Origin of the sequence: Xanthomonas sp. WHRI 10204 (genome assembly GCF_040202875.1) — a bacterium.
In the GTDB taxonomy this organism is placed as follows: domain Bacteria; phylum Pseudomonadota; class Gammaproteobacteria; order Xanthomonadales; family Xanthomonadaceae; genus Xanthomonas.
The window spans coordinates 115,344-173,014 of record NZ_JBEGDW010000003.1 but is presented as its reverse complement, the minus strand read 5'-3'; the positions used below and the strand labels follow the sequence as shown (position 1 = coordinate 173,014).

The 57,671-nt window shown below is 64.0% G+C and carries 44 protein-coding genes, 2 other RNA genes and 7 pseudogenes (2 of these 53 cut by a window edge); 35 read left to right on the top strand and 18 right to left on the bottom strand.

What is annotated here, in order from left to right; genetic code table 11:
* On the bottom strand, positions 1-1,220 hold the 5' portion of the coding sequence (locus ABQZ00_RS17825; RefSeq protein WP_323538573.1) for an endonuclease. Its footprint begins 556 nt before the window's first position; only the first 1,220 of its 1,776 coding nucleotides appear in the window; the start codon lies at positions 1,218-1,220; the stop codon falls past the left edge of the window.
* Between the two features lie 143 nt (positions 1,221-1,363).
* Here ABQZ00_RS17825 and ABQZ00_RS17820 point away from each other — a divergent pair, with 143 nt between their 5' ends.
* From ABQZ00_RS17820 to groL, 3 genes are all read left to right on the top strand, one after another.
* Positions 1,364-1,498: a hypothetical protein gene (locus tag ABQZ00_RS17820; protein WP_323539613.1), complete on the top strand. Its 135-nt coding sequence runs from the start codon at positions 1,364-1,366 to the stop codon at positions 1,496-1,498.
* A gap of 165 nt (positions 1,499-1,663) precedes the next feature.
* Positions 1,664-1,951 (top strand): co-chaperone GroES, encoded by a 288-nt coding sequence (locus ABQZ00_RS17815; RefSeq protein WP_055853130.1) that lies wholly within the window; start codon positions 1,664-1,666, stop codon positions 1,949-1,951.
* Positions 1,952-2,098: 147 nt separating this feature from the next.
* A complete protein-coding gene (gene groL, locus ABQZ00_RS17810; protein ID WP_115512709.1) occupies positions 2,099-3,739 on the top strand; it encodes a chaperonin GroEL in 1,641 nt (546 codons plus the stop codon).
* Positions 3,740-3,899: 160 nt separating this feature from the next.
* Here the strand turns inward: groL and ABQZ00_RS17805 are convergent, their stop codons facing one another.
* Complete coding sequence (locus ABQZ00_RS17805; RefSeq protein WP_323538574.1) at positions 3,900-4,817, bottom strand: LysR family transcriptional regulator; 918 nt, start codon at positions 4,815-4,817, stop codon at positions 3,900-3,902.
* A 112-nt stretch (positions 4,818-4,929) separates the two neighbouring features.
* On the opposite strand from ABQZ00_RS17805, the gene ABQZ00_RS17800 reads away from it, so the two are divergent.
* The 5 genes from ABQZ00_RS17800 (at position 4,930) to ABQZ00_RS17780 (ending at position 15,141) form a co-directional block, all read left to right on the top strand.
* Positions 4,930-5,856, top strand: a complete 927-nt coding sequence (locus ABQZ00_RS17800; RefSeq protein ID WP_323538575.1) for an alpha/beta hydrolase — start codon at positions 4,930-4,932, stop codon at positions 5,854-5,856.
* A gap of 195 nt (positions 5,857-6,051) precedes the next feature.
* Positions 6,052-8,433 carry a beta-glucosidase gene (locus ABQZ00_RS17795; RefSeq protein ID WP_323538576.1) on the top strand — a complete coding sequence of 794 codons (2,382 nt, stop codon included), beginning with the start codon at positions 6,052-6,054 and terminating at the stop codon, positions 8,431-8,433.
* Between the two features lie 339 nt (positions 8,434-8,772).
* Positions 8,773-9,660: a YghX family hydrolase gene (yghX, locus tag ABQZ00_RS17790; RefSeq protein WP_055853116.1), complete on the top strand. Its 888-nt coding sequence runs from the start codon at positions 8,773-8,775 to the stop codon at positions 9,658-9,660.
* Between the two features lie 745 nt (positions 9,661-10,405).
* Positions 10,406-13,219, top strand: a complete 2,814-nt coding sequence (locus ABQZ00_RS17785; protein ID WP_311239402.1) for a TonB-dependent receptor plug domain-containing protein — start codon at positions 10,406-10,408, stop codon at positions 13,217-13,219.
* Between the two features lie 848 nt (positions 13,220-14,067).
* Positions 14,068-15,141 carry a 3-deoxy-7-phosphoheptulonate synthase gene (locus ABQZ00_RS17780; protein WP_055853104.1) on the top strand — a complete coding sequence of 358 codons (1,074 nt, stop codon included), beginning with the start codon at positions 14,068-14,070 and terminating at the stop codon, positions 15,139-15,141.
* Between the two features lie 578 nt (positions 15,142-15,719).
* On the opposite strand, the gene ABQZ00_RS17775 is transcribed toward ABQZ00_RS17780, so the two are convergent.
* Both ABQZ00_RS17775 and ABQZ00_RS23885 read right to left on the bottom strand, forming a co-directional pair.
* A complete protein-coding gene (locus tag ABQZ00_RS17775; RefSeq protein ID WP_323538577.1) occupies positions 15,720-15,863 on the bottom strand; it encodes a hypothetical protein in 144 nt (47 codons plus the stop codon).
* Between the two features lie 230 nt (positions 15,864-16,093).
* Positions 16,094-16,285, bottom strand: a pseudogene (locus tag ABQZ00_RS23885) (propionyl-CoA--succinate CoA transferase); the annotation flags it as partial.
* Between the two features lie 299 nt (positions 16,286-16,584).
* Here ABQZ00_RS23885 and ABQZ00_RS17765 point away from each other — a divergent pair.
* From ABQZ00_RS17765 to ABQZ00_RS17755, 4 genes and pseudogenes are all read left to right on the top strand, one after another.
* A complete protein-coding gene (locus ABQZ00_RS17765) occupies positions 16,585-18,762 on the top strand; it encodes a translocation/assembly module TamB domain-containing protein (protein WP_323538579.1) in 2,178 nt (725 codons plus the stop codon).
* Positions 18,763-18,934: 172 nt separating this feature from the next.
* Positions 18,935-19,010: non-coding RNA, sX9 sRNA (locus ABQZ00_RS17760), on the top strand.
* Between the two features lie 219 nt (positions 19,011-19,229).
* A pseudogene (locus ABQZ00_RS23880) lies at positions 19,230-19,592 on the top strand (hypothetical protein); the annotation flags it as partial.
* 294 nt (positions 19,593-19,886) lie between these two features.
* Positions 19,887-21,674 (top strand): annotated as a pseudogene (locus ABQZ00_RS17755) (hypothetical protein); the annotation flags it as partial.
* A 222-nt stretch (positions 21,675-21,896) separates the two neighbouring features.
* Here ABQZ00_RS17755 and ABQZ00_RS17750 read toward each other — a convergent pair.
* Positions 21,897-22,652: pseudogene (locus tag ABQZ00_RS17750) on the bottom strand (SMP-30/gluconolactonase/LRE family protein); the annotation flags it as partial.
* Positions 22,653-22,804: 152 nt separating this feature from the next.
* Here ABQZ00_RS17750 and glnE point away from each other — a divergent pair.
* Positions 22,805-25,630 (top strand): bifunctional [glutamate--ammonia ligase]-adenylyl-L-tyrosine phosphorylase/[glutamate--ammonia-ligase] adenylyltransferase, encoded by a 2,826-nt coding sequence (gene glnE, locus ABQZ00_RS17745; protein ID WP_323538581.1) that lies wholly within the window; start codon positions 22,805-22,807, stop codon positions 25,628-25,630.
* 187 nt (positions 25,631-25,817) lie between these two features.
* Here glnE and ABQZ00_RS17740 read toward each other — a convergent pair whose 3' ends face one another.
* Entirely contained in the window at positions 25,818-26,195 is a 378-nt protein-coding gene (locus ABQZ00_RS17740; RefSeq protein WP_236699303.1) for a cyclophilin-like fold protein, read from the bottom strand.
* 141 nt (positions 26,196-26,336) lie between these two features.
* Complete coding sequence (locus ABQZ00_RS17735) at positions 26,337-27,302, bottom strand: alpha/beta hydrolase (RefSeq protein ID WP_503064294.1); 966 nt, start codon at positions 27,300-27,302, stop codon at positions 26,337-26,339.
* Between the two features lie 193 nt (positions 27,303-27,495).
* Here ABQZ00_RS17735 and ABQZ00_RS17730 point away from each other — a divergent pair, with 193 nt between their 5' ends.
* A complete protein-coding gene (locus ABQZ00_RS17730) occupies positions 27,496-27,663 on the top strand; it encodes a hypothetical protein (protein ID WP_323538583.1) in 168 nt (55 codons plus the stop codon).
* Between the two features lie 220 nt (positions 27,664-27,883).
* On the opposite strand, the gene ABQZ00_RS17725 is transcribed toward ABQZ00_RS17730, so the two are convergent.
* The 4 genes from ABQZ00_RS17725 to ABQZ00_RS17710 form a co-directional block, all read right to left on the bottom strand.
* Positions 27,884-28,441, bottom strand: a complete 558-nt coding sequence (locus ABQZ00_RS17725; protein ID WP_323538584.1) for a VUT family protein — start codon at positions 28,439-28,441, stop codon at positions 27,884-27,886.
* 263 nt (positions 28,442-28,704) lie between these two features.
* A complete protein-coding gene (locus ABQZ00_RS17720; protein ID WP_323538585.1) occupies positions 28,705-29,214 on the bottom strand; it encodes a hypothetical protein in 510 nt (169 codons plus the stop codon).
* Positions 29,211-30,065: a DUF2145 domain-containing protein gene (locus ABQZ00_RS17715; protein ID WP_323538586.1), complete on the bottom strand. Its 855-nt coding sequence runs from the start codon at positions 30,063-30,065 to the stop codon at positions 29,211-29,213. The genes ABQZ00_RS17720 and ABQZ00_RS17715 overlap by 4 nt, the downstream gene beginning before the upstream one ends.
* Before the next feature lie 45 nt (positions 30,066-30,110).
* On the bottom strand, positions 30,111-31,058 hold the full coding sequence (locus ABQZ00_RS17710) for a mitochondrial fission ELM1 family protein (protein WP_323538587.1): 948 nt from the start codon (positions 31,056-31,058) through the stop codon (positions 30,111-30,113).
* A 134-nt stretch (positions 31,059-31,192) separates the two neighbouring features.
* Between ABQZ00_RS17710 and ABQZ00_RS17705 the strand changes: the two genes are divergently transcribed.
* From ABQZ00_RS17705 to ABQZ00_RS17695, 3 genes are all read left to right on the top strand, one after another.
* Positions 31,193-31,783 (top strand): malonic semialdehyde reductase, encoded by a 591-nt coding sequence (locus ABQZ00_RS17705; RefSeq protein WP_055853071.1) that lies wholly within the window; start codon positions 31,193-31,195, stop codon positions 31,781-31,783.
* A gap of 303 nt (positions 31,784-32,086) precedes the next feature.
* A non-coding RNA gene (locus ABQZ00_RS17700) (sX9 sRNA) lies at positions 32,087-32,164 on the top strand.
* A 124-nt stretch (positions 32,165-32,288) separates the two neighbouring features.
* Complete coding sequence (locus ABQZ00_RS17695; RefSeq protein ID WP_082473606.1) at positions 32,289-33,005, top strand: YceI family protein; 717 nt, start codon at positions 32,289-32,291, stop codon at positions 33,003-33,005.
* Positions 33,006-33,275: 270 nt separating this feature from the next.
* Here the strand turns inward: ABQZ00_RS17695 and ABQZ00_RS17690 are convergent, their stop codons facing one another.
* Positions 33,276-34,064 (bottom strand): siderophore-interacting protein, encoded by a 789-nt coding sequence (locus ABQZ00_RS17690; RefSeq protein WP_323538588.1) that lies wholly within the window; start codon positions 34,062-34,064, stop codon positions 33,276-33,278.
* 694 nt (positions 34,065-34,758) lie between these two features.
* Complete coding sequence (locus tag ABQZ00_RS17685) at positions 34,759-35,301, bottom strand: PadR family transcriptional regulator (protein ID WP_323538589.1); 543 nt, start codon at positions 35,299-35,301, stop codon at positions 34,759-34,761.
* A 188-nt stretch (positions 35,302-35,489) separates the two neighbouring features.
* Between ABQZ00_RS17685 and mdcA the strand changes: the two genes are divergently transcribed.
* The 12 genes and pseudogenes from mdcA (at position 35,490) to ABQZ00_RS17630 (ending at position 44,645) form a co-directional block, all read left to right on the top strand.
* A complete protein-coding gene (mdcA, locus tag ABQZ00_RS17680; protein WP_323538590.1) occupies positions 35,490-37,136 on the top strand; it encodes a malonate decarboxylase subunit alpha in 1,647 nt (548 codons plus the stop codon).
* A 9-nt stretch (positions 37,137-37,145) separates the two neighbouring features.
* The gene (gene mdcC, locus ABQZ00_RS17675) at positions 37,146-37,463 is read left to right on the top strand and encodes a malonate decarboxylase acyl carrier protein (RefSeq protein ID WP_323538591.1); all 318 of its coding nucleotides are present in this window, start codon (positions 37,146-37,148) and stop codon (positions 37,461-37,463) included.
* Positions 37,464-37,585: 122 nt separating this feature from the next.
* Positions 37,586-37,663: pseudogene (locus ABQZ00_RS17670) on the top strand (malonate decarboxylase acyl carrier protein); the annotation flags it as partial.
* A 122-nt stretch (positions 37,664-37,785) separates the two neighbouring features.
* Positions 37,786-37,863 (top strand): annotated as a pseudogene (locus ABQZ00_RS17665) (malonate decarboxylase acyl carrier protein); the annotation flags it as partial.
* Between the two features lie 119 nt (positions 37,864-37,982).
* Positions 37,983-38,060: pseudogene (locus ABQZ00_RS23875) on the top strand (malonate decarboxylase acyl carrier protein); the annotation flags it as partial.
* Positions 38,061-38,196: 136 nt separating this feature from the next.
* Entirely contained in the window at positions 38,197-39,099 is a 903-nt protein-coding gene (locus ABQZ00_RS17660) for a biotin-independent malonate decarboxylase subunit beta (RefSeq protein ID WP_323538670.1), read from the top strand.
* Positions 39,090-39,794 carry a biotin-independent malonate decarboxylase subunit gamma gene (gene mdcE, locus ABQZ00_RS17655; protein WP_323538592.1) on the top strand — a complete coding sequence of 235 codons (705 nt, stop codon included), beginning with the start codon at positions 39,090-39,092 and terminating at the stop codon, positions 39,792-39,794. The genes ABQZ00_RS17660 and mdcE overlap by 10 nt, the downstream gene beginning before the upstream one ends.
* A 2-nt stretch (positions 39,795-39,796) precedes the next feature.
* The gene (mdcG, locus tag ABQZ00_RS17650; protein ID WP_323538593.1) at positions 39,797-40,438 is read left to right on the top strand and encodes a malonate decarboxylase holo-[acyl-carrier-protein] synthase; all 642 of its coding nucleotides are present in this window, start codon (positions 39,797-39,799) and stop codon (positions 40,436-40,438) included.
* The gene (gene mdcB / locus ABQZ00_RS17645; RefSeq protein ID WP_323538594.1) at positions 40,435-41,304 is read left to right on the top strand and encodes a triphosphoribosyl-dephospho-CoA synthase MdcB; all 870 of its coding nucleotides are present in this window, start codon (positions 40,435-40,437) and stop codon (positions 41,302-41,304) included. The genes mdcG and mdcB overlap by 4 nt, the downstream gene beginning before the upstream one ends.
* A gap of 178 nt (positions 41,305-41,482) precedes the next feature.
* Complete coding sequence (gene mdcH / locus ABQZ00_RS17640; RefSeq protein ID WP_323538595.1) at positions 41,483-42,403, top strand: malonate decarboxylase subunit epsilon; 921 nt, start codon at positions 41,483-41,485, stop codon at positions 42,401-42,403.
* Positions 42,404-42,490: 87 nt separating this feature from the next.
* Positions 42,491-43,846: an SLC13 family permease gene (locus ABQZ00_RS17635; protein ID WP_104614424.1), complete on the top strand. Its 1,356-nt coding sequence runs from the start codon at positions 42,491-42,493 to the stop codon at positions 43,844-43,846.
* Positions 43,847-43,925: 79 nt separating this feature from the next.
* Complete coding sequence (locus ABQZ00_RS17630) at positions 43,926-44,645, top strand: GntR family transcriptional regulator (protein ID WP_115561158.1); 720 nt, start codon at positions 43,926-43,928, stop codon at positions 44,643-44,645.
* 215 nt (positions 44,646-44,860) lie between these two features.
* Here the strand turns inward: ABQZ00_RS17630 and ABQZ00_RS17625 are convergent, their stop codons facing one another.
* The 5 genes from ABQZ00_RS17625 to ABQZ00_RS17605 all read right to left on the bottom strand — a co-directional run bounded on the left by ABQZ00_RS17625 (position 44,861) and on the right by ABQZ00_RS17605 (position 49,005).
* On the bottom strand, positions 44,861-45,181 hold the full coding sequence (locus ABQZ00_RS17625; RefSeq protein WP_323538596.1) for a hypothetical protein: 321 nt from the start codon (positions 45,179-45,181) through the stop codon (positions 44,861-44,863).
* A 157-nt stretch (positions 45,182-45,338) separates the two neighbouring features.
* A complete protein-coding gene (locus ABQZ00_RS17620) occupies positions 45,339-45,962 on the bottom strand; it encodes an HAD hydrolase-like protein (RefSeq protein ID WP_323538597.1) in 624 nt (207 codons plus the stop codon).
* 93 nt (positions 45,963-46,055) lie between these two features.
* Positions 46,056-46,475 (bottom strand): STAS domain-containing protein, encoded by a 420-nt coding sequence (locus tag ABQZ00_RS17615; protein ID WP_055853034.1) that lies wholly within the window; start codon positions 46,473-46,475, stop codon positions 46,056-46,058.
* Positions 46,472-46,903 carry an ATP-binding protein gene (locus ABQZ00_RS17610; RefSeq protein WP_115512684.1) on the bottom strand — a complete coding sequence of 144 codons (432 nt, stop codon included), beginning with the start codon at positions 46,901-46,903 and terminating at the stop codon, positions 46,472-46,474. The genes ABQZ00_RS17615 and ABQZ00_RS17610 overlap by 4 nt, the downstream gene beginning before the upstream one ends.
* Positions 46,900-49,005, bottom strand: coding sequence for a SpoIIE family protein phosphatase (locus tag ABQZ00_RS17605; protein WP_503064293.1), 2,106 nt, complete (start codon positions 49,003-49,005; stop codon positions 46,900-46,902). Before ABQZ00_RS17605 ends, ABQZ00_RS17610 begins: the two co-directional genes overlap by 4 nt.
* A 142-nt stretch (positions 49,006-49,147) precedes the next feature.
* Here ABQZ00_RS17605 and ABQZ00_RS17600 point away from each other — a divergent pair, with 142 nt between their 5' ends.
* From ABQZ00_RS17600 to drt3b, 6 genes are all read left to right on the top strand, one after another.
* On the top strand, positions 49,148-49,747 hold the full coding sequence (locus tag ABQZ00_RS17600) for a hypothetical protein (RefSeq protein WP_323538671.1): 600 nt from the start codon (positions 49,148-49,150) through the stop codon (positions 49,745-49,747).
* A complete protein-coding gene (locus tag ABQZ00_RS17595; RefSeq protein WP_323521441.1) occupies positions 49,744-51,066 on the top strand; it encodes an XVIPCD domain-containing protein in 1,323 nt (440 codons plus the stop codon). The genes ABQZ00_RS17600 and ABQZ00_RS17595 overlap by 4 nt, the downstream gene beginning before the upstream one ends.
* A 387-nt stretch (positions 51,067-51,453) precedes the next feature.
* Positions 51,454-52,455: an arabinogalactan endo-1,4-beta-galactosidase gene (locus tag ABQZ00_RS17590; protein WP_055853020.1), complete on the top strand. Its 1,002-nt coding sequence runs from the start codon at positions 51,454-51,456 to the stop codon at positions 52,453-52,455.
* An 806-nt stretch (positions 52,456-53,261) separates the two neighbouring features.
* Positions 53,262-55,949: a pyruvate dehydrogenase (acetyl-transferring), homodimeric type gene (aceE, locus tag ABQZ00_RS17585; protein WP_323538599.1), complete on the top strand. Its 2,688-nt coding sequence runs from the start codon at positions 53,262-53,264 to the stop codon at positions 55,947-55,949.
* Positions 55,950-56,004: 55 nt separating this feature from the next.
* Positions 56,005-57,381 (top strand): antiviral reverse transcriptase Drt3a, encoded by a 1,377-nt coding sequence (gene drt3a / locus ABQZ00_RS17580; protein ID WP_323538600.1) that lies wholly within the window; start codon positions 56,005-56,007, stop codon positions 57,379-57,381.
* Positions 57,374-57,671, top strand: the 5' end (the start) of a protein-coding gene (gene drt3b / locus ABQZ00_RS17575; protein WP_323538601.1) for an antiviral reverse transcriptase Drt3b. The gene runs 1,697 nt beyond the window's last position; only the first 298 of its 1,995 coding nucleotides appear in the window; the start codon lies at positions 57,374-57,376; its stop codon lies off the right edge, out of view. Before drt3a ends, drt3b begins: the two co-directional genes overlap by 8 nt.

Below are 57,671 nucleotides of genomic sequence, written 5' to 3'. Positions count from 1 at the left end.
AGGCCGCGGTCGCCGGTGGCGCTGCCGAAGCCCAGCGAGTTGGGCCAGGTGTGCTCGCGGTTGTAGGTCAGGCCGCCGCCGGTGCCGGCCCGGTCGCTGACTTTGGCGTAGCTGCGGTTACGGTAGGCGTCCAGGATGCGGCCGCTGTTGTTGGGGTCCTCGTCGGCCATCTCCAGGATGGTCCAGGTGCTGGTGCCGGTCCCGCTGTAGGGATAGACCGTGTGGCCGCGAATGGTGGTATTGAGCGAGCAGCGCAACTGGCTGGGGCTGGTGGTGTTGACCCGCGAGTAGTAGCCGGTTCCGCCACCGCCGGCGGTCGCCACCGTGAAGGCGATCGACTGATTGGCCGCCGGGCTCAAGCCGCTGGCATCGCGGATGGCGCTGGCGGTGATCGCCAGGGTGCAGCGCTCGCCGCCGACCAGTGCGGTGTTGGTGGACAGGGTGAAGCGGGTGCCGCTGGTCGGATAGCTCAGTGCCACGGTGCCGGAGCTGGCGCAACTCAGCGCAAAGGCGCCGCTGCTGAGCGTCACCGCCTCGCTGAAGCCCACCGCCAGATCGCCGGCCGCCGGGAAGCCGCTCGCGCCCTGGGTCGGCGTGGTGCTGGTGATCGTCGGTGCACCGGTGGTGCCGCCACCGCCGCCACTGCCGTTGAAGGTCTGGCCGCGGTTGCAGGCGCCGAAGGTCTGCGCCGCCGAACTCGCCCAGCTGAAGTTGGCTGCGGCACTACCGGTGCCGGTGAGTTGCAGCGAACTGCCGACCGCGCTGCTGTTGCTCTCGCTGACCGGCAGGTTCTGGCTGGTGACGCCGGCCGCCGGGCCGCCGCTGCCGGTGATGGCGCCTTCGTAGCTGAGGAACTGCACCAGCTGGCCGCTCGGGTCCACCAGCGCCACGCCGTCGTTGGGCCCGTTCTGCACGCCGTTGCTGGCGTAGCTGACGGTGGCAATGCGCACCTGGCTACCGCAACTGACCAGGCTGCCTGCCGGCACCGCCGTGTTGGCATAGCTCACCGCTGCGCTGGGGGCACTGCCGTTGTACAGATAGATCCGGTAGCCGCTCAGCGATTCGCCGGCGGTGGCCACCACTTCCACGCCTTCGCCGGTATCGCCGGAGGCGCCCGCGTCGTCGTAATGCAGTTCGTTAATGAACACCGCGGCGTGGGCGGTGGGGACGGCCAGGACAACGGCGCAGGCCAGTGGAAGACTACGGAACGGCAACCTCATCGACAGCTCCTTGTGATCGGGGAATGCTGTCCCGACTGTAGAGCCTGTGCATGACAAACGGTGGAACCTGGTTCCATTTTTAGAGCGAGTAGCGCCGGCTGCACGCACGGCCGGTGGCTGCAGTCGCTGCCCGGAATCGGCACATGGGCGACAGCCACCGGCACTCGGTGGCGTTGGGTCGCAACATCCAGCTCCTGCGCGCCGCTCACGTCCGCCCCGACGACGGCTTGCCCGGTGTTTTCGCGGCTGTTGGACCGCTGGATGAGATGGCCGGATGAAAATTTTTTGCCGCCAGCCCTTGAAAGCTGCCCGCCCAGCACAATCTCTGGCCCGCACCCGCTCTGTCGGGTTTTTTCCGCGCGCTGTGCTGGCAGTCGTCATATACGAGTGCTAACATCGCCGATAATTTCCAGACCAATCAATCACTTAAGAGGGTCTTATCTATGAGCATCAAGCCGCTTCACGACCGCGTTGTAGTCAAGCCGATCGAAGCCGACGAAGTTTCCGCCGGCGGCATCGTGATTCCTGACTCCGCCAAGGAAAAGTCCACCAAGGGTGAAGTCATCGCCATCGGCGCCGGCAAGCCCCTGGACAACGGCAGCCTGCGCGCGCCGGTGGTCAAGGTTGGCGACAAGGTCATCTACGGCCAGTACGCCGGCAGCAGCTACAAGTCCGAAGGCGTCGAGTACAAGGTGCTGCGCGAAGACGACATCCTGGCAGTCATCGGCTAATCAGGCGCTATGCGCCGGGAATCGGGAGTTGGGAATCGGGAATGGGCAAAGCGGCTAACGCCCTTCGCCATCCCATCCCGCCCCGATTCACGCTGTTGATCTACCGATTCCCCATTCCCTATTCCCCATTTCCGGAGTTACATACAAATGGCTGCTAAAGACATTCGTTTCGGTGAAGATGCACGCAACCGCATGGTGCGTGGCGTCAACATTCTTGCCAATGCCGTCAAGGCGACCCTGGGCCCGAAGGGCCGCAACGTCGTGCTCGAGAAGAGCTTCGGCGCCCCGACCATCACCAAGGACGGCGTCTCCGTCGCCAAGGAAATCGAACTGGCTGACAAGTTCGAGAACATGGGCGCGCAGATGGTGAAGGAAGTCGCTTCGCGCACCAACGACAACGCTGGCGACGGCACCACCACCGCCACCGTGTTGGCTCAGGCCCTGATCCGCGAAGGCGTCAAGGCTGTGGCTGCCGGCATGAACCCGATGGATCTGAAGCGCGGTATCGACCAGGCCGTCAAGGCTGCGGTCGTCGAGCTGAAGAACCTGTCCAAGCCGACCACCGACGACAAGGCGATTGCCCAGGTCGGCACCATCTCGGCCAACTCGGACGAATCGATCGGCAACATCATTGCCGAAGCGATGAAGAAGGTCGGCAAGGAAGGCGTGATCACGGTTGAAGAAGGTTCGGGCCTGGAAAACGAGCTGGACGTGGTCGAGGGCATGCAGTTCGATCGCGGCTACCTCTCCCCGTACTTCATCAACAACCAGCAGAGCCAGTCGGCCGACCTGGACGACCCGTTCATCCTGCTGCACGACAAGAAGATCTCCAACGTGCGCGACCTGCTGCCCGTGCTGGAAGGCGTGGCCAAGGCCGGCAAGCCGTTGCTGATCGTCGCTGAAGAAGTCGAAGGCGAAGCGCTGGCGACCCTGGTGGTCAACACCATCCGCGGCATCGTCAAGGTCGTGGCCGTCAAGGCACCGGGCTTCGGCGACCGTCGCAAGGCGATGCTGGAAGACATGGCCGTGCTGACCGGCGGCACCGTGATCTCCGAGGAAGTGGGTCTGGCGCTGGAGAAGGCCACGATCAAGGACCTGGGCCGTGCGAAGAAGGTGCAGGTCTCCAAGGAGAACACCATCATCATCGACGGTGCTGGCGATTCGGCCGCGATCGAGTCGCGCGTCGGCCAGATCAAGACCCAGATCGAAGACACCTCGTCCGATTACGACCGTGAGAAGCTGCAGGAACGCGTGGCCAAGCTGGCCGGTGGCGTTGCAGTGATCAAGGTCGGCGCATCGACCGAAATCGAAATGAAGGAAAAGAAGGCACGCGTCGAAGACGCCCTGCACGCCACCCGTGCAGCCGTCGAAGAAGGCGTGGTCCCGGGCGGCGGTGTGGCCCTGGTGCGTGCGCTGGTGGCCGTCGGTAACCTGACCGGTGCCAACGAAGACCAGACCCACGGTATCCAGATCGCCCTGCGCGCCATGGAAGCCCCGCTGCGCGAAATCGTGGCCAACGCCGGCGAAGAGCCGTCCGTGATCCTGAACAAGGTCAAGGAAGGCACCGGCAACTACGGCTACAACGCCGCCAACGGCGAGTTCGGCGACATGGTCGAATTCGGCATCCTGGACCCGACCAAGGTCACCCGTTCGGCGCTGCAGAACGCAGCCTCGATCGCCGGCCTGATGATCACCACCGAAGCCATGGTGGCCGATACACCGAAGAAGGACGAGCCGGCAATGCCCGGCGGCGGTGGCATGGGCGGCATGGGCGGCATGGATTTCTGATCCAGCCGGCTCACGCCGACACGCAACACCGCAGTCAAAAGGAGCCCCGCAGCGATGCGGGGCTCTTTTTTTGCGTGCACCGCGACGCTCATCCCGCTTGCATGCCGATGCGCTATCAGTGGCGCACGTAACGCCAGGCGCAGCAGCCATGGTCAGCCGCTCACTGACTGTTTCCGCCCGGTGGATCCGCTCTCCATGCGTCGCTCAGCAGGTCGATAAACCGACGGATCTTGGGCGACAGGTGACGCTTGCTCGGATAGACGACACGGATAGGCTCAGGAGCGGGCTCGAATGTTTCCAAGATCCTGACCAACGTTCCCAATGCGAGGTCATCTCGGATGAGATAGTCGGGAAGTTGGGCGATGCCCAGCCCTGCACAGGCTGAACGTTGCAAGGCTTCCCCACTATCCATGACAAGTCTGCTTGCACCCGAAAAGGATGTATCGCTTTTTCCAGTTCGGAACGTCCACGGTCTTGGGCGCCCTTCGTCTAGAAAGAAACAGCAATGATGCTGAGCCAGGTCGGATGGAGTTTCTGGCGCGTTGTGCTTCGCTAGGTAACTGGGCGATGCACACGCCACCATGCGTTGGTGCGTGACGGTTCGACTGAAGATGCGCGAGTCTTCGCGTGCAGGTCCGGTGCGCACTGCAATGTCGATACCATCTTCAATCAGATCCACAAAGCGATCGGAATACTGCACAACTGCGCTGACGTTTGGCCAGGTGTCGATGAACTGCTCCACTACCGGAAGCACATACCTCACTCCCAGTGTTACAGGAACACTGATGGCTAGGCGGCCATACGGGGCTTCCGAACGAAGCGCCATCGCGGTCTCTGTTTCCTTCAGATCCTCAAGGATCAGAGAGCTTCTCGCATAGAGAACGTGCCCATCGTCCGTCAGGCTCAAGCTCCTTGTCGTCCGGTTCAACAGACGCATACCCAGTCTTTCCTCCAGACGAACAACCCGCTTGCCAACGGCCGAGCGCGTCAACCCCAAACGTTTGGCGGCCAGCGTGTAATTACCGCTATCAACGACTGTAACGAACGCGACAATGTCGTTGATGTTCGTGAGTTCCATCGAGGCCTCTAGGGATTGATCACCGGATCAGTGGGGAAACACATTCCCCAATCATGCACCTAATCTTGGCATACCGGTTTTCAAGAACCAATGATCGACTGAGGGAGCTTCTGTGAACGAGAACGTCAAGGCAAGCATCAAAGAGTGGGCTCAGAGCTTGGCAGAACTTGCCCCGGTAGTGACCGGGGAAAACAAAGAACTCACGATGAAAGAAATCCGCGACAGTTACGTAGACATGCTGGCCGAGCAGTTGCCGCCAGCAGACGTGAGTTTCGAGAAGATCGATCTGAACGGCGTGCCCGCGACACTGGTGACTCCGGCAACGCAGAACACCGATGCCGTCCTGTTTTATATTCACGGCGGGGCCTATATCGTCGGTGCGCCCGATGGATATCACGGAATAGGCGGCAATTACGCGCAGATGCTGGGTGCACGGGTCTACATGCCCGATTACAGGCTTGCACCCGAGTATCCTTTTCCCACGCCAATTGACGACACGCTAGCGGCCTATAAGGGACTTCTTGCGTTGGGCATCCCAGCCCAAAAAATCGTTTTCGCCGGCGAGTCGGCTGGCGGCGCGATGGTGGTTTCCGTCATGGTGGCGGCACGCAACGCAGGCTTGCCTCTTCCTGCAGCCGGCACTGCGATTTCGCCTTGGGCAAATCTGGAGCACACCGGGGCATCGGTCACCAATCGCGAAGGACTCGATCCGCTGAATACCGGAGCGGGATTACGCTTCTTGGCTCGCACCTTCTTGGGCGATGCATTGCCGAATCATCCGATGGCATCTCCTGTGTTTGCCGATGTCACTGGCCTGCCACCGATCCAGATTCAGATCGGCGAGAACGAGTTGATGTTGAGCGACGCGATGCGCCTGGCGACTCATCTGGGCGACAACCGTGTCCGCGTCGATCTTGAAGTCTGGCCGGGCATGTTCCATGCGTGGCACTTTTTTGCAAACGCACTTCCAGAGGCTCGCCAAGCACTTGCGAGCTCAGTGCGATTCTTGAATGCGCAGCTCGAAAAGACTTCAAGCTAACGCTGTAAGGATGACCTCGCAGAAGATGCATGCTTGCAATCGACTGATGCTGCTGTTTCAGCACGCTGCTATCGGCGAAAAAGCCGGTAGCAGAGCGGCGTTGGATAGGAGGTTGCTGGCAAGTTGGCGTGACGCTGAGTGGCCAATTACCTTCACCATCCGCTGTTATGCGATGTCTGAGTCATCGATCTTTCATTGACTGCCAAGCGCGAAAGCTTCGCCTCGGTGACAAGCGATCCGCTGCTCGTGCGACGTACCCATTTGAGCGCAGCGCTTCATCGCATCCACACTTTCAAACATTTATCTTTCCAGAAAATTTTCAGGACTTCTGTCTTGCACAGCCCATCTCGCAGCGATACGCCTGAAGGCACGGACAACGCTCCCATTGTCGGTGAGGAGCATGTTCGATCGGCTTGTGCGGACGCGCAGCAATTCCCTTGGTCTGATGCAAGCCTGCCAGCAGAGGTGCGCGCGTGGCTGGTGGTTCAGGCGATGACCGAGGACGAGAAATTTGCATGGTTGTCCGGGCCAATGGCAATTCCGATTGCAGGCAGTGACAAACCGGAAGGTGCGCTCGGATCAGCGGCCTACTACCCGGCAGTGCCGCGTTTGGGCATTCCTGCGCAACAGCAAACCGATGCAAGCCTGGGTGTAGGCAATCTGGCCAATGTGCGTCCTGGCGACAACGCCACAGCGCTGCCGTCGTCGTTGTTGCTGGGCGCGACCTTTAATCCAATCATGGCGCGCGAAACGGGCGCGATGGTTGGGCAGGAAGCCAGGGCCAAAGGGTTCAATGTGCAGTTGGCGGGCGGGGCGAATCTGGTACGTGAGCCACGTGGTGGACGCAACTTCGAATATGTCTCCGAAGACCCGCTGCTCACTGGTGTGATCGCTGGCAACTCCGTTGCTGGTATTCAGTCGCAAGGCGTGGTTTCGACTGTCAAACACTTTGCGCTCAACCCGCAAGAAACCGGGCGCGTGGTGGTGAACTCGCACATCGCCGATCAGGCGCTCCACGAGTCGGATCTGCTGGCATTCAAAATCGCGATTGAGATTGGTGAACCAGGCGCCGTGATGCCTGGCTACAACTTGGTCAACGGAGAGTGGGCCAGCGAAAATGCCTACCTCATCAACACCGTATTGAAGGGGGAATGGGGCTATCCGGGTTGGGTGATGTCCGACTGGGGGGCGACACACTCGGTGGAGAAGGCCGCACTTGCCGGGCTGGATGTTCAATCCGGAGCGAACTTGGACCCTGAACCCTATTTCGCCGAACCGCTGCGAACCGCCGTTAGCAATGGCTTGGTCCCCCAATCGCGTATCGACGACATGGTGCACCGTCAGCTGCGTAGCCTTTTTGCTGTCGGCGTCATCGACACTCCGCCCAAGCCAGGCGCCGCGATCGACTACGCCGCGCATCGCCTGTTGGCGCAGCGGTCCGCTGAGCAAGGCATCGTATTGCTCAAGAACAAGGCAGATGTACTGCCACTTTCGAGAGGCGCTAACCGCATCGTCGTCATCGGCACGCAGGCGGACATCGGCGTCGTGGCGGGCGGCGGCTCGTCTGCCGTCGCTCCGATCGGCAGCGTGACCACGCCGGGCTTCGAGTTCATGGGAACGATGATGGAGAAGGTCTACCATCCCAGCTCGGTCTTGAACGCCATCAAGTCCGAAGCCTGCGCGGCGCAGGTTGTTTATGTGAGCGCGAACGATGCAGCCGCGGCCGTCACAGCGGCGCATGGTGCCGATGCGGTCATCGTCGTTGCCGAAGAATGGCGCTCGGAAGGTCAAGATGCCCAAGGTCTCTCGTTGCCTGATGATCAGGATGCATTGATCACTGCCGTGGCCAAGGCCAACGCAAACACCGTGGTCGTGCTGATCTCAGGTGGCCCGGTCACGATGCCTTGGTTAGACGACGTCGTTGGCGTGGTCGCAGCGTTCTATCCTGGCCTAGGCGGCGGAGAGGCCATCGCTGGCATCTTGTTTGGCCGCGTCAACCCTTCCGGGCGCCTCCCCATCACGTTCCCACAGAGTGTCGAACAGTTGCCGCATCCTGAGCAGCGAGATCCGTCGACCACGACGTCCAATCCGGGGGAGCCGATCAAGGGCGAGATCTTCTGCATGGATTACAACGTCGAGGGCGCCGACGTAGGCTATCGCTGGTTCGACGCGCGCTCGCTAACACCGCTGTTCCCGTTCGGATACGGGTTGTCGTATACGCGCTTTGAAGCCCATGACTTTCACGTGAGTGACGAAGGTGGCAGGTTCGTCGCTCGCTTTGTTGTCAGCAATTCCGGCGACCTGACCGGAGCGTATGTAGCGCAGGTGTATGTGGCGGGCGAGGGCGTGATTAAGTTTCCAAAACGGCTTTGTGCCTTCGAGCGCGTCGAGCTTGCGCCGGGTGAGAGCAAAAAGTTGGAACTTGAGATCGATCCAAGATTCTTCGCCAGGTTCGACACCGCAGCGCGTCAGTGGGCGATTTCGGAAGGCACATACAGCGTTCGCTTGGCGGACAACGCAGCCGATCCGGGGAAGTCTATGTCGTTGAACGTGAGCGCTCGCAACGTCAAGCCTTAGAAACACAAAGGTGCAAATCGGCGACTGTGGTCGCAGGCCGAACAAACGCCCCTAGCAAGCCGGCTACGGCACCCGCAACGCGCGTGCTTGTTTCCCGCACCGAGCAGCGCTGGGATCCAATGCTGTTTGTGGTCGGCGCCTGGTCGGGCACAGTGCCTTCGGGTACTGGACAGCCACGACACATCCGACCGCGTGCTAGCCGTGCACGGGTCCTGCCGCAGTAGCACGCAAGCCGTTGTCGGGAGGGACCTGCAGACCAAGTGAAGGCGGCGTCGGCGCAGACCGTATGCTGCCTGGCGTGATCGCCCAGCTCGCCAGTCCAGCTCCAGGAGAACGCCGATGCCCCGTCTGACCGCCCAGGATGTTCATCCCGCACTGCTCGAGCTCTACGATGGCTATGTGCACGGCACGCTGAGCCGGCGCGAGTTTCTTGATCGCGCGGCCGCTTTTGCGGTGGCAGGGTTGAGTGCGGCGGCGATCCTGGAATCGATGAGTCCCGACTACGCGCTGGCCACCCAGGTGGAATTCACCGACCCGGACATCGTGGCCGAGTACATCCGGTATCCCTCGCCCAACGGGCATGGCGACGTACGTGGCTATCTGGTGCGTCCGGCCAAGACCGGCGCGCCGGTGCCGGGTGTGGTGGTGGCGCACGAGAATCGCGGGTTGAATCCGTATATCGAAGATGTGGCGCGGCGCGTGGCCAAGGCCGGCTTTGTCGCGTTGGCGCCGGATGGCCTGAGTTCGGTCGGCGGGTATCCCGGTAACGACGAGAAGGGCCGCGCGTTGCAGCAGCAAGTCGATCCCACCAAGCTGATGAATGATTTCTTCGCCGCCGTGGAGTTCTTGATGCGCCGCGAGAACAGCACCGGCAAGGTCGGCATCACCGGCTTCTGTTATGGCGGTGGGGTGGCCAATGCAGCGGCCGTGGCCTATCCCGAGTTGGCCGCTGCCGTGCCGTTCTATGGCCGTCAACCGACCGCCGAGGAGGTCGCACGCATCCGTGCGCCGTTGCTGCTGCATTACGCGGCGCAGGACGAGCGCGTCAACGCCGGCTGGCCGGCCTATGAGGCCGCGCTCAAGGCACAGCACAGGGTGTACGAGGCCCATCTCTACCCTGGTACCAATCACGGCTTCCATAACGATTCCACGCCGCGCTACGACAAGGCCGCCGCCACGCTGGCGTGGGACCGCACCATTGCGTGGTTCCGCCGCTATCTGGCCTGAGTCGATGGCGCGCGTCGCCGTGCGGCGTTCGTTGCCCGGGCCCAGCGCCTGCACCCTGGCGTAGCCGCTCGATGCGGGCACATTAAGGCTGTGAGGCATCGGGTTGTCGCGACGACGCCAGACTGCCGGCAGAAGCGACGCACCGGCATTGCCGACTGCTGAGCTGTCAGTCTCCTGGTCTGTGTGCGCGTCTCGTGCGCACTGTCAAACGCCAAGCGATCAGGAATCAATCGAACCTTGTCACCCAGAGGACAGGCGAACAGGCGAACAGGCAAGCCAACCAAACAGCCAACCAAACAGCCGACCAAGCAGCCAACCAAGCAGCCGACCAAGCAGCCGACCAAGCAGCCGACCAAGCAGCCGACCAAGCAGCCGACCAAGCCGAAGCGTGCGACGCATCCCCTGCGGAGTGCGCCGCACTTCGCGCAATCGCGATACGAGCGCAAGCGTGTCCAGTGGGTTCGCAAACCCAGGACCGCGATGCCGATCACACTTGCGTGACAGTGTGTTGACACCGATGTCATCGCAGCTCTAGCGTCGCTGGGCAGGCGTTTGCGCCGCGTGGTCGGGGGGCCATCGGACAAGGGGCGGCGGTGCATGCATCGCTGGCAGACGTCGTTGCAGCGCACTGCCACGCCGGCCGCGTCCGGCTTCTCCCGGGGATCTTATGAACTGCCGCAGTCATCGTCTTGCCTTGTCGATTTCCGTATCTCTTGCACTGACGGCTGCCGCAGCGCCGCCGCTCATGGCCCAGCAAACCGAGCCGGACACACCGCGCGCTACCTCCACGCTGGACGCGGTCAGCGTCACTGGCTCGCGCATCAAGCGCGCGCAGGTCGAAGGCGCGCAGCCGGTGGTCACCATCTCCGCGCAGCAGATCCAGCAGGAAGGTTTCGCCACCGTCTACGACGTGCTCAACAGCATGAATCAGCAGGGCTCGGTGGAAGCCGATACGCAATGGGGCTCGCACACGCCCAACGCCTCGCCGATCAATCTGCGCGACCTGGGGCCGGGGCGCACCCTGCTGCTGGTCAATGGCCACCGCGTCGCCGATTACCCGCTGCCTTACGGCGGCGAAAGCAACTTTTCCAACTACAGCAATATCCCGTCCGCGGCGGTGGAGCGCATCGAGATCCTCACCGGCGGCGCCTCGGCGATCTACGGCTCGGATGCGGTGGCCGGCGTGGTTAACGTGATCCTCAAGCGCGACTACCAGGGCGACCAGGTGCGCCTGCGTGGCGGCACTGCTACCGAAGGCGGGCGCGACAGTTTCGATGTGTCGTGGGCGGGCGGACGCACCGGCGAAAACTGGAGCGTGACCTACGCCCTGCAGGCCACGCGGCGCGACCCCTTGAGCGGCCGCGATCGCCCGGAAATGGACGATTCGGACGACATGTCCTATTCCAACTGGACCGGCCAGAACCGCCTGTATGGCTTCAATCCATTCACTGGCCTGAGCCTGGTCGATGCCAACACCAACCAGCGTCTGGCGCCGCCTGCGGGCACCTGCGCGCGCTTCGGCGGCGAGTTCGTCGATGCGCAGCGGCTGAGCTACGACCAGAACAGCGGCGCGCTCACCAATACCGGCAATTATTGCGGCGTGGCGCGCGATTACGGCGACTGGGGCCTGGTCACCGGCAGCGAAGATTATTCGGCCTATCTCTACGGCACCTGGAAGTTCGGCGAGGCCACCGAGGCCTGGGCCACGCTGTCGGCCAACCGCAGCATCGGGCGCTGGACCTACGACCCGCCATACGCGTATCTGGGCCCGTTCCAGGACGCGGCCACCGGGCGTTCGTTGAACCTGATCCGTCAGCTCACCCGGCGCGAAGCCGGCGGCTGGGACCGGCTGGCCAACTACAACAAGGAACAGTCCTGGGATCTCAGCGCCGGCCTGCGCGGGGTCTGGGCTGACCGTTTCGATTGGGAGTTGAGCGTGGGCCGCTCGCGCTACACCGTGGACGAATACATCCGCACCGTGGATACCGCGCGTGCCACCGAGTACTTCCTCGGCAGCCCCACCGGCACCGCCGCCGATGGCTCGCCCATCTACGCGATCAACGAAGCGCGCCTGTACGCGCCGCTGTCGTCGGACCAGTACGACGACCTGGTCGCCAAATCGCACAACGCTGCGTATTCGTGGGTAAATCAGGCCAGTTTCAGCCTCAGCGGCGATCTGGTGCAGGGCTGGGCCGGCCCGATCCGCTTCGCCACCGTGGCCGAAGTCGCCAAGCAGGGCTATCAACTGTCGCCGGACCCGTGCGCCAACGAGTGCTACCCGGTGGATGTGGTCGATAGCGGCGGTGGCGAACGCGTGCGAAGCTCGGCCGGCCTGGAATTCCAGATCCCGTTGCTGTCCACGTTGAGCGCGAATGTGGCCGGTCGATACGACCGCTATGGCAGTTACCGGTCGTCGGCCGCCATCGCCACCGATGTCGGCACGCAAAGCGATACCACCTGGAGCGCGGGGTTGGAATGGCGCCCGGTCGAGAGCCTGTTGTTGCGTAGCACGCTGGCCACCAGCTTCCGCGCGCCGGACATGCACTACGTGCTCGGCGAACCCAGCTCCACCAACCAGACCGTGATCGATCAATACCGCTGCATTTCCTCCGGCGCCTACCTCACCGGCGGCTGCAACGACGAAAACAACGATATCTACTACACCGTGGATGTGAATCGTCGCGGCACCCCGGATCTACGCTCGGAAACCGGCCGCTCGTTCACCGGCGGGGTGGTGTGGGATATCGCGCAAGGGTTGTCGCTGAGCGTGGATTACTACCGCATCCAGCTGGAGGAAATGATCAAGGATCTGGACCGCGACGAGATTCTGTCCGCCGAAGCCGGCTGCCGCACCGGCACCACTGTCAGCGGCGGCGCCTGGAACAATCCCGGCGGTGCGGGCTATTGCGACACCATCACCTCGCGCGTGGTGCGCAATGCCGACGGCACCATCGCCAGCATCGAGCGCGGCCCGATCAACCTGGCGCAGATGGAAACCTCCGGCATCGATGCATCGCTGAAATATCGCCTTGCCACCGCCGGCTGGGGCAACTTCCAGCTGTCGCTGGATTACAACAACCTGATCGCCTATCGCGAACAGATCTACCGCACCGACAGCGACGAAAACCGCCGCGACGAACGCGTGCGCAGCCGGGTGCGTGGCAGCGTGCATTGGGACAACGGCGGCGCCTGGGACTGGACGGTGTACTTCCGCCGGCTTGGCTCGATGCGTGCGGTCAATTGGGGCACCTGCGCGCGCTTCGACGATGGCTACCAGCCCAGCGCATCGGACCAATGCCTGGTAACCGACACCGCCAATGTGCATCTGGGTGAGAGCAGCAAGCGCTACTTCGGTCGTGTGGGCCCGGCGATCTACTGGAACCTAAGCACCGGCTACAAGATCACCGACCACGCCAAGGTCAACTTCTACGTCAACAACGTGTTCAACGAAGTGGGTTACGAGAACAAGGAGCGCTTCTACGGCTACGGGTTCTACAACACCACCCTCTTCAACCCGATCGGCCGCGAAGTGGCAGCGGAGTATGTGTTTACGTTTTGAGTGATGTGGTTGCTGCATGCACACCACGTCACGGCATGATCGCTGTGGCGTGGTGCGCGGTGGCGCGGTCGATCAAGCTAGCGCGATGCTGTTTGGTGCAAGCATCGATAGCGTGCGCGGCAATGCAGTGAACAGCGGCTGCAAGGTGCAAGCGGACGCGGCGCATAGCAGTGCAATGACGATCGGCTGCAACCCGACATTAGACGGGCCGCAGTGCAGCGCTCGCGTGGATACGGATAGCAATTCCATGCTGGAGGAACGAGGGGTTGCTGGTGGCGGTGCCGTTGCTCAACTGGCATCTGGCGAATATATGTGTCGTTGCCCGCAGCGAGATACGAATTTGGAACGCTATGTACGATCTGCTGAGTGTCACGACGCATCTGCATCCACGCATCGGATGTCGGACAAGCGGACTTGCGTACCAGTGCGTTAATCGTTCCGCCGCAGCTACGGACCGCAAGCTTTATGAAACAGCCGCGCCAAAAGGGCTGGTCGCACATCGCTCATCGATTGCGTCGCGCCACGCCGTCGTGGTCAACGAGGGATATGCCGGTGGGCCTTTCTCGCGTCCCGGCAGTGCATCGACTGCGATAGGGCGCACGTCCGTTGCCGATGAAACAGTGGCAACACGCAAAAACGCGTGGTATCAATGCATCCCATGAACGCACCCCGCAGCCAGTTTTATTTTTGGTACTACGGTTTTCCGATGCCGCTGGCGGAGGAAGGATTGCGCTCACCCTGAAGGAAACTTCAGCAGCATTCCCGAAAAGCCGCCAGCGCACACTGGCGGCTTTTTTGTTGCCGCCTCGCCTGGCTCCCCGATGCAACCGCCGACCCGAGACACTGTTATGCCGCCTGTGACCGATGACCTGCGTATCCGCAAGATCGAAGCCCTCGCACCGCCTTCGCAGCTGCTGTCGCTGCTGCCCTGCGATGAGCGCGCCTCCGAAACCGTCACCAACTCGCGCGCCGCGCTGCACGAGATCCTGCATGGGCGCGACGACCGCCTGGCGGTGGTGATCGGGCCCTGCTCGATCCACGACCCGGTCGCGGCGATGGAGTACGCGCACCGGCTGCGCCCACTGCGCGAGCAGTTCGGCGATGCGCTGGAGATCGTGATGCGGGTGTACTTCGAAAAGCCGCGCACCACCATTGGCTGGAAGGGCCTGATCAACGATCCGGACCTGGATGGCAGCTTCCAGATCAACAAGGGGCTGCGCGTGGCGCGCGGCTTGCTGCGCGACATCAACAACCTGGGCTTGCCGGCCGGTGTGGAGTTTCTCGACATCATTTCGCCGCAATACATCGCCGACCTGGTGGCCTGGGGCGCAATCGGCGCACGCACCACCGAAAGCCAGGTGCACCGCGAGATGGCCTCGGGCCTGTCGTGCCCGGTGGGGTTCAAGAACGGCACCGGTGGCGACGTCAAGATTGCGGTGGACGCGGTGGGCGCGGCCTCGCATCCGCATCATTTCCTGGCCGTGACCAAGGACGGCCAGACCGCGGTGGCAGCGACTGCGGGCAACCCGGATTGCCATGTGATCCTGCGCGGCGGCAAGGTGCCCAACTTCGATGCGGCCAGTGTCGAATCGGCCAGCCAGGTGCTCAACACCTCCGGTCTGCCGGCACGGCTGATGATCGACGCCAGCCACGCCAACAGCGGCAAGAATCCCGACAACCAGCCCAAGGTGATCGATGACATCGCGCGGCAGCTGGAAGGCGGCGAGACGCGCATCGTCGGCGTCATGGTCGAGAGCCATCTGGTCGGCGGCCGCCAGGAACTTGTCGCGGGCTGCGAGCTGACCTACGGCCAGAGCATCACCGACGGCTGCCTGGATTGGGACACTTCGGTACAGGTACTGGATCGCCTGGCGACTGCAGTGCGCGCCCGGCGCGCGCGGCGGATTGCCGAGGCTGCGTAAGCGTGCGACATCGCGTTCGCTGACTGATTTCGAGGTTGCGGTTGGTCGGCTGACGGATGCGGCACCAAGTGTCGCCCGGACCCGCATCCGGCGCGACGCGCCACCTTCTCCCGACGGGAGAAGGCCAGGAGCGCTGATTATCCTGAGAGGATGAAAGCAGCGCACATCGACAGGATGAAAGCGCCTTTTGTCCGAGAAAACCAAAGCCACTGTGCCGGCGGGAGATGGTTGGGGTGACGTTGCTACGGTGCGGCGGAAAAAACGCATCCATCGCCTGAGCCGCCACCCGTGCGGCCAAAGAAAAACGCCGGACCGGCGCAGGGAGCCGGTCCGGCGGATTGAACAACACCACCCACTGGTGACCCGTCGCTGCAGTGGCTAGGAGGGAGAGACGTTCTGCACCGCCAGCGAGCGGGTAAGGACGTTATCGCCCCGGGGCATGACCTGCGCATGTCGCTGCGTGGCGCCGGCAGACATGAAGTTCCCAAAGAGTGAAGCAGCGCCGCGGCGATGCTTCACTTGCGTACATCGCTGCACGCATGACCACCCAACCAAATAACCTGTGCATGCATGCAACGTCAGCCCAGCATGTCGCCAGGGTTGAGCCAGCGCTGGCGCCGCGCCAATGACTCAGTCAGCGTATGCGGGGTGTGCGTGCTATCGCCATCGTGATTGGCGCGTGCCACCTGGTGTTCCAGTGCATTGCGATAGCGCGGGGACACGCGATGTAACCCAATAACCTGTGCATGCATGCAACGTCAGCCCAGTATGTCGCCAGGATCGAGCCAGCGCTGGCGCCGCGCCAATGACTCAGTCAGCGTATGCGGGGTGTGCGTGCTATCGCTATCGTGATTGGCGCATGCCATCTAGTGTTCCAGTACATTGCGATAGCGTGGGTACACGCAATGGTCGAGCGACTGGCACGCGTGCTGATTGGGCGTGAGCACGCGCAGATTGGCCACTGCTTGCCTTGTAGGTTCGCCGCTTTGATCCGCTGCGCTATCGCTATCGGCACCGCCTTAAGTGCCGGTGCCGATGAAGCTGCTCATCGCCACGGTCTCGCCGGGCTGGATCAGCGCGGCGAGACCGTGGCAGACACCCGTCGGTCGCGCAGCGGCGCGTACAGGATGCGTTGCTCGGACATGGCGGGCACAGCGGCAACGGGATACCCGTTATCGCCCGCTGCAGGCATCTGGCTGCGTGCGACCTTGATGCAATGGTCACTGGCGTCTGCTGCCAGTGAGCACGCCATCTGGAATCGCTGCGTCCATTGTCAGCCGAACGCGGCCGCGAAGCGTCACTGCGTGTCGCGCATGCAGAGGCTGCAGCGGGCATTCCAGGCCCCCCTGACAGCGCCTTCACGGTGTCGCGCGCCCTCAGCATTCACGCCTCGCCGTCGGCGCACCCCCGATAGTGGCGGCAGACTCTTCCTCGCCTGCGCCCATGCCCTCTCTTCGCGAACGCTTTCAGCGCTGGCCCCGGCCGTGGCGGCTCGCACTGCTGGTGCTGTTGGCGCTGTACGCGCTGTATCTGCTGGCCGGCAATGTGTTTCTCAACACGCCGTTGTTCGATGCCACTACCAACCGGCAGCCGCACAAGTTCACCATGCAGACCGGCCCGGCACTGACGCTGTTCCCGGGCGAGGTGATGGCCTGGAATGTGCGCATGCGCGGGCAGGCCAACCGCACCGTGTATGTCTTCCATGCCGATCGCGCGCATGCACGCATCGCGCTACTGGCCCTGTTCCGGCGTGAGGTCCGCCTGCCGTGGCTGCATGCCACCGGCCTGAGCGCGGAGGTGGAAACCTCCGATACGCCCATCCCGCCGCCGCCACGTGGCGACCAGGGCTGGACCCTGCGCTTCGATGCGATCAGCAGCGACAGCATCCGCAGTGCGCGCGTGGGGAAACTGCTGATCGCAGGCAACGGCCACGGTACGGTCGGCTTTCTGAAACAGCTCAAGGGCGGGCCATCGGAGCTGTTTCCGTCCGAGGCGGGCTTTACCGATGCGGTGGTCAGCTTCGATGGTGTGCAGGTCTTCAATGGCGCGCAGCTGGATGCGCAGTTCCAGTTTCCGCGCCACTACCGCGATGAAGCGCCCGGCCTGCGCAAGCTCGGTATCACCCGTGCGCGCCTGAAGTTGAAGGCCAGTACGGTGGCATTGAAGATCGATACCGGTGCCCCGCACGTGGACATCCGCAGCGGACCATCGGTCGCGCGCGTGGAGGCCGACATTACGCTGGACCGCGGCGCGCTGCAGCCGGGCAGTCACGCGGTGTGGCGGCTGCCGTTGATGGCCGGTGTCGGTGCCACCGACCGCGGCATGTTGGCGTTGCAGCTGGACGTGGCGCAGGACATCCGCGTGCAGGCGCGGTTGCCGCGCGATGCAGACACCGGCAGCGAACTGCACGCCGATCTGCGCATTGCCGGCCGCAGCATTCCCTTCCAGGAGCCGGCGCAGATCTTGCCGCGGCTATCGGGACAGGTGCAGGGGCGCTGGAAGTTCGAATCCTTGAACTGGATCGCCGAGCTGTTCGTGCGTAAGCCGTGGTTTCAGCTGGAAGGCGGCGGCCTTGTAGAAGCCGATCTACGCCTGGCGCAAGGTCGGCTGACCAGTGGCAGTAGCCTGGAGATTCCAAGCGTGGAGGCAGTGGCGCAGGTGTTCGACACGCGTTTGACCGGCATCGCCAGGGCGCGTGGCCGCATCGACGATGCCGCCACCCCGCAGGCGCATCTGGATGTGAGCATTCCCACGTTCCGCGCCGCGCCACGCGATGCGCCCAAGCAGATCCTGCTGGATGGCCGCGACCTGCAGCTGGCCATGCATGGCGATGCGGAACTGGCGCGCCTGCGCGACACGCTCAAGGCGCAGCTGCGTTTCAGCGATGCGAAGGTGCCCGACCTGACGGTCTACAACCGCTATCTGTCCGGTAAAGCCGTGCGCCTGCTCGGCGGCAGCGGCAGCCTGACCGGCGATGTCGCGCTCAACGCGGCCGGCGATGTCGGCAGCGGGCATGCGCATCTGCGTGGGCAGGGCGCGCATCTGGCGCTGGCCGGCGTGCAGATGCGCGGCGATGCCGACCTGCAGGCGCAGCTGCAACGCGCCGACTTCAAGAACAAGTTCTTCGACCTCAGCGGGACGCGCGTGCGTCTGCGCAACATGCGTGTGGGCGAGGACACCGCCGATACCAACTGGTGGGGCGAACTGCAGGTCGGTGCCGGCACCATCCAGGCCAGCGCACCGTTTCAGCTGGATGCCGACGCGGCGCTGCGCATGCGCGATGCCGCGCCGCTGCTGTCGGTCTTCGCGCAGCGGGCCGACTATCCGCGTTGGGTGGTGGGCTTGCTGGATTCGGGCGAGCTCGATGCCACCGGCCGCGTACGCTGGCGTAAGCAGCAACTCACGGTCGACGATCTGCAGGCAGAAAACGCGCGGCTTTCGTTGCGCGCGCGCCTGGCGTTGGACGACGACACGCGGCGCGGCAATCTGTATCTGCGTTGGGGCGTGCTCGGCGCCGGCATCGAACTGGATGGCAAGCAGCGTCAATGGCATCTGGCCGGCGCACGCGAGTGGTACGACAAACAGCCGGGCCTGCTGCCGCCGGTATCCAGGCGGAAGTAAGCGCTCGGCGAAGCGTGCTGGCATGGCGTGATGCTGGGTGTGGTATCCATCTTGGGCGATGCCGTGTAGACCACAGTGCGGGCCGCGCGGCGTGTGCATCAGATGGCGAAGAGCGGCTAACAAAGCGGCTGCGCTCACTGCCAGGCGAGTGCGGGGGATGCTCGGATTCGGCATGGTGCACTCGTACATTCTGGTTCCTGTGCGCCGTCCGGACCCACCTGACGACTGCTTGCTACGGTGTGTTAGCCGCCCTAAGTCGTCCGGTTGCCTGATCAAGCATTGAGCGGAGCGTTCAACGCGTGGCGTCCACGCCAAGCGCCATGCCTCGCGGTAATCATCGCCATCGCCATCGCCATCGCCACGTGCATACGCGTGCGCAGCCATGTGCCCACGATGCGCACCGCACTCACGGTCTGCTTGGCACACTGCGCGGCGCCGCCTGCGCGGTCTTGAAGGAGCCTGACGTCATGACGATGCCTGTTCGCGCCCGCTGGCGCGCATTGCCCCGCGCGCTGCGTTGGCCGTTATCGGCCGTGATCGCGCTGTATGTGGGCTACATGCTGCTGGGCAACCTGCTGCTCAACACCCCGCTCGGGCCGGCAGCGCTCAATCGCAAGCCGGACACCTTCGCCATGCAGTGGGGCCCTGGGCTGACCTGGTGGCCGGGACGGGTGATGTTGTGGGATGTCGATCTGCAAGGCCGCTCCACCCGCAACCGCTGGAGCGTCAGTGCGCAGCGCATGAGCGGGCAGATCCGGATATTGCCCTTGCTGCATCGGCAACTGCTGGTGCCGGAACTGCATGTGCACGGTGTGCGTGCCGGCCTGCAGTTGGCACCGTCCATGGCGGATGCCGTGGGCGCAGCTCCCGCTGCTGCCGCGGTGGGTGCAAAGCCGGCAACCACGACGATGGACGCAACATCGAATGCATCCGCGACCGCTGCACCCGAAGAAGCCGCAGCGAATGCAACGCGCGCGACAGCAACGCCTTCGACAGCAGCAACAGCGACAGCCGCAGAACGTGCGAAGCCGACAGCAACAACAGCAACCGCGTCATCTCCATCGGATCAGGCACGCAATCCGCCAGCCGCTAATCGCCGTGCAAATCCAAACCCCGCCACGCCCGCCTGGACACTGCAGTTCGACCGCATCGATGCCGCGCAGGTACACGCGCTTTCACTGCGTCAATTGCGGATCGAAGGCTACGGCCAGCTACAGCTCGGTCTATTCAAGCAGCTGCGCGGTGGGCCGATGGAACTGTTCCCATCGCGTGCGGTGTTCGATAACGCACGCGTGCAGTGGGGCAAGAGCGAACTGCTGCGCAACGGGCAGCTGCGCCTGGAAGCGAGCATTGCGCGGCATGCGCCCGACCAGGCGCGCGGGCTGGCCTTGCTGCAGCTGACCGATGCGCTGGTGGCGGTACACGGCGACACCGCCGCGCTGGATGTCACCCGCACCGCGCAGGGCCGCCACACGGTGACCACGCGGCCGGGCAAGGGGCGTGCGGATGGCGAGTTGCGCTGGACGCGCGGCGCGTTGCAACCGGGCAGCCAGCTGCACTGGCGTGCGCCGCTGCACGACAGCACGCGCACGCCTGCCGCGTTGTTGGGCGAGCTGGCGGCGCAGCTGCAAGTAGACGACAACATGCGTCTGACCGTGAGCATGCCCGAGCCTGCCGATGCCGGGCTGACGCTGGATGCCGACCTGCGCGTGCAGGGCCGGCAGTTGCCGCTGCAGTCCATACGCGACCTGCTGCCGCGCACCTCCGGGCATGCACGGCTGCATTGGCAGCTGGCGTCGCTCAGCTGGATTCCCGCGCTATTTCCGGATGTGGACTGGCTCACCCTGGAGGGCGATGGCCTGGTCGATGCGGACCTGCGCATCGCGCGTGGCCAGCTCGGTGCCGGCAGCCGGCTGCGGGTGCCGCATGTGCGCGCGCATGTCGGCGTGATGGGGCACGCGATCGATGGGCAGGCCAGTGCGGATCTGCGCGTGGATGCCGATGCCAACGGTCAGCTGTTGCCCGCGCTCGCGCTGCAGATGCAGCAGTTTGCGATCGCCCATACAGACGCACCTACGCGTCCGTTCGTGCAAGGCCGCGATCTGCGTCTGGATCTGCAGACGCGCGCCGATGCACGCAACCTGGCGACATTGCGCGATGCCACGCGTGCGCATCTGGCCTTTGCCAATGCGCGTGTGCCTGATTTGCGCGCATACAACCGCTATCTGCCGCAGCAGCAGCTGCGGTTCGATGGTGGCAACGGGGTGCTTAGTGGCGATCTGCAGATCGAGCCCGGTGGGCGTATCGGCAAGGGCGGATTGCGTCTCGGTGCACGCGCGGCGCGCTTGCAGTTTGCCGGGCTCGCATTGCGTGGCGACGTGGATGCCGATCTGCGCCTGCAGCGTGGCGATCTGCGTGCGGAAAATTTTCGCCTCGATGCCAGTACGGTGCAGCTGCGCAATGTCGGATTTACCGGTCCGGATGGACAGCGCCGCGATGGCTGGTGGGCACGCATCGTGCTGGACGACACGCGTATGCAGTGGCGGCAGCCGGTTGGTGTGGATGGACGCGTGCGCATCCAGGTACGCGACCTGGCGTTTTTGATGGCGTTGTACGCGCGCGACCGCTCCATTCCCAACTGGATGCTGCGGTTGGTGGATGCAGGGCAGGCGCAGGTCGTCGGTCGTGTGCATTGGCAAGGCGATACCGTCATCGTCGATCGACTGCAGGGGCGCAACGCACGTTTCCAGGTCGATGCACGCTTGCGCCTGCAAGGCACGCAGCGCAGCGGCAGCCTGCTCGCGCGCTGGGGTGTAGTGAGTGCGGCAGTCGGTTTGCGCAACGACACTCCCGAGTGGCATCTGCTACGGGCACCGGAGTGGTATCAGGCGCAGCCGGATCTGTTGCGATGACAACCGGACGCGGCAGCGTTGCGTGAAGAAAACTGGGCCAGTTCTGTACCGTCTGGTGTTGTTTTGCAGTGCAGCGTGCAAGTCGGATTCGGGGCGCGCACTATGATCCTGCATCCCGACGTGGGGGAGGGAGCAAAGCCCGCTGGCAGTTCGCTGCAAGCGGGCTTTTTATTGCCTGACGTTTGACCAGTCAAGCATGTGCAGCTGCGTAAAGCACGGGATTTACCGCAGTTCCGGCATCCACAGCGTGCTGCCGCCGCTGATGAACAGCCGCCGCTGATCCTGATCGAAGCTGCAGTGACGCGGTGCGGGGGGCGCTACCAGCCGCAACAGGTGTCCCTCCGGAACGAAGATGCACGCGCCTGCGCCGGAGCTGCTCCACAGCCATCCTTGCCGGCCCACCTAGAAGCCGTCGGCCAGGCCGTTCGGCACCCCTGCAAGGCGGCGTCGATCGTGCAGTGCACCATCGCACCAATCCCATGCGGTGATCTCCGGTTCGCCAGGGCCGTCCTCCGGGGTTTGCGACACTTACAGCACGCGCGCGTCGGGCGAAAACGCCAGGCCATTGGGGTGATCCAGCCTTGCCATGCACTGCAGCGGGCCAGCATCGTGCGGCCGCCGATAGACCGCCGTGGTGGTCCAGTTCCTGCGGGCCGGGGTAGCTCTGGCGGGCTTGAGCAGGCCAGACGGCGGGCCGATGAACTAGATCGCGCCGCCACGCGCCACGCTCGGCGCGTTGGGCGACTTCAACCGTTCGCCCTCGAAACGCCCGACCAGCAAATGCGCCCGTCCAGCCGCATCGCTGCGGGTGATGGCGCGGCGGCCATGCGCGCAAGGCACCAGCGGCCGTTGCGCATCCACCGCATCGCCGTTGCTGAAGGCGGTGGCGTCCAGTAGCACTCCCACTGCGCCGTCTTCGCGCCAACCGAGCACGCGGCGGCCCGCCACCTCGCTCCACACCCGCGTGCGTTGCGCCTCGCATCACACCGGGCCTGGCCTGGTCGTACAGGTTTGCAGGCGCACTCGCCTGCGTCACGCATCGCGCAGGCGGGTGCGCAGGCAGCACGCCGCAGCCGGATGATGGAGCACGCACACATGCCGCTACCGTGCAGGGATGCCAGAATCGACGCATGTCGCTGCCCATCACATCTGCTTCTCCTGCGCTCACCGCTCTGATTGAGCGGGCCGTGGCGCGCGTCCGCCAGGCTGTCCCTGCCGAGCAGCCGTGGCCCGGCGGCGATTTTGCGCAAGCGCTCGAACAGGTCGCGCTTGTCAGCGACTTCGCGCTGGAAACCCTGGCGCGCCAGCCGGCACTGCTGCTGCACCTGGCCCAGGCCGATCCGCCACCGCTGCCGGTGCCAACGCTCGACCCGGCGCAGCCACAGGCCTGGGCGGCGCAGTTACGGCGCTACCGCGCCGCTGAATCCACCCGCCTGGTGTGGCGCGATGTGCTGGGCCTGGACAGCGTGGACGCCACACTTGCCGGTGCGACCCGGTTGGCGGAAGCCTGCCTGCAATGTGCGCTGCAGGCGCTGGAGCAGCAGTTCGCCAGCCGCCATGGGCAGGTGATGGCCGAAGACGGCAGCGTGCAGCAGCTGGTGGTCTTCGGGCTGGGCAAACTCGGCGGCGGCGAGCTGAATTTTTCTTCGGATGTGGATCTGGTCTACGCCTACCCGCAGGGCGGGCAGTCTACCGGCGCACGCCCGTTGGCGGCCGAAGAATACTTCGCGCGATTGGGCCAGCAACTGGCCAAGTTGCTCGACGAAACCACCGCCGATGGGTTCAGCCACCGCGTGGACTTGCGCCTGCGCCCGTTCGGCACCGCCGGCCGCGTGGCGTTGTCGTTCACCGGCATGGACCAGTATTTCCAGCGCGAAGGCCGCGACTGGGAACGCTATGCCTGGCTCAAGGCACGCGCGGTGGCCGGCGACATCGCTGCCGGCGAGGCCTGGCTGGAAACGCTGCGGCCGTTCGTCTACCGGCGCTATCTGGATTTCACTGCACTGGACGGCTTGCGCGAAATGAAAGCCGCCATCACTGCCGAAGTGGCGCGGCACGACCGGCTGGACGACATCAAGCGCGGGCCCGGCGGCATTCGCGAGATTGAATTTCTTGCGCAATCGCTGCAGCTGATCCGCGCCGGACGCGAGCCCGCGTTGCGCGAGCGGCGGCTGTTGCCTGCATTACAGGCGCTGGTTGCAGCAGGCCAGATCGAAGCGGACAACGGTACGGCCTTGACCGAGGCGTATCGCTTTTTGCGCCGTCTGGAAAACCGCCTGCAGATGTTGCGCGATGCGCAGACCCATGCGTTGCCGCAGGCGCCGTTGGACCGCGAGCGGATCGCGTTGGGCCTGGGCCATGCGGACTGGCCGGCGCTGCTGGACGCGCTGGCCCCGCATCGCAGCCGGGTGGCGGCGGAGTTTGCCGAGTTGCTGGCACCGCGCGTGCGCGCCACTGCGCCGGATGCGCTGGCCGATTACTGGCGCGCATTGCCCGAGGGCGATGCGGCGCCGCTGCTGGGCATCGGCTTGCACGATCCCGCCAACGCGCATCAGGTGTTGAGCGATTTTGCGCAGTCGTCCGGCGTGCATGCACTGTCCGATAGCGCGCGGGTACGGCTCGATCGGGTCATGCCGGCATTGCTGCACGCGGCCACGCGCGCCAGCCAGCCCGATGCCGCCGTGCGGCGCATGCTGGGCCTATTGCAGGCCACCTTGCGCCGCACCAGCTACCTGGCGCTGCTGGACGAACAACCCAGTGCGCTGGCACGCCTGGTCGATGTGCTCTCGCGTAGTGCGCTGCTGGCCGAGCGCCTGGCCGCCTATCCGTTGCTGCTGGACGAGTTGCTCGACACCCGCATCAGCGGGCCATTGCCCGATCGCGCGGCCCTGCATGCGGCATGTGCCGACACGCTGCAGATCGACGATACCGAAGCGGCCTTGCGCGAACTCAACGAGCGCCGGTTGGCGCTGAGTTTCCGTATCGCGCTGGCCACGCTCGATGGCCGTCAACTTGCGGTGGACAGCACCCGGCAACTGGCCTGGCTTGCCGAGGCGGTAGTGCAGACCGTCCTGCAGCTGGCGCGCGTCGAGCTGGTCGCCGCGCACGGGCAGGTGCCCGGCGGCACCTTCGCCATCATCGGCTACGGCAGCCTGGGTGGGCTGGAACTGGGCTTCGGCTCGGATCTGGACCTGGTGTTTCTCTATGATCATCCGCGTGCGGTGGAAAGCTCCGACGGCAAGCGGCCATTGGAAGCCGGGCGCTGGTTCGCACGGTTTGCGCAGAAGGTGATGGCGTTGCTCGCTGCCGAAACCGGCGCTGGCCGGCTCTACGACATCGACGTGCGGCTGCGTCCGGACGGCGGCAAAGGTGCGCTGGTGTCGTCGCTGGCCAGCTACCGCGAGTATCAGCGCGAACGCGCGTGGACCTGGGAGCATCAGGCGCTGGTGCGCGCACGTGCGGTCGCAGGCGACGCAGCGCTGTGCGAGGCGTTTGCGCAGGTACGCCGCGAGACGCTGGCGCGCGTGCGCGACACTGCGCTGCTGCACGAAGACGTGCGCAAGATGCGCGCACGCATGCGCGCCGAACTCGATCGCAGCGATGCCGGCCGGCTGGATCTCAAGCAGGGCGCCGGCGGCCTGGTCGATCTGGAATTCCTGTTGCAGGCCGGTGTGCTCGGCCAGGCGGCGCAGCATCCGCCGTTGCTGCAGGTCTGCGACACGCCCGCACTGATCGATGCACTGGTGCAGGCGCAGTGGTTGCCCGCGTCTGCCGCGCAAGCGCTGCACGACGCACATGCCACGCTGGTGGATGCCGGGCTGGCCTGCACGCTCGACCGGCGCCCGCGACTGATCACGCCAACTGCCGCCATCCAGCAGGCCACCGGCAGCATCTTTGCGATTGCGCAGGCGCAAGGCCTGGCGTTTCCGCGCGGTAGGGACGCACCGCGTGGGTGAGGCATTACGCCGTGGTGTGCAGGTGATTCACAGTGCCACCTGCGTGCTGCCGCTGGCGCAGGAGGCCAGGCGCAGGAGTGGCTCAGCAGGAGATTGAGGCCCGCGTCGGCAAGCGGGTCTGGCAAGGCCTGCAGCAACGGTAGCGCGCCATGTGCAGCGCAGCTGATGCGTGTCGTGATCGCCCGCCTCAGTGCGGCGGCGGTGCCGCAGCCGCGGGCGCCGCACGTGCGATGGTCGCGGTGAAGCTGGCCGAGCGTGTCAGCGCCTGTGGGTTGGACACGATCCGCCCCAGCCGCACCAAATCGCGCGATGGCGTGTAGCCGCGGTAGAACACCGCCAGGTTGCCCCATGGCACGTAATACATCAGGTCGCCTACCTGTGCCGGGCCGGCAGGGCCAACCGCGCTCAGGTCGAGCTTGCTTGGCAGGTAGCTGATCTTTTCGCTGCCATGGAAGTCTTCGAACGGCACGGTCATCGGCAACCGCGCGAGCAGGTCGCGCGTGGCCGAGTGATCGACTAGCTCTGCTTCGACGACGTCATCGCCGATGGTGAGGGTGATACGCATCGTGCGCTCCGGTGTATGTGGGGTGGCCGCTGCTGGTGGCGTTGCAGCCGAGCAGGCGGTGACCAGGAAAGCGCACCCCAGTAACAGGGTGCGCACGCAGGCGCTGGGGCGAAGGATCGGCATCGGCGCTGTCCTAGTGGGTTACCGCAGGTGCTTGCGGAAGAACGCGGTGAGCGTGTCGAACGGAATCAGATCCACGCGATCGTACAAGTCCACGTGTCCTGCGTCCGGCACGATCACCAATCGCTTGGGCTGGCCAGCCAGACGGTACGCCTCTTCGCTGAACTCGCGCGAATGCGCCTTCTCGCCGGTAATGAACAGCATCGGCCGCGGCGAGATGGTCTCGATGTCGTTGAACGGGTAGAAGTTCATGAACTTGACGTTGCTGGTCAGCGTCGGCCGTGTGGTGTGCTCGGGCGACTGGCCCTTGGGCGTGTACTGTCCGCGCGGTGTCCGATAGAAATCGTAGAACTCGCGTTCGATCGGGTTGGATTCCGGCGTCAGCGCCAGGACCGTGCCGCCGGTGTATTCCACCGGCTCGCCGCTGAATTCAACCGAGCGTTGTTTGGCGGCCGCGGCGATGATCTGCTTGCGCTGCGCCAGGCTGAGCCCATGACGCAGGCCGTTGCGGTTGGCCGCACCCATGTCGTACATGCTCACCGTGGCGATCGCGTGCATGCGTGGGTCGATCTTGGCCGCGCTGATCACAAAGCTGCCACTGCCGCAGATACCCAGCGCACCGATCTGCTCACGATCGACAAACGTTTGCGTTTCCAAGAAATCCACTGCCGCACTGAAGTCTTCGGCATAGATGTCCGGCGACACCGCGTTGCGCGGTTGCCCTTCGCTTTCGCCCCAGAACGACAGGTCCAGGGACAGCGTCACAAAGCCCTGTTCGGCAAGTTTGGTGGCGTAGAGATTGGCGCTCTGTTCCTTGGTCGCACCCATTGGATGCCCCACCACAATGGCCGGATGCCGCTTGCCGGTGTCCAGACCCTTGGGGACGAACAGGTTGCCGGCCACGGTCATCTGGTACTGATTCTTGAAGGTGACCTTTTGCACGGTCACCGTCTCGCTGGTGTAGAAATTATCGGCACCGTTGGACATGTCTGCTCCTAGCGTTGGGAATGAAACAAGCAAGAGCACCAGAAGGAAGATGCGCAGTTGCATGGTGTGGCTCTCATGAAAGGTGCACGCCGCCCGCAGCTATGTGCTGCTGTAGTGGCGTTTGCCGGTGGATGAAGAGATGACGTGTGCGGCCAACGGGCGACGCCGTGCGGGCAGTGGCATGGCTGCAGCAATGCCCTTTGCGATGTCGCCGATGACCGCGCTGCATCACCGTGTGCGAGCGCTACGCCGCGATGCATGCAGCCTCACGCCGCTGGTATGTTTATTGCGCTTTTTGCGTGCCTACCTGCTGCAGCCGGTGGGCGTTGCTGCCGCCGTGGTGCGTCTTGCGGTGGCCTAATGTAGGTCAAGCGATGCGCCAGAGCATTGCCGCCACGTGCATGCCTTCATGTGGCCGTTTCATGAGTGCTGCGATGTGCCGTGCGCATGGCAACGTGGGTCGCCTTCTGCCATGCACGCGGTATGTGCTGACGCGTACACAGACTGGGTGTCTGTGGCGGTGGCGAATCGTTTACAGCGCAGGTGCCCATGCGCGCAAGGTGAGAGAGCGCAACCGTGATTCAGCTATTCGCCCGAGGCGCACTGCGCCAGAGCAACGCACGGAACGGCCCGAGCAAGAACACGCCCATGCCCAGCTTCACCGCCAGATCGCCCGCGGCCCAGCTCACCCACGGCAGCGATGCACCGGCAAAGGCGATGCTCCAGAAGAGTGCGGTATCCAGCGTGGCGCTGCAGGTGGTGGCCACGATCGGCGCACGCCACCAGCTACCGTTGCGCAACCGGTCGAACACGGTGATATCCAACAGCTGTGCCGCAATGAACGCCGTGCACGAGGCCGCTGCAATGCGCGGTGTCGCCAGCCAGATCGACAACAGCACCGCCAGCGCGAACCCGCACCAGGCCACCGTGCGCGCTGCGCGTGGGCCGAAGCGGCGATTGATCAGGTTGCTGACCAAAAACGCCAATGGATACGAGAACGCACCCCAGGTCAGCCAGTCGTTGATCGGGTACTGCACCAGGATGTTGGACAACAGCACCACCGCGCCCATGGCCACTACCGCACATGCCAATGCGCGGGCGGTAAGGGGAGCAAACGGGGTAGGGGGCGCGGAAGACATGGCAGCGATACGTAGCAAACAGAACGGAGAGCGCGTGTGTCGCTGGCGATCGGCAACGCGCGCAGGTCGCTAGTGTACGAGCGCGATAGATGGATGCGAGCGTCGGACGTGCAGGTGGTGCGGCAAGCGGACAGGCGCGCGCGGTGCGTTGGGGCGTGGGTTGCCCGTCGCCGCAGGCCGATCGCGATCAGCCGCAATCGTGACGCTGCGACCAAGGCGGCGTTACGGTGCCTCAGGCGCGCGGCCTCGGCGGCACACTGGACTCACCAGACGCGACTGCTGCTGTTGACCACTGCATCGCCGGTCGGCAGGAAGGCCAGAGCCTGGCCTTGCGGCGCATGCACGGTCCAGCCACTGCCGGCGGGACTGGGCTGGAACGTCACCACCTCGCCGACGTGGAAGGCTGCGGCGGGATCGTCCTGGCGTGCCGGCCATTGCAGTACCGCAGTGGTTTCGGCCTGTTGCGGGTCTTGCAGGCGCACCTGGCGTGCGCCTTCGGGCAGGGTATTGACGGCCTCCACGCGCATTGCCGGCAGCTTGCCCGCGCGTGTCTCGCGACGTGACTCGGCCAACGCGTTATATGCTGCAACTGGTGGGGCAAAGACCGAACCCACCACAGCGGACGCGACCAGCACCGGCGTGGCCAATGCCAGCGCAGAATAGAACTCGGATTTTTCACCGGGTGTGGTCGCTTCGCCGGCGTGCGCGCAGGGCACGGCCAAGGCAGCGAACAGGCATGCGCTTGCAGCGAGACAGGAACGGGCGTGCATCATGGCGTTTCTCCAGCTGTGTCGACGACGCGAGCGATAGACAGTTCCTGCAGGACGGCGTCGCGTTGATGCAGGAAGTCGAAGACCGATTCGACCGTGACCACCGAATAATTGCCTGACACCCGCTCACCGGCGGGGTGGTCGGAGGTTGCGGCATTGGCGGCGACGAAGCGCGCGCCCAGGCGCTGGCGCAGATCCAGATGCAGGATGCTGGGGTGGTAGCGTGCGGCACGCAACCAGGCCTGCGCCTTGCGGCGGTCGTCAATCAGCTCCGGCGGTTGCGCTTGCGCCGCCAACGCGACCGCCAACACTTCCAGCACCCATTGATTGGAGTTCTGGTACTCGGTAGAGAACGGATACGCCACGATGCTGTAGCGCGTTTCATGCAGCCGGTGGGCGATGTTGCCGTTGCCGCTCAGCAGATCGTGCAGCCGTTGCTGCACTGCGCGGGTCGGGATGCCTACGCGCAGGTCGCTGCTCAATGCGCTTTCGCCGACAAAATTGCTCAGGCCTTCCACATACAGCTGGGACGCGTCGCTCTTGCAGCGATTGAGCAGGTGCCGCACGCGCCAGAGACCATCCTCGTCGCGCAGCGCAAATGCCAGGTGGCTATGTTTCAGGCCATAACGGCTCAGGTCCTGGCCGCCGCGCGCCAACAGCACGACCTGCGCATCGGGCAATGCATTCAGCGCTCGCGCGGTGTCGCTGGCCATGTCGAACATCGCAGCGGTGGTATGCGGTGTGGGGTAGCGCGGCACGCACGCAGGCGTAGCGGCTGCGGCCAACGGCAATGCGGCCAGCAGTGCCAGCGTGATCGCCGGTCCGGTTGCGTGTTTGATCCCTGGTGGCTTCATTGATCGCAGCATCCTTGTGTCGGGCGCCATCGTCGGGCGCGTGATTCACCGCGACAGGCGCGCGCGCACCTGCAGGGCGATGTGCTCGGTTTCGCGCACCGGCAGGATATCGGCCGCGGCGCGTAAAACTTCATCGCGTGCACACAGCCGCTGACGGTGCCGCAGCGCCTGCACATGGCAGCCGACGCGTCCGTTGGCGCGGTCGCCGAATGCGGCAGCCACCGGCACGCGCGTGGCGCAGGCCTCAGACAACAGGTTGACCGAGTCGGCGCTGGCCACGATCGCATCGGCCCAGCCCAGCAGGCCGGCGTACGGGTTGGGGCCGTCGCGGTCGTCGCACCACAGCAGGTGCGGTAAGCCGCTACAGATCGCGCGCAACGGGGCGATCGCCTCCGCCGGCGTGCGGCGTGAGACGGTGACCAGCAGGCTGCCGCCGGCCGCGCGCAGTTGCTCGCGCAGCGGCGTGCACAGCGCGGTCAGCTCCTGCGTTGTCCATGGCACCTGCGCGGTGGGTCCGCCGACCAGCAGCGCCAGCCGCGGGCCGGGCAGGCGGCCCAGTGCCGGGAACGCGGCGCGCCCGTCCGCCAGCCAGGCATCGTCCACCGGATGCAGGCTGCCGAGCAGGGTGAGCACGTTACTGCCGCGTAGCGCGTCGTGCTCGGGCACGATCAGCAGATCCCAGTGGCGGGCATCCAGGCGCGGGTACAGGATCTGCACGCTACGGCTGCCGTGCGCGCGCAGCAGCCGGGTGGCCAGCGCTGCCTGGCGGCCACAGCCGATGGCCAGGGCGGGGGGCTGCTGCAGTTGCTGGGCAAACGCTGCGCCAAATGCGCGTTGTGCGCCGGGTAGCAGACGCGGTGCCGCCCAGCGCCAGGGCGGCTGCGTGTGCAGATGGATCGGCTGGAAGGCCTCAGGTTGCAGTGCCCGCGCCAGCGCTTCGGCCTGGCGCGCATTGCCGGCGCGGCCGTCGCTCAGCGCCCAGGTCACCGCCATCGTTTCAGATCCGACATAGATTTGTTTCAGATTGAACGCGTGTGGCGGCAATCGCGCCACTCTACACTGCGGGTCTTCACACTGGTGCCGACGCCGCAGCTTACCGTCGCGCCACCCTTTCTTCTGGAGTGCTCATGTCCGACTCGCTCAACGCCGCCGCACTGGATCAGCTGTTCCGTACCGCCCGCACGCAAAACGCGTTTGCCGACACGCCGGTCAGCCAGGACGTGCTGCGTGAGCTCTATGAGTTGGTGAAGTGGGGACCCACCGCCGCCAATAGCTCGCCGGCGCGCTTTGTGTTCGTGACCAGCGCCGAGGGCAAGGCCAAGCTCAAGCCGGCGCTGTCCGAAGGCAATGCAGCCAAGACGCTGGCCGCGCCGGTCACGGTGATCGTGGCCCACGACGAAGACTTCCACGAAAAGCTGCCGTACCTGTTCCCGCATGCCGATGCCAAGAGCTGGTTCGAGGGCCCACGCGAAGGCCGCACCGAATCGGCGTTCCGCAACGGCTCGCTGCAGGGCGCCTATCTGATTCTGGCTGCGCGCGCGCTGGGTCTGGATGCCGGCCCGATGTCGGGCTTCGACAACGCCAAGGTGGATGCGGCGTTCTTCGCCGGTACGCCGATCAAGTCCAACTTCCTGATCAATCTTGGCTACGGCGACCCGGCCGGGTTGTTCCCGCGTTCGCCGCGCCTGAGCTTCGATGAAGCTGCGCGCTTCGAGTGATGGTCTGCATCACTGAGACGCGCCGTGTGTGATGCATGCGTTGTGAGATCAACGCTGCGGCGTGTCTGACGGCATCATCGCCCGTCGTCATGTGTGCTACCCGGTGCCGATCGCTATTTGTTTTTGCCGCATTGCTGTGTGTCGTCGATGAAGCGATTGCGCTCACCCTCAAGTGAGCGCGGCCGATGCTCGGAAAGGGTGGATGCCACATGTCCACTGCGCTTTCGAGCCTGCGGTTCTTGGAGTCGTCAACAAAACCGCTGCGCTAACCGCCAGACGGGCGCGGCAGGTGCTCGGTGCGGGATGTGCCACTCGGTACACTCCGGTTCCGAGCGCGCCGTCCACACCCACCTGACGACTGCTCGCTACGGTGTGTTGGCCGCTCTTCGTCGCCTGACCACTGTGTGCAAGATATGGTTGCCGCTACAGTTTCCTGCAGTCCTCGTCCGTCTGCATCTGTCCCATCCGCGTTGATCCAACGCGTCTCTCATCACATGGAGTTCCAATGAAAACCACCCACAAACTGCTGCTGCCGCTCGCCCTGACCCTGGCCATCGCCGCCTGCTCCAAGCCGGCCGACAACGCCGCCGCACCGGCCGCCGAAACCCCCGCCGCCACCGCGCCGGCCGATGCCGCTGCCGCCACTCCAGCTCCGGCTGCCTCGACCGCTCCTGCGGTGGAAGTGGCCTCGGGTACCTACACCCTGGACCCGAGCCACACCGACGTGCTGGCGCAGTGGAGCCACTTCGGCTTCTCCAACCCGAGCGCGCATTTCGGCAATGTCGACGGCACCCTGGTGTACGACGCGGCCGACGTGACCAAGTCCACCGTGCAGGTGACCCTGCCGCTGTCCGGCTTGAACAGCTTCACCGCCAAGTTCGATGAGCACCTGAAGAGCGGTGACTTCTTCGACGCGGCCAAGTTCCCGACCGCCACCTTCAAGAGCACCAAGGTCGAATCGGCCGGCGCCAACAAGCTGACCGTTACCGGCGACCTGACCATCAAGGATCAGACCAAGCCGGTCGTGCTGGACGTCACCCTCAACGGTGCCGGCGAGCATCCGATGAAGAAGGTGGCGGCTGCCGGTTTCGACGCCACCACCACGATCAAGCGCAGCGACTTCGGCGTGGGCCAGTACGCCCCGAACGTCAGCGACGAGGTCAAGATCCGCATCACCACCGAAGCCCTGCAGGCCAAGGCCGGCGACGCTGCTGCGAAGTAATTCGCGCAGTGCGGTAAATCAGACCGGTGTGAGCGATCACACCGATCTGTGGAATGCAAAAGCCCGCCAATTGGCGGGCTTTTTGTTTGTGCGCCTGAAGCACGTTGCTGTTAAAAGCTGCACCTGTAGGAGCGCCCCGGCCGCGAACGCGTTACCGATAGGCCCACCCGCGAAGCGCAACCAAATCAGTAAACCTTCATCGCACTAGCGCATTCGCATGAGGGTGATCCAGGTTCGCGATACCCAGATAGATCGCACTCACGACATGCCTCACTCCCCGGCCGGATCCGCCTTCCAGTATCCCTTCGCGCGGATCCACTCCTTGTCTACGCCCATGTGCTCTTCCACAAACCTGCGCATGGCCCGCGCGCGCATCGATTCGGCGCCGATCCAGTAAAACGTGTCGCCGTCGTGCGGCTCGTAATCGCGCAGGCTGTCTTCCAGCAAGGTGCTGCTGGCCGCATCGAAGCCGTTGCGCTCCAGCCAGTACACAGCGACATCGGCGGCGCTGATCAGCTCCTGTCGCTCGTCTGCATCGGCCACTTCGATAAAGACCTCTGCCTGCATGTCGGCCGGCATCGACTCCAGCCAGCGACTGATCGCGGGTAGCGCGGTTTCATCGCCGATCAGCACGTAATGGTCAAAGTCGTCGGCCACCAGAAACGAGCCGCGTGGGCCGCCGATCTTCAGCGCATCGCCGGGCTGCGCCTGTGCTGCCCAACTGGATGCCACACCGTCGCCATGCAGCACGAAATCGATACTCAGCTCGCCGCTCTGCGGATCGAACGCACGCGGGGTGTAATCGCGGCCGGGCGAGGGCAGTGCGCCTTCGGCGTAGCGCGGTCCTTCCGGGGTCATGGTCGGCAGCACGAAGGCGCCATCGGTATTGGGGAAAAACAGTTTGACGTGGTCGTCCGGCGCTTCGCTTTGAAAGCCGGCCAGCTCACTGCCGCCAAACACAATGCGGCGCATCTGCGGAGTGATCGACTCGCAACGGACCACTTCCACGGAACGCAGGCGCGAGTCGCGGCGAAGTTGGGTATTGGTGTGTGCAGCCATGGTGGTGCGATTCCTGATGGTGTCGCGCACAGATGCGCGGCGTGGGGGTGGTAACAGTTACGGCGGTGACACGATGGATAGCTAAGACTGGCTAACAAGACGACTGCGCTCAGGGCCAGGCGGGGGCCGCAGGTGCTCGGTGCGGTATGTAGTCCTCGTAGGCTCTGGTTCTGGGTGCGCTGTCCATGTCTAGTTGACGATTGGTTGCTGGTTTTTACGGCTCTAAAACTTGCTGAGTGCCAAGACACCGCTGTTCTTCTTCCCGCTTCGAGGTGTTTCTTCCTGCAGGTGGAGAAGGTGACGCGTAGTTGTGGGTGGAGGAGGTTGAGCGACATGTTGTGTGGTTGGAATGTTCGTGAGGCTTCGCGCCGTACCTCACCCCAACCCCTCTCCCGAGGGGAGAGGGGCTTTAGCAAAGCCCGCAACGCCTGGCGACGGAACGAACAGTCAACGGAACTTCCGATCAACAGAACAGCCAATCAACTCAACAGAACGCCCGATCAACAGAACAGCCAATCAACTCAACAGAACGCCCGATCAACAGAGCAGCCAATCAACTCAACAGAACGACCGATCAACAGAACCGGCCAGCAGACTCGCTGTCGCAACGTCGCAACGTCGCAACGTCGCAACGTCGCAACATCGCAACATCGCAACATCGCAACAACGGCTGCCGTCGACGCTGCAACACCCCTCAGTGCTCGTCCTGCTCCATGCCGTCGGCGGCGGCGTTGAGCAGTGCGGCAATCCGTTCGATGTCTGCTTCGCTCCACTGGCCGTGGCGTGCAAACAGGCCGTGCTTGATGCGGTGGATTGCCTCGCGGATGGGTTCGGGTGTCTGCGCCTTGATCAGCTCGCGTGCGCGGCGATGGGTGCGCGCCAGTGCGGCATCCAGGGCGTCGCGTTGATCGGCGGCGTAGCTGCGGCCGGCGTCGGTGATCCGATACTGCTTGCGGCCCTGTTCCAGATCGGTCTGCACCCAGCCATCGGCTTCCAGCTGCGCCAACGCCGGGTAGATCGCGCCGGCGCTGGGCGTGTACAGGCCTTTGAACAGCGCGGTGATCTGCCGCATCAACTCGTAGCCGTGGCGTGGGTGCTGTTCGATCAAGGCCAGCAGCAGCAGGCGCAGATCGCCATGCCCTAGCGGCCGGATGCGCGCACTGCCGCGCCCGGAGACGTTGCCGTCGGCGGCATCCAGATCGGCCAAGACCGCATGGTGGCGGGTGTTCGGTTTCATTCGATATATCGAAGCATGCAAAAACGATATATCGAAGTGCGGGCGGCCGCAAGCACTTAGCTGTCGCATTGCTGACCGTCCGTCGCCACGTCATCCACCGATGCTGCAACGCGTCTAGACAGCACCTCTTTCCATAATTACGATGTAATTACTTCGACATTACGGGCTCGACCCGGTGAGGCAATGCGATGAGTCGACAGTGGGACACCCAGGCCGAAGGCCGGCGCAGGCGCTTGCAGCGTGCCGCCGCGCTGGCGCCGCAGGGCCGCGTGGTGGCCGCCAACGATGTGGTGGCGCTGCTGGAGGCGGTGATCGAGCCCGGCGACCGCGTGTGCCTGGAGGGCAACAACCAGAAGCAGGCCGATTTCCTGGCGCGCTGCCTCACCGAGGTGGACCCCGCGCGGGTGCACGATCTGCACATGGTGCAGTCGGTGCTGTCGCTGGCCTCGCACCTGGATGTGTTCGAGCGCGGCATCGCCAAACGTCTGGATTTTTCGTTCTCCGGCCCGCAGGCCGCGCGTCTGGCTGGATTGGTGAGCGAAGGCCGCATCGAGATCGGCGCCATCCACACCTATCTGGAATTGTTCGGCCGCTATTTCATCGACCTCACCCCGCGCATTGCGTTGATCACCGCGCAGGCGGCTGACCGCCACGGCAATCTCTACACCGGCCCCAACACCGAAGATACGCCGGTGATTGTGGAGGCCACCGCGTTCAAGGGCGGCATCGTGATCGCGCAGGTCAATGAGATCCTCGACACCTTGCCGCGCGTGGATATTCCGGCCGATTGGGTCGACTTCGTGACCGAAGCACCCAAGCCCAACTACATCGAACCCTTATTTACCCGCGACCCGGCGTTGATCTCCGAGATCCAGGTGTTGATGGCGATGATGGCGATCAAGGGCATCTACGCCGAGTACGGTGTGGACCGACTCAATCACGGCATCGGCTTCGACACTGCGGCGATCGAATTGCTGCTGCCCACCTACGCCGAATCGCTGGGCTTGAAAGGCAAGATCTGCCGGCATTGGGCGCTGAATCCGCATCCGGCGCTGATCCCGGCGATTGAATCGGGCTTTGTGCAGTCGGTGCATTCGTTCGGCTCCGAGTTGGGCATGGAAAACTATATCGCCGCGCGCCCGGATGTGTTCTTTACCGGCGCCGACGGCAGCATGCGGTCCAACCGCGCGCTGTCGCAGACAGCCGGTTTATACGCCTGCGACATGTTTATCGGCTCTACCTTGCAGATCGATTTGCAGGGCAATAGCTCCACTGCCACGCGCGACCGCATCGCCGGGTTTGGTGGCGCGCCGAATATGGGCTCGGATGCGCGCGGCCGTCGCCATGCCAGCGCTGCCTGGCTCAAGGCCGGACGCGAAGCCGCACGACCGGGCGAGATGCCGCGCGGGCGCAAGCTGGTGGTGCAGATGGTGGAAACCTTCCGCGAGCACATGGCGCCGGCGTTCGTCGACAAGCTTGATGCCTGGGAACTGGCCGAGCGCGCCAACATGCCGCTGCCGCCGGTGATGATTTACGGCGATGACATCAGCCATGTGCTGACCGAAGAAGGCATTGCCAATCTGTTGTTGTGCCGCACGCCGGAAGAGCGCGAGCAGGCGATTCGTGGCGTGTCCGGTTACACCGCCGTGGGTCTCGGACGTGACAAACGCATGGTGGAAAACCTGCGCGATCGCGGTGTGATCAAACGGCCGGAAGATCTGGGCATCCGTCCGCGCGATGCCACGCGCGATCTGCTCGCCGCGCGCACGGTCAAGGACTTGGTGCGCTGGTCCGGTGGGTTGTACGACCCGCCGAAACGTTTCCGCAATTGGTAAGGGCTCAGCATGGAAACCCTGCGATATCGCTTTGACGGCCAGCACGGTGCGCGCACCGGTCTGGAGCATGCGCTGGTCGGCGTGGTCGCCTCCGGCAACCTGGAAGTGCTGGTCGAGCGCGTGCCGCTCGACGGCGCGATGGAAATCGAGATCCTCACGGCGGCCCAGGGCTTCGGCACGATCTGGCAGGCGGTGCTGGGCGACTTCGCCGCGCGCCACCCGCTGCGCGATGTGCGCATCAGCATCAACGATGTTGGTGCAACGCCGGCAGTGGTGAGTCTGCGTCTGGAGCAGGCAATCGATGTTCTGCAAGGAGATGCCGCATGAGCATCGTGCATCGCACAGACACAGACACCTCCGTAGGAGCGCACCCGGGCGCGACGGGCTTGCCCGGTAACGCCGCGGTCGCGCCCAGGTGCGCTCCTACAGCAAAAATCCGGAGGCGCGTAGACGTTGGCGCAACGCCGGCAGTGGTGAGTCTGCGACTGGAACAGGCAATCGATGTCCTGCAAGGAGATGCGGCATGAGCCTCGTGCATCGCACAGACACAGACACCTCCGTAGGAGCGCACCCGGGCGCGACGGGTGTTCCCGGTAACGCCGCGATCGCGCCCAGGTGCGCTCCTACAACACAAATCCAGAGGCGCGTAGATGTTGGCGCAACGCCGGCAGTGGTGCGTCTGCGTCTGGAACAGGCGATCGATGTTCTGCAAGGAGATGCGGCATGAGCTGCCATGTCAGAGACACAGACACCTCCGTAGGAGCGCACCCGGGCGCGACTGGCGTTCCCGATAGCGCCGCGGTCGCGCCCAGGTGCGCTCCTACAGCACACATTCGGAGGCGTGTAGATGTTGGCGCAACGCCGGCATTGGTGAGTCTGCGTCTGGAACAGGCGATCGATGTTCTGCAAGGAGATGCGGCATGAGCTGCCATATCAGAGACACAGGTACGTCCGTAGGAGCGCACCCGGGCGCGACGGGCTTGCCCGATAACGCCGCAGTCGCGCCCAGGTGCGCTCCTACAAATGCAATCCGGAGTCGCGTATGAGTACCACCATTCCCATGGCCGAGCGCAGCTACTACGAAGCCGATGCCCGCGAGCGTATCGACGGGCTGCTGGACGCCGGCAGCTTCCGCGAATTCGTCGGCCCGCGTCGCCGCCTGGTCAGCCCGCATCTGGCGCAGCTCGACGTGCCGGGCGCCTTCGACGACGGCATCGTGGTAGGCGAGGGCAGCTTGCGCGGCCGCAGCGTGTTGATCGCTGGCCAGCAGGGCGCCTTTATGGGCGGCGGCGTGGGTGAAGTGCACGGCGCCAAGCTCACCGGCTTGCTTGAGCGCGCGGCAGCCACACATCCGGCAGCAGTACTGTTGTTGCTCGACACCGGCGGCGTGCGCTTGCACGAAGCCAATGCCGGCCTGATCGCCATTTCCGAAGTCATGCGTGCCACGCTGGATACGCGCGCGGCCGGCGTGCCGGTGCTGGCGTTGATCGGTAGCGGCAATGGCGCATTCGGTGGCATGGGCATCGTGGCGCGCTGCTGCAGCGCGGTGATCATGTCCGAAGAAGGCCGCTTGTCGCTGTCCGGCCCGGACGTGATCGAAACCGTGCGCGGGGTGGAAGAGTTCGACGCTCGCGACCGCGCTCTGGTCTGGCGCGTAACCGGTGGCAAACACCGCTACCTGCTGGGCGACGCGCAGACCTTGGTGGCCGACCGCATCGTGGCGTTTGCCGATGCAGCGGCCAGCACGCTGGACGCACTCGTCGAACCCGAAGGCGATGCTGCCTTGCAGGCCTTGGAGCGCGCGCATCATCAACTGTCTGCGCGCATCGATGCTTATGGCGATTGCCGCGACGGCCTGGACATCTGGGCGCGTCAAGGCATCGCCGATCCGCAGCGGCTGCCGCTGCTGGACACCGACGCCTTCCTCGCGACCACTGCAGATCGGAGCACGCCATGGAACTGAGCCAACTGCTCGACCAGCTGTTTCCGCTTGGTCACGCCATCGCGCGCAATGAGGATGTGCTCACCGGCAGCGCGACCACCGCAGTGGGCGAGGTCACGGTGATCGGCACCGCCAACAAGCTGGAAGTGGGCGTGGACCACGCGTTGGCCCTGGCCGCCACCGTACTGGCCAGCACCCGCGCGCATCCGCAGCGGCCGATCGTGATGCTGGCGGACACCGCCGGGCAACGCCTGGCACGTCGCGATGAATTGCTCGGCATCAATGGCTACTTCGCGCATCTGGCGCGTGCGCTGGATCTGGCGCGCAGGCGCGGCGCGCGGCTGGTCACGCTGGTGTATGGCGAAGCGGTGAGCGGCGGATTTCTGTCGTTTGGTTTGATGGCCGACCGCATCCATGCATTGCCGGATGCGCAGGTGCGCGTGATGGATCTGCGTGCCATGGCCCGTGTCACCAAGCAATCGGTGGACACCTTGCAGGCGCTCAGCAAAAGTTCGCCAGTGTTCGCGCCGGGCGTGGAGAACTATGTACGCATGGGCGCGGTGCAATCGCTGTGGGACGGCGATCTGGCGCAGGCGCTACTCGATGCATTGGCTGCTCCCATCGATGGCGATCAGCGTCGCGCACTCGGCGCGCAACGTGGCGGCCGCACGCTGGCGCGCGAGGTTGCCGCCGCCGTGGCAGCGGGCGAGGCCTGAGAATGGCCGGCCGCCACGCCCTGGCGTGGTTACGCGACGATGCGCGCTGGCAGGCGCACACGCCAGGTGCCCACTCGCGTTTGCAACAGTGGTTTGCCGCCGGCTTGCCGGCAGTGGTGGCGCGTGGCGACGGCAGCGAGGCGCCGGGCAGTTTGCGCCTGGGCGTGCCGTTGCCGCCCGGCGAAGGCAAGCAGCGCCTGGCATTGCGTGCCCATGTCGTGGAAATTGCACGCTGCAGTGAGCCCCTGTCGTTGGACGCGGTCATCGCGCACGCGCCCGGCGCGCTGCAGCCCGCGTTGCAGGGGTTGCACGCATACGCGCAGGCTGATGCACTGCATCCACGCGTCTTCGGCAGCTTCGCGTGGCAAGCGTTGACGGGCTTGACGTATGTGCACGCGCAATCGGATCTGGATCTGCTGTGGTCCATCGAGACGCCCGAGCAGGCACAAACAGTGGTTGCCTTGTTGCAGCGCTGGGAACAACGCCATGGCCTGCGTGCCGATGGCGAGTTGCTGCTGCCCAACGACATCGCGGTGAACTGGCGCGAGTACGCCAGTGACGCGCAGCAGGTGCTGGTGAAATCCGGCAAGGGCTGCTGCTTGTTGCCACGCGCTGCGTTGTTTCAGTTAAGGAGCGCGGCATGAGCGCGCAGGTCCAACACCTGCAGCATGTGGATGTGCGTGCAGTGCCGCGCGACGTTGCGCACCGGCTCGGCCGGCTCGCCGTTGGCGCGCTCCATGCGGAGCTGGCGTGCGCGCCCAAGCCCGGGCTGGTGACGCCGTTCGACAGCGGTAGCCACAGCGACATGGATGCCTCCACGTTCTTGCGCAGTCTGTTCGCATTGCGCGGCTATTTTATCGCCATCGCACAGGCCGGTAGCGACAACGCACCCTTTGCACGGCTGCGCGATCTGGGCATCGCGGCCGAGGCGGCCATGCTGTGCGCCACCGGCGGCATCAATACCCACCGTGGTGCGATCTTCAGCCTTGGCCTGCTCACCGCACAGGCTGCGCGCCTGCGCGCCGCGCATGGTCAGCGGCCATCTGCCGATGCGGTCTGCAACGGGGTACAGGTGTGGGGCGCGGCGTTGTGCGCTGCGCCGCTGGACCCACGCAGCAATGGCCAGCGCATGCGCGCGCAGTACAAGGTGGCTGGCGTTCGCGAGCAGGCCGCAGCCGGCTACCCGCTACTGCGCGAGATCGCGCTGCCGAGCCTGCGCGCCGCGTTGGGCACTGGCACCACGCAGGACGCTGCACTTGCGCAGACCTTGATGCAACTGGTCGCGCATATCGACGATCTCAATCTGCTGCATCGTGGCGGCGCAGACGGTCTGGCCTATGCCAAAGCGCAGGCGCGGCGTTTTCTCGATGACGGCGGTATTGCACAACCCCACTGGCGCGATCGGCTATCGTCGATCGGCAAACAATTCGTGGCGCGTCGGCTCAGCCCCGGTGGTAGCGCGGACCTGCTGGCCTGCGCGTGGTTCCTGCATCGCCAGGAGACGTTGTGAGCAGGTGCGCACCCAGTGCCACTGCGGCTGCAGAAGCAGGTTGCGCGCACACGCAACGCATCTGTGCCTCACTTCGCACAGCAGCGGTATTGAATGCTGCACCAGCAAACGTTGCCCATAGCGCGCAGACGTACAGTCCCCGCAGCAGTCGCGCCAACGCATGCACGCGGCCAACGCCATGACCCTGACCATCCTCTGCCCAGGCCAAGGCGGCCAGCACGCCGACATGTTCGTCCGCATTGCCGATGCGCCCGCTGTGGCAGCGGTGCTCGCGGCAGCCGGCCAGGTGCTTGGCGCCGCTCCGCAAACCCTCGCCGCAGATGCTGGCCGCTACGCCAATGCTGTTGCCCAGCCGCTGGTCTGCGCAGGCACCTTGGCGCAATGGCAGGTGCTGCGCGAGCATCTGCCGACGCCGCTGCTGGTGCTGGGGTATAGCGTCGGCGAGCTGGCCGCGCACGCTGTTGCCGGCAGCATCGATATCCAGACCTGCCTGCAACTTGCGGCGACCCGTGCACGCGCGATGGATGCGGCCAGCCCCGAGGATGCCGGGTTGATGGCGGTGATCGGTCTGCCGCTGCCCACGCTGGAATCGCTCTGCAACACGCATGGTGCAGCAGTGGCCATCATCAACGGCGACGACCATGCCGTGCTCGGCGGACCACGCACGGCATTGGCGCGGCTTGGCGATGACGCGCAATCGCGCGGCGCACGCGTCACCGTGCTGCCGGTCACTGTGCCTGCGCATACGCCGTGGCTGCGCGCGGCCGCCGATGCCTTCGCCGCCGCATTGAACAAGGAGGCCATTCGCGCCCCCACGCTGCGCGTGCTTGCCGGCATCGACGCACGTGCCGTCGCCACGCCGACGCAGGTGATCGACAGCCTGGCTGCACAGATCGCGCAGACCGTGCGCTGGCACGACGTGCTGGTGCAGGCCGCCGAACGCGGTGCGCGTGTATTTCTCGAACTCGGCCCCGGCAGCGCATTGGCGCGCATGGCGCGCGAGATCGTACCGGGCTGCGAAGCGCGGTCGGTCGACGATTTCCACAGCACCCAAGGGGTGGTGGAGTGGGTCAACGCCGCATGCGAACGCGCGGCATGACCATCAGGCAGGTGTCGTACACGGCGTGACCCTTGGATGGCGGGTGGCCATCCGTGCTGTACGCGTATCAGGTGTCTGGGAGGGCGCATGACCCCGCAAATTGCAACGATTCTTGGCTTGGTGATCATGTTCATCGTCGCCACCGCATTGCCCATCAACATGGGCGCGGTGGCTTTCGCGCTGGCATTCATCGTCGGTGGCGTGTGGGTGGGGCTGGACGGCAAGGAGGTGCTGGCCGGCTTTCCGGGCGACCTGTTCCTGACCCTGGTCGGCATCACCTATCTGTTCGCCATCGCGCAGAAAAACGGCACCATCGATCTGCTGGTGCATTGGGCAGTACGAGCGGTACGCGGGCACATCGTGGCCATCCCGTGGGTGATGTTCGTCATCACCGGCCTGCTCACCGCCTTCGGTGCGCTGGGGCCGGCGGCGGTGGCCATCATCGGGCCGGTGGCGTTGCGCTTTGCCAAGCAATACCGCATCAACCCGCTGATGATGGGCTTGCTGGTCATCCATGGTGCGCAGGGCGGCGGGTTTTCGCCAATCAGCGTGTATGGGGGCATCACCAACAAGGTGGTGGAAAAGGCCGGGCTGGATGTCACCGAGATGGCGGTGTTTCTCACCAGCCTGGGCTTCAACCTGATGATGGCGATCATCTGCTTCTGCGCCTTCGGCGGGCTCAAGCTGATGCGTCGGCAGGAGGTATCGCTGGCCGATGCGCAGTACGTGCCGGTCAGCGGCGATCAAGCATCGCAGCGACGCTTCTCCATCGAAGGCCATGGCGCACTGGTGGCGGCTGGCGGCGGCACCTTGTCCACCGACCCGCTGGCGCTGGAGGCCGTGTCGATCACCCGCGATCGCGTGATCACGCTTGTCGGCCTGTTGGGGCTGGGCGTTGCGGCGCTGGTCTACAACCTCAACGTCGGCCTGGTCTCGATCACCGTCGCCGTGGCGCTGGCGTTGATTTCGCCCAATGCACAAAAAGGCGCGGTGGATGGCATCAGCTGGTCCACGGTGCTGCTGATCAGCGGTGTGGTCACTTATGTCGCGGTGCTGGAAAAGGCCGGCGCGGTGGACTACATCGGCACCGGCGTGTCGCATATCGGCATGCCGTTACTGGGCGCGTTGCTGGTGTGCTACGTGGGCGGCATCGTGTCTGCGTTCGCATCGTCTGCAGCCGTGCTGGGCGCCACCATTCCGCTGGCGGTGCCGTTCCTGATGCAGGGCCAGCTGGGTGCGGCCGGGGTGATTTGCGCGTTGGCGGTGTCGTCCACCATCGTGGATGTCAGCCCGTTTTCCACCAACGGCGCGCTGGTGGTGGCTTCGGCGGCCAAGGAAGAACGCGATGGGCTGTTCCGCCGTTTTCTGGTCTACAGTGGGCTGGTGGTGCTGTTGGGGCCGCTGGCGGCATGGCTGCTGTTCGTGGTGCCGGGTTGGCTGTGACGATGGCGCTGGTGGGCAGGGTCGGCGGGCGCGCCCGTAGAATGGGCGCCCCCGATCCACTGCCGACGACCTGCCCACCATGACCCTCGCCCCTGATTCGCGCAGTGCCAAGAAGCGCGTACCGCTGTACGAGGAAGTGGCCGAGCGCCTGCGGCAGAAAATCTACGACTACGCGCTGCCGCCGGGCGAATGGATCGACGAGCCTGCGTTGGCCGAAGAACTCGGTATCAGCCGCACACCGCTGCGCGAAAGTCTCAAGCTGCTCGCGGCCGAAGGCCTGGTGCAACTGGACGCAGGTCGCGGCAGCCGGGTCACGCGGCTGACGCTGGAAGATCTCAACCAGCTGTTTCCGGTGATGGCGATGCTGGAAGGCCGCTGCGCCCATGACGCGGTCAAGCGTCTGGATGCGGCCGGCGTGCAGCGGCTGGAAGAGCTGCATGCGGCGATGGAAGCGTCTGCCGCCTCCGGCGATCTGGCCGAGTATTACCGCAACAATTACCTGATCCACGAGACGGTGCAGCATTACGCCGGTAATCCGTGGTTGATCCGGGTGACCCACGATCTGCATCGCATCTTGAAGATGCACCGCGGCCGGCAGTTGTTGACGCCGGGGCGCATGGCGCAGTCGCTGGCCGAGCACCGGCAGTTGATGGACTGCGTGCGGCGCGGCGATGCAGAAGGTGCGGAGCGGACCATGCAAGGGCATCTGTTGAGCCAGGGCCAGGCGCTGGCGGCCTACGTGGCGGCGGGCGGGATGCTGAATGTGCCGGCACCGTTGCCGAGCTCCGGTGGGGTATAGGCGTTCGCGCGTGTTTTCCGGATGTCATGCGGTGCACATTGCAGTGTTCAATGTTTCCTCCGTGCCACGCGCAGTACGGCTAAAAGCTCGCTGCATGCTCATCCTTCTCCCTCCGGGAGAAGGTGCCCGAAGGGCGGATGAGGGTACGGTTGCCGGTGATCTCCAACAGGTGCACCTGTAGACCATGCACGAATTTGAAGCACAGCTTTCAAGCGTCAGCGCTCAAGCCACAGCCAAGCCAAAAGCTTCCACGCCCTTCGGGCGCGGGTGACTTTTGTCTTGGCAAAAGTCACCAAAACCGCTGTCGCCTGACGCAATCCGGCGCGATACGGCTGCGCCGGTCCCCTGCGCTCCTCGTCATGCGCGGCACGGCGCCCAAACTCGCTTTGCTCAAACAAGGGCGCCTCTTCGGCCACACATGATTGCGGTGCTCGGCTTGCTTTAAGGCGACTTGGGTGAAGCGACAGCAAGAACAACAGCAAGAACAACAGCAAGAACAACAGCAAGAACAACAGCAAGAACAACAGCAAGAACAACAGCGCCTGCTCACCACGGCAAACACCAACATCAGCGAGCGCCCAGAGCTGGGCCGGGGAAGGAGGTGCCAGTGTGCCGATCGCCGCTCAGCGCAAGCAGGTGTTACGTCTCCCTCTGTGGGAGAAGGTTCACGAAGGCTGCTGCGCTTCGCCGTCGCTAACGCATCCCCAACGCCAGCAAATCGTCCACTTGTTCGATCAGCGAGGTTCCGGCCAGCCCGGCAAAGACGTCCGGGTGGGCGTAGCCCCAGGCGACGGCGGCAAACGGCAGGCCGAGGACTTGCGCCGCTTCCCAGTCGGCGACCTGGTCGCCCACGTAGACCGCCTGCGCTGGCGTGTGTGCGGTTGCGCGCAAGACGCGGCGTAGGGCGCGTTGCTTGCCCAGCAGATGCGCGCCGCCTTCGATGACGGCAAATTTCGCGCTCAGTTCTTCGCCCAGGGCGCGTTGCACGTTGTCCACCGCGTTGGACGACACCACCGCCAGGCGCGTGCCACCGGCGTGCAGTGCGCTCACGGTTTGCGCAATGCCGGGAAATAACGCAGCCGGTGGCGCGCCGCGCATCAGCCGGATGAAGTCGGCCGCCACCAGCGGCACCCGCCAGGCAGGCAATCCCGATTGTTTGAGCAGTTCGCGCGTGGTCAGCCGGCGCGCGGCGTCCACCTCATGCGCTTCTGCCGCGCGGAAGCCATGTCGCGCAGCCAATGCGCGCTGTGTGCTCAGGAAGAAGCCGAACGAATCGGCCAGGGTGCCGTCGAAATCGAAAATGATCAGTGCAGGCATTGCGACGCTGCGAATGGGGCGTCATAGCCTAACCAAGCCCGCGCACATGCCACACGCGCACACGTCCCCACGTGTGCGCGCAGGCGATGCGGCTTACGCTTCGGCGAAATGCGACACGATGGGTGCATCGCTCTGCGCGCTTTGTTCGATGACCTTGCGCTGCATTGCGGCCAGGTAGGCGTCCAGTTCTTCGGTGGACGCGAACACATCGCTCAGCGGCACTGCCTTGACCATGTCGAAGACCTTGCGGATCTGCGGCTGCGGGTTGGTCACCAGCACCTTGCCGTGGTGCGCGGCCAGCGCCTTACGCGCCTTGAAGATGCAGCGGATGCCGGCGCTGGAAATGTATTCCAGTGCGGACAGGTCCAGCACCAGCGTGGTGATGCGGGTGCCCAGCAACGGCGACAGCGCCGCGTCCAGGTCCTGATAGGTATGAGTGTCCAGCCGCCCGGTCAGGATGACGCGTTGGCGGGTGTCTTGCGGCGGGTCGATCTGGATGGCGAGCGTGGTCATGACAAAGCCTCGGGGACAGGGGCGTACGGGTGGAGCAGGGTGACGCGCACGATGTTGTATGCACCATCGCGGCGGTAGTCGATGTGATCGGCGAACTGATGCACCAGAAACAAGCCTAAACCGCCGATCTGGCGATCGTCGAGCTCGCTTGTCACATCGGGCATTGGCGCAGCGCACGGGTCGAACGCGGTGCCGGGGTCGTGCATTTCCAGCACCAGGGCCTGTTGGTCCAGTTGCAGCTGCAGCCGTAGCGGCTGTTCGGTGCACTGCCCGTGGGTGAGCGCATTGCAGCCCAGCTCTTCCACGATCAGCCGGATCTGGCCGATGCGCTCGGCGTGCAGGCCTTCACGGGTGAGCGAGTCTTCCAGCGCGTCGTTGGCGCCGGCCAGCTGGGCCAGCGACGGTGCAATGGCCAGATCGAACTTCATGGGCTGGTTGCCTCCCCGGGGACGCCCCGGCCGGTCTCTGCGACCCGTCCAGCATGCTCCTGGCGCAGCCGGATCGCCAGCAGGGTGATGTCGTCGTACGGATCGGCGTTGCCGGTGAAGCGGGCGATATTGGCGATCACCGCCTTGCACTGCGCCGCCGCACTGCGGCGCGGGTGCAGCGTGGCCAGCAGCCGCTCCAGCCCATAGCTGGCACCGTGCTCGTCCATCGCCTCGATCACCCCGTCGGTATACCCCAACAAGGTCTGCCCCGCGGTCATACGGCCCTGCAGTACCGGAAACGAGGTCTGCGGTTCGATCCCCAGCGGCGGGCCGGTTTCCAGCGGCAACGCATGCGTCTTGCCATCGATGTCGATCAACAGCGGCGGCTCGTGCCCGGCGCTGGCCAGCCAGTAATCGCCGCTCACCACATTGATCAAGCCGCACAGCACGGTGGCGAACATACAGGTGTCGTTGTTCTCGGCCAGCCGCGTGGAGGCGGCAATCAGGATGCCGTCCGGGCGCGTGTACCGGCGAGCGGCGATTTCCAGCACGCTCACCGCGCGCGCCATGAACAACGCTGCCGGCACGCCCTTGTCCGATACATCGCCGACCACAAACCACAGCAGCCCCGGTTCGGTTTCGACGAAGTGGTAGAAGTCGCCGCCCACCGCCTTGGCCGGCTCCAGCCAGGCGCAGGCTTCCAGGTGCGAATTTGCACGGTCGAAGGTGCGTCCGGACGGCAGCATCGCCTGCTGGATCTCGCGCGCAATCTGCAGCTCGCTCTGCATGCGTTCGCGCGCGGCGGTCATCTCGCCGATCTCGGCGATATGGTGACGGATCGCATCGCGTGCGCTGTCGAACGCGCGCGCCATCACTCCCACCTCGTCATCGCGCTCGATATGCCGCAATGGATACTCGAATTCGCCACGTCGGAAATGCTCGGCGGTGTCGGTCAACTCCTCGATCGGCCGCGTCAACTTGCGCGTGATCCGCCCCATCAACCACCACCACACGCCCGCACCCAGCAACGCGGCCGCTGCCACCCACGCCGCCAGCCAGTTCAGGCCAGCCAACACGTAGTCTTCCGAGGCGGACAGCACGAATGTCCAGCCGCTGTGCCCAACTGCCGCACTATGGGTCAGGAAGCGTTCGCCATCCGGCGCCGTGTGCGAAAACGAGATCGGCTGGCCGGCCGCAAGTGCCCGCTGCAATGGCCGCAGATCCGGCCGCGAACGCGCCACATAAGCGTCCAGCGTGTGATGCAGATTGAGCGCCGGGTCGGGGCTGAATACCAGCATGCCTTCGGGCGACAACAGCATCGGCTGGATACCGATATCGCGTGGCAATTGGTCGATGATCTCGCGCAGATGCTGCAACGGCAGGTCCACGCTCACCATGCCCACGGGCGCCGCATCGGATGCATCGCCCGGGCGCCGCAGCGGCAGGTTGTAGCTGGTGTACAGCGCACTGCCGCCATTGCTGTTGAGGTACGGCTCGGACCACCACGCACGGCCTTCGCGCTGCGTGCGCAGGTACCACGGCATCGCGCGATAGTCGTAGCCCAGCTCGGTCACCGATTTTTCAACGGTGCGCGTGCCATCGCGATGCACGTACCAGACAAAGCCGGTATCGCGCGCTTTTTGCGTTCGCGGCTCGATGATCAGCCGCGCTGCGCCGATATCCGGGTCGCCACTGAGCGTGGCCAGCAACAACGCGCGCAGGTTGAACGGCTGCAACCCCACCGCGCCGCTGCTGGCCGCCAACGTGCGCCCGCTCACCTGCACCGAATCCAGCATCGCCGCCAGGCTGCGCGCGGTCTGCTCGGTCAACCCGTCCACCTCGTTGCGCGCGGCCTCCACCAGCTCGGCGCGTGCGCCCAGGTAGAACAGCGTGCCCAGCACCGCCAGCAACGCCACCAGCACGCCGGTGGCCGCCAGCATCACCCGCATCCGCAAGCTATTGCGCCACTGCACGCGCGGTGCGACCGGTGCGGACGGCGTGGGCGCTGGTGGGCGGGTAACGATGGCGCGCACTCCCTGGCGATGGCTGTGCTCGATCATGGCAGCTTTGCGCCCACCCACAATCTCCGGCAGCGGCCTCATCCTCACGCCGCCGCGATTGCCCCCCGAGCGCAGGCGGACTAGATTGGCTGCCCAACTGCCACGGAGGCCGGCCTTGCGCCAGATTCTGACCCCAAGCCTGCTGGCCCTATTGCTTACGGCCTGTAGCGCCCCGGAGACCAGCATGACCCAGACCCAATCCCCAGCTACCGAGGCCGCTGCAGAAGCCAACGTCGAGGCGGGCGGCCGCGGCCTTGCCAAGCTGAATCCCAGTCCACGCAAGGCGTTCGAGGTGACGCTGATCCTGAAGAACGCGCCTGGCGCGTTCGGCCTGGTGCAGGGCGCGGCGCAGTACGACGTCAGCAACGAAGCCGAGTGCGGCAAGATCCAGCCGGAGACCGGCACCGCCGGCCGCATCACCAGCCAGGAAGACTTCGCGCTGAAGAAGGTGTCCGATACCGAATATCGCGGCACCGTCTATCTAGACCTGATGCAGGACGAAGACTATTACGGTCGCGGCGTCTGCCATTGGGAATTCAGTGGCGCCAGCGTGATGCTGAAGGCGACTGGTGCGGAAGAAGACACCCGTTTTCTTTTTTCTGTCGAAGGCAAGACCGTGACTGCACAGCAGTCGCAGACAAAGTATTACTGGAGAGAGGGCTATCCACGCTCGGGAATGGACGACTTCCCCGATGTAGGTGAATTGACTCCTGAGAAGTTCAAGCCCGACATCCGCGACAATCTCTTTACCATCACGCTGGCTGCCAAGGAAGTTGCGCCATGAGCATCCCGTCACCGCAATATGCAGGCTTGTCTGACGATGTCTACAAGGATCGCGCAGTCGGTCGGCGCGCGCCGGGTCAGGAAGAAATCGTCGTGGTCGAGGGTCAGCGTTACGCGGTTCTCGAACACGTCAACAACAAGTCCACTGGCTACCAAGGCACGATTTACCGCCGCGAAGGCAGTGGCGAAATCGTGGTCGCGCATCGCGGCACCGAAGGTGTGGCCAATGACATTCTCACCGACGCCACCATGGTCACGTCGCGAACCAATCCGCAGGCGGCTGATGCGCTAGCGTTGACCAAACATGCGCTTGATTATGCGGAGGTCGCTGGCCAGCGAAGCGGCCATGCACCGGAAGTCACCGTCACCGGTCACTCCCTCGGCGGCGCACTCGCACAGATCTCCGCACACCATTACGACCTCAAGGGCGAAACCTTCAATTCGTATGGTGCAGCCAGCCTGAGCTATCGCATCCCGGAAGGCGGCAACAGCGTGATCAATCACGTCATGGCCTCCGACCCGGTTAGTGCGGCATCACCGCATTTTGGTCAGGTGCGCATTTATGCCAAGCCCACTGAAATGCTCGCCTTGAGCGCTAGCGGTTATAGCAATAGTAAGGCCAACTTCCTGATTCCCGACGATCCGCTGATGGCAGCTACGGCATCGTTGGGTGCGCACAAATTGGGCAATTTTTTAGGGGAGCATTCCGCGCTCACCGATCCAAACGCACGTCCGCTCGCCGAAAAGAACGCGCGGATGATTGAGGAATACCGCAGCGACGTGAACGGGTTGCGTACCGGTACTACCATCCTGACGCGCGGTGCACCAGGCCTTGGGCAGGATGTGGTCGACGCCGTTCGTGGCCCCCTCGCTCCAGGCGAGCCGGCCAAGCGCGATGCGCGTGAGCATGGCAACGACCACACCTCGTTGCGCATCGATCAACCTGGGCACGTGGGTAACCCCTTGTTCCAGGACGCCCAACGCGGCGTACATGCGCAAGACGTGCGTGCTGGCCGTACGCCGGATCAGCACAGCGCGCAACTGTCTGGCGCGCTCGCCTCGGAGATGCATGCCGCCGGCGGCCAGCGTATCGATTCGGTGGCGATGAGTCCCGATGCCGCCCGGACCTTCGCCGTGCAGGGGCGCGCCGATGATCCGGCGCAGTTGCGCGTCAGCGTCGAAACCATGACCGCGATCAACACACCGTTGGAGCAGAGCAGCCAGCGGGTGGCCGAAAATTCGGCGCGCCAGGCGGTGGCGCTGGAACAACAACAAACGCAGACCCAGCAACAGCAGCAGGGCGCACGCGCGATGGGCTGAGCACCCCGCGCGGTTGCAGGTGGCAGCCCGCCCTGCGCGCATCGCGTACATCCAGTACTTCCACAGACACGCCGGCTTGCCGGCGTTTTTGTTGCCTGTTTGCGCGCAGATGCAGCTGTTTCTTGCTGCAGCCGCACAACAGACACGCCGGTAACCAACGCGCATGTACGCCATTACCGTATTTTTTTGCATAGAGATATTCCGACATCACCGCTGAGCTATAGCGACCTCGAGCGATCGAAACATCCATGTTTGAATCGCCAGCGTTTCGCAGTGCAGCTGGCCGTGACCTGTACGACCCGTCACGCCACGCCACGCGGATCGAAAGCAGGGGGATCAGGCAGGGCGCCATCTGGCGCGACATCTATCGATCAAGGGAGAGGGTTCATGAGTGTGGTGAGTACGTGTTACAGCCGCCTACTGTTGGTGCTGCTGCTGTCGTTGGTCAGCCTGAGCGCAGGCGCACAGGGCATCGCCAAAGGCGCCGATGTCAGCTGGCTCAATCAACAGGCAGCCAATAATCCGCCGCAGGTGTTTCGCGACGCCTCCAACAAGACCACCGACTTCCTCAAGCTGTTCAAGGATGTCGGCGGCAACGCCGTTCGCCTGCGCGTGTGGGTCAACCCGTCCGGCGGCTGGAACGATGGCCGCGACACGCTCGACAAGGCCAAGCGCGCCACCGCGCAGGGCATGCGCATCATGATCGACTTCCATTACAGCGACAGCTGGGCCGACCCTGGCAAGCAGAACAAACCGGCTGCCTGGGCAGGGCATTCCGTGGCCCAGCTCAATACCGACGTCTACAACCACACCCAGGGCATCCTCAAATATCTCAAGGACAACGGCATCACCGTCACCTGGGTGCAGGTGGGCAACGAGATCAACAGCGGCATGCTGTGGGACCAGGGCAAGACACCCAACTTCGCCAACCTGGGCCAGTTCATCAACAGCGGCTACAACGCGACCAAGGCGGTGTATCCCAATGCCAAGGTCATCGTGCATCTGGCCAACGGCTACGACAACGCCAACTTCCGCTGGTTCTTCGACAACCTGCGCTCGGCCGGCGGCAAATGGGACGTCATCGGCATGTCGCACTATCCGCCGGTGGGCAGCTGGCAGGACTACAACACCCGGCTGGACACCAACATGCGCGACATGATCAAACGCTACGGCACCGACGTGGTGGTGGCCGAGGTCGGCATGGACTGGCAGCAGGCCGCCACCACCCGCGCCATGCTCACCAACCTGCTCAGCCGCAGCAACGCCATCGGCTCACGCGTGCTCGGCGTCTTCTACTGGGAACCCAACGCCTACCCGGGCTGGCAGGGTTACACCATGGGCGCAGTCAACAACAACGGCCAACTGACCGAAGCGCTGCAGGCGTTCTGACCGGCATCCCAGCGAACACGGCGGGGCCCTCCGTCCCCGCCAAACTTCGCCCACCGTGTAGGGGCGCACCCGGGCCGACTGTGGCGTTACCGGTAAAGCCCCATCGCGCCCAGGTGCGCTCCTACGGGATGGTCGGGCCTGCACGCGTGTCGAGCTGCGCAGCGCAAACGCTGCATCGACGCTACCTGCCCACCGACGCCGATGGCCCGACGTCCTACCGAAGGCAGCCTGCCGCACCAGCAGACTGCGGCCATCCCGCACACCCGTAGGAGCGCACCCGGGCGCGACTGTGGCGTTACCGGTAAGGCCCGATCGCGCCCAGGTGCGCTCCTACGGGATGATCGGGCCTGCACGCGTGTCGAGCTGCGCAGCGCAAACGCTGCACCGACGCTACCTGCCCGCCAACACCGATGGCCCGACGTCCTACCGACACCAGCCTGCCGCACCAGCGGGCTGCGGCCATCCCGCACACCCGTAGGAGCGCACCCGGGCGCGACGGGCGTCACCGGTAAAGCCCATCGCGCCCAAGTGCGCTCCTACAAACACGTGCACCTGTGTGGGTGCATTCCGCCTGGTCCCGAGCGGCAACAGCCGCGTGCGCATCACCGCCCATACTCCTCATCCTTTGGTCGTACACCGGCAGCGCCCGTGTGCACAGCACCCGCCATCACCCCACGCACGCACACACCATCCCATTCCATACGCACCCGTAGCGAGGAATGCCAACAGGTGCGTGCGGTACACTTGGGGGTTCACGAATTCACGATGTCGACACACCCGCGGGGTGTGTCCCCCCGGGAGCGCTAATGAACTGGTTGAACGAAGTGCTGCACAACGATCCGAACCCGCTAGAGACGCAGGAGTGGCTCGAATCGATCAAGGCCGTCATCGACGTCGAAGGCCCGGAGCGCGCCCATCAGCTGCTGGAAGGCATGGTCGAACAGACCCGCCGCGCCGGCGCTTACCTGCCGTTCTCGCCCACCACCGAGTACGTCAATACCATCTCTCCGGCCAACGAGGCCAAGAACCCCGGCGACTCCGCGCTGGAGTGGAAGATCCGCTCGATCATCCGCTGGAACGCCATGGCCACCGTCGTGCGGGCCAACCGCAAGCCGGGTGACCTGGGCGGCCACATCGCCTCGTTCGCCTCCAGCGCCACGCTGTACGACGTGGGCTTCAACCACTTCTGGCGTGCGCCCTCCGACAGCCACCCGGGCGACCTGCTGTTCGTCCAGGGCCATAGCGCGCCGGGCATCTACGCCCGCGCCTTCCTGGAAGGCCGCATCAGCCAGGCCCAGCTGGACAACTTCCGTATGGAAGTGGACGGCCAGGGCATCTCCTCCTACCCGCACCCGTGGCTGATGCCCGAGTTCTGGCAGACCCCCACCGTGTCGATGGGCCTGGGCCCGCTGGCCGCCATCTACCAGGCGCAGTTCATGCGCTACCTGGAAAACCGCGGCCTCATCGAGAAGTCCGACCGCAAGGTGTGGTGCTTCATCGGCGACGGCGAGTCGGATGAGCCGGAAACCCTCGGCGCCATCGCGCTGGCCGGCCGCGAAGGCCTGGACAACCTCATCTTCGTGGTCAACTGCAACCTGCAGCGCCTGGATGGCCCGGTGCGCGGCAACGGCAAGATCATCCAGGAACTGGAAGGCGTGTTCCGTGGCGGCGGCTGGAACGTCATCAAGCTGCTGTGGGGCGGTTACTGGGATGCCCTGTTGGCCAAGGACACCGACGGCGTCCTCAAGAAGCTGATGATGGAAACCGTCGACGGCGAATACCAGAACTGCAAGGCCTTCGGCGGCGCCTACACCCGCGAGAATTTCTTCGGCAAGTACCCGGAGACCGCGGCCATGGTGGCCGGCCTGTCCGACGACGACATCTGGCGCCTCAACCGCGGCGGCCACGACCCGCACAAGGTGTACGCCGCCTACCATCAGGCCGTGAACACCAAGGGAATGCCCACCGTGATCCTGGCCAAGACGGTCAAGGGCTATGGTATGGGCTCGGCCGGTGAGGCGCTCAACCCCACCCACCAGACCAAGAAGCTGGACGACGCGGCGGTCAAGCACTTCCGCGACCGCTTCAACATTCCGGTCACCGACGCCCAGCTGGAAGACGGCCAGGTGCCGTTCTACCACCCCGGCGACGATTCCCCGGAAGTGCAGTACCTGAAGGACCGTCGCAACGTGCTGGGCGGCTTCCTGCCGCAGCGCCGTCCCAAGGCCAGCAAGTCCTTCGTCGCGCCCACGCTCGACAAGTTCGAGCGCCTGCTCAAGGACAGCGGCGAGCGCAGCTATTCCACCACCATGTCCTTCGTGCAGAGCCTCAACATTGCCCTGCGCGACAAGGAACTGGGCCCGCGCATCGTGCCGATCGTGGCAGATGAAGCGCGCACCTTCGGTATGGAAGGCATGTTCCGCCAGATCGGCATCTACGCCCCGTTCGGCCAGAAGTACAAGCCGGTCGATGCCGACCAGCTGATGTACTACCGCGAAGACCAGACCGGCCAGGTGCTGCAGCAGGGCATCAGCGAACCGGGTGCGATTGCTTCCTGGATGGCCGCCGGCACCAGCTACTCGGTGTCCGACGTGCCGATGCTGCCGTTCTACATCTACTACTCCATGTTCGGCTTCCAGCGCGTGGGCGACATCGCCTGGCAGGCAGCAGACATGCGCACGCGTGGCTTCCTGCTCGGCGGCACCGCCGGCCGCACCACGCTCAACGGCGAAGGCCTGCAGCACGAAGACGGCTTCAGCCAGGTCATCGCCGGCTCCATCCCGAACGTGCGTAGCTACGACCCGACCTTCGGCTTCGAAGTCACCGTCATCATGCAGCACGGCATGAAGTCGATGATGGAAGACCAGATCGACGAGTACTACTACATCACCCTGATGAACGAGAACTACGCTCACCCCGGCATGCCGGACGGCGCAGCCGAAGGCATCATCAAGGGCATGTACCTGCTCACCGACGCCGGCAAGCCCAAGAAGGGCGAGCTGCGCGTGCAGCTGCTGGGCAGCGGCACCATCCTGCGCGAAGCCATTGCCGCGGCCGAACTGCTCAACAAGGACTTCGGCGTCACCGCCGACATCTGGTCCTGCCCCAGCCTCAACGAAGTCTGCCGCGACGGCTTCGACGTTGAACGCTGGAACCGCCTGCACCCGGAAGCCGAACAGCGCAAGCCGTACGTCACCCAGCTGCTGGAAGGCCGCCAAGGCCCGGCCATCGCCGCAACCGACTACGTACGCGCCTTCGCCGACCAGATCCGCGCCTTCGTCCCGATGACCTACACCGTCCTCGGCACGGATGGGTTCGGTCGTTCGGATACGCGTGCGAACCTGCGCCGGTTCTTCGAGGTCGACCGTTACTACATCGCGCACGCGGCGATTGCCGCGCTGGCGAAGGATGGGAAGATGACGGGTAAGGATGTGGCCCGGGCGATCAAGCAGTACAAGATTGATCCTGAGAAGGCGAATCCTGTTGGGGTTTGACGAATTTGGTCAGCCCCAGAGCTAGAAAAAGGCAGCCTATTGGCTGCCTTTTTTTATGAATTTGATTGTAAAGTTCAGCCTAGGCGGCGATTTTGCAAGGAAGAAAAGTATGGTTTCACCCACACAAGACTTTACTGCCCGAAACCTTGGATGGATGAGGCGTCATAGGCGACAGTTTGGGCTTAAGCCAGACAGCGGTAAGCTTCCAAAAGAGAAGGATGAGTGGTCTGAATTCCTTGGAAATCTCGAAGCGCGTATTGCACGCGAAACATTCGATTTCGGAAAGCTAACTCTCGCAAGCATTAGCAAGAAGGGAAAAACCAAACAGGTCGTAGCAACCAAAAGTCTCGATGAGGTTTTGGTGCTCCGTCGCATGAATGAGAACATACGACGGTCTTACGGGATAAAAAATCCGAATAGGGATGCCTTGCTTCGCACGCTCCAGCAAGCCTTGGCCGAGAATACGCAAAAGAATATATTTCGTCTTGATATAAAGTCATGCTTCGAAAGTATTTCGCGCCACTCGGTTTATTCAGAGCTCGTAGCCGATGGCCGGGTCTCTTTTCAAACACTTTCGCTGCTGAATATATTATTCGAAGCGTTAGATAAAATGCCTCGGAAGGTGGCTCGAAAGGGGTTGCCGAGAGGCTTAGCAATAAGTAGCACGATGGCAGAAATTGTTTTAAATAAACTTGAGAGGGATATCCGGCAGGTGCCCGGTGTTTACGTTGTTTTGAGGTATGTGGATGATCTTGTAGTGATAACTACGAAGGTTGAAAGTGGTATAGAAAAAATTATAAAGGAGCTTGCTGCTAATTACCGCCTCAAGTTGAATGTTAGAAAATCAAGTCTCGCGCTGATAGCTTGCGAATGCGATTTTTTGTGTGGCCATGGAGACAGTTGCCCCTGTTTGAAGGCATGTAAATGCCAGCAAAAAAGTATATCTCTGGAGTATCTTGGTTACTCCATATATTTATCGAATAGAAATTCAATATCCGGTAAAAACAGCATTGTTGTAAGGTTGTCGAAAGGGAAATTGGCAAAGATAAAGACGCGAATCATGGTGGTGGCCAGGGAGTATATAAAAACCGGGGATGCAGGTTTGCTAAGTCGGCGACTGGAGCTGCTTACGGGTAACCTGCAAATGATGGACTCAGATGGCTCAAGGGGGCTGTCGGTTGGTTTGTCATATACTCACTCAAGTTATGGAATAGAAAGTAAAGACGAAATTTTTGCGTTGGGTGACTTGAATGAGCTCAATTTTTTTATGAGAAGATCGTTGGCATTTGCTATGCACTTACGACCTCCTTCTGCTGGTATAAAGAAAAAAATTTATAAGTATTCGTTCGTCTCTGGATTTCATTCGAAGCGACGCGTAAAATTAAAAGCTACGGCAATATCGGTGGTCTCCGAGTGTTGGCGTCATGCCTAAATTAAATTCTGGTTACTCTAAAAGGCCTGTAGCGAGATCCGTGCTTACGGAAACACTCCCGTACGAATTGCCTCTTTTCTTAGTAAATAATTATCTTTATGATCGTTTGAGTTCAGAAGAGCCGAGTTCGCTACTGGCTGAAAAAATTTTAGGGATTCGCGGAGACACAATTCCATGCAAATTCTCGATACTTAAAAAGCCTTCGAGCACTAGGGAGTTGGGTATCATGCATCCAGCCGCTCAGGTGCAAGTTTCTAATTTCTATAACACCTATGATGAATTTATGGCGC

Coding starts and splice junctions, on each gene's coding strand:
- ABQZ00_RS17630 (WP_115561158.1), top strand. CDS start 43,926: ATGACCCTCGCCCCTGATTCGCGCAGTGCCAAGAAGCGCGTACCGCTG.
- mdcG (WP_323538593.1), top strand. CDS start 39,797: ATGGCCGGCCGCCACGCCCTGGCGTGGTTACGCGACGATGCGCGCTGG.
- drt3a (WP_323538600.1), top strand. CDS start 56,005: ATGAATTTGATTGTAAAGTTCAGCCTAGGCGGCGATTTTGCAAGGAAG.
- groL (WP_115512709.1), top strand. CDS start 2,099: ATGGCTGCTAAAGACATTCGTTTCGGTGAAGATGCACGCAACCGCATG.
- yghX (WP_055853116.1), top strand. CDS start 8,773: ATGCCCCGTCTGACCGCCCAGGATGTTCATCCCGCACTGCTCGAGCTC.
- ABQZ00_RS17690 (WP_323538588.1), bottom strand. CDS start 34,064: ATGGCTGCACACACCAATACCCAACTTCGCCGCGACTCGCGCCTGCGT.
- ABQZ00_RS17685 (WP_323538589.1), bottom strand. CDS start 35,301: ATGAAACCGAACACCCGCCACCATGCGGTCTTGGCCGATCTGGATGCC.
- mdcB (WP_323538594.1), top strand. CDS start 40,435: ATGAGCGCGCAGGTCCAACACCTGCAGCATGTGGATGTGCGTGCAGTG.
- mdcA (WP_323538590.1), top strand. CDS start 35,490: ATGAGTCGACAGTGGGACACCCAGGCCGAAGGCCGGCGCAGGCGCTTG.
- ABQZ00_RS17605 (WP_503064293.1), bottom strand. CDS start 49,005: ATGAGGCCGCTGCCGGAGATTGTGGGTGGGCGCAAAGCTGCCATGATC.
- mdcE (WP_323538592.1), top strand. CDS start 39,090: ATGGAACTGAGCCAACTGCTCGACCAGCTGTTTCCGCTTGGTCACGCC.
- ABQZ00_RS17740 (WP_236699303.1), bottom strand. CDS start 26,195: ATGCGTATCACCCTCACCATCGGCGATGACGTCGTCGAAGCAGAGCTA.
- ABQZ00_RS17710 (WP_323538587.1), bottom strand. CDS start 31,058: ATGGCGGTGACCTGGGCGCTGAGCGACGGCCGCGCCGGCAATGCGCGC.
- ABQZ00_RS17820 (WP_323539613.1), top strand. CDS start 1,364: ATGGGCGACAGCCACCGGCACTCGGTGGCGTTGGGTCGCAACATCCAG.
- ABQZ00_RS17635 (WP_104614424.1), top strand. CDS start 42,491: ATGACCCCGCAAATTGCAACGATTCTTGGCTTGGTGATCATGTTCATC.
- mdcH (WP_323538595.1), top strand. CDS start 41,483: ATGACCCTGACCATCCTCTGCCCAGGCCAAGGCGGCCAGCACGCCGAC.
- ABQZ00_RS17620 (WP_323538597.1), bottom strand. CDS start 45,962: ATGCCTGCACTGATCATTTTCGATTTCGACGGCACCCTGGCCGATTCG.
- ABQZ00_RS17815 (WP_055853130.1), top strand. CDS start 1,664: ATGAGCATCAAGCCGCTTCACGACCGCGTTGTAGTCAAGCCGATCGAA.
- ABQZ00_RS17610 (WP_115512684.1), bottom strand. CDS start 46,903: ATGAAGTTCGATCTGGCCATTGCACCGTCGCTGGCCCAGCTGGCCGGC.
- ABQZ00_RS17715 (WP_323538586.1), bottom strand. CDS start 30,065: ATGAAGCCACCAGGGATCAAACACGCAACCGGACCGGCGATCACGCTG.
- ABQZ00_RS17720 (WP_323538585.1), bottom strand. CDS start 29,214: ATGATGCACGCCCGTTCCTGTCTCGCTGCAAGCGCATGCCTGTTCGCT.
- ABQZ00_RS17705 (WP_055853071.1), top strand. CDS start 31,193: ATGTCCGACTCGCTCAACGCCGCCGCACTGGATCAGCTGTTCCGTACC.
- ABQZ00_RS17660 (WP_323538670.1), top strand. CDS start 38,197: ATGGCCGAGCGCAGCTACTACGAAGCCGATGCCCGCGAGCGTATCGAC.
- ABQZ00_RS17735 (WP_503064294.1), bottom strand. CDS start 27,302: ATGTCCAACGGTGCCGATAATTTCTACACCAGCGAGACGGTGACCGTG.
- aceE (WP_323538599.1), top strand. CDS start 53,262: ATGAACTGGTTGAACGAAGTGCTGCACAACGATCCGAACCCGCTAGAG.
- ABQZ00_RS17725 (WP_323538584.1), bottom strand. CDS start 28,441: ATGTCTTCCGCGCCCCCTACCCCGTTTGCTCCCCTTACCGCCCGCGCA.
- ABQZ00_RS17600 (WP_323538671.1), top strand. CDS start 49,148: ATGACCCAGACCCAATCCCCAGCTACCGAGGCCGCTGCAGAAGCCAAC.
- ABQZ00_RS17595 (WP_323521441.1), top strand. CDS start 49,744: ATGAGCATCCCGTCACCGCAATATGCAGGCTTGTCTGACGATGTCTAC.
- ABQZ00_RS17785 (WP_311239402.1), top strand. CDS start 10,406: ATGGCCCAGCAAACCGAGCCGGACACACCGCGCGCTACCTCCACGCTG.
- ABQZ00_RS17730 (WP_323538583.1), top strand. CDS start 27,496: ATGCCCTTTGCGATGTCGCCGATGACCGCGCTGCATCACCGTGTGCGA.
- glnE (WP_323538581.1), top strand. CDS start 22,805: ATGTCGCTGCCCATCACATCTGCTTCTCCTGCGCTCACCGCTCTGATT.
- ABQZ00_RS17615 (WP_055853034.1), bottom strand. CDS start 46,475: ATGACCACGCTCGCCATCCAGATCGACCCGCCGCAAGACACCCGCCAA.
- ABQZ00_RS17780 (WP_055853104.1), top strand. CDS start 14,068: ATGCCGCCTGTGACCGATGACCTGCGTATCCGCAAGATCGAAGCCCTC.
- mdcC (WP_323538591.1), top strand. CDS start 37,146: ATGGAAACCCTGCGATATCGCTTTGACGGCCAGCACGGTGCGCGCACC.
- ABQZ00_RS17590 (WP_055853020.1), top strand. CDS start 51,454: ATGAGTGTGGTGAGTACGTGTTACAGCCGCCTACTGTTGGTGCTGCTG.
- ABQZ00_RS17695 (WP_082473606.1), top strand. CDS start 32,289: ATGAAAACCACCCACAAACTGCTGCTGCCGCTCGCCCTGACCCTGGCC.
- ABQZ00_RS17765 (WP_323538579.1), top strand. CDS start 16,585: ATGCCCTCTCTTCGCGAACGCTTTCAGCGCTGGCCCCGGCCGTGGCGG.
- ABQZ00_RS17805 (WP_323538574.1), bottom strand. CDS start 4,817: ATGGAACTCACGAACATCAACGACATTGTCGCGTTCGTTACAGTCGTT.